51 protein-coding genes and 1 other RNA gene (1 of these 52 running past the window's edge) are annotated in these 56,810 nt (G+C 65.4%); 27 read left to right on the top strand and 25 right to left on the bottom strand.

The window, feature by feature from the left end; genetic code table 11:
* Positions 1 to 701: the 5' portion of a transcriptional regulator FnrL gene (fnrL, locus tag Q8J98_RS01130; RefSeq protein WP_305183521.1), read on the bottom strand. Its footprint begins 46 nt before the window's first position; the window shows 701 of its 747 coding nt (coding positions 1-701); its start codon is at positions 699 to 701; its stop codon lies beyond the left edge, outside the window.
* Positions 702 to 759: 58 nt separating this feature from the next.
* On the opposite strand from fnrL, the gene hemN reads away from it, so the two are divergent.
* Positions 760 to 2,115 (top strand): oxygen-independent coproporphyrinogen III oxidase, encoded by a 1,356-nt coding sequence (hemN, locus tag Q8J98_RS01125; protein WP_305292699.1) that lies wholly within the window; start codon positions 760 to 762, stop codon positions 2,113 to 2,115.
* A gap of 22 nt (positions 2,116 to 2,137) precedes the next feature.
* Here the strand turns inward: hemN and Q8J98_RS01120 are convergent, their stop codons facing one another.
* The 6 genes from Q8J98_RS01120 to Q8J98_RS01095 all read right to left on the bottom strand — a co-directional run bounded on the left by Q8J98_RS01120 (position 2,138) and on the right by Q8J98_RS01095 (position 10,838).
* A complete protein-coding gene (locus Q8J98_RS01120) occupies positions 2,138 to 3,355 on the bottom strand; it encodes a glycosyltransferase (protein WP_305292697.1) in 1,218 nt (405 codons plus the stop codon).
* Positions 3,356 to 3,358: 3 nt separating this feature from the next.
* Complete coding sequence (locus Q8J98_RS01115; RefSeq protein ID WP_305292803.1) at positions 3,359 to 4,945, bottom strand: ABC transporter ATP-binding protein; 1,587 nt, start codon at positions 4,943 to 4,945, stop codon at positions 3,359 to 3,361.
* Positions 4,946 to 4,971: 26 nt separating this feature from the next.
* On the bottom strand, positions 4,972 to 6,075 hold the full coding sequence (locus tag Q8J98_RS01110; RefSeq protein ID WP_305292695.1) for an ABC transporter permease: 1,104 nt from the start codon (positions 6,073 to 6,075) through the stop codon (positions 4,972 to 4,974).
* The gene (locus Q8J98_RS01105; protein WP_305292693.1) at positions 6,072 to 7,232 is read right to left on the bottom strand and encodes a microcin C ABC transporter permease YejB; all 1,161 of its coding nucleotides are present in this window, start codon (positions 7,230 to 7,232) and stop codon (positions 6,072 to 6,074) included. Before Q8J98_RS01105 ends, Q8J98_RS01110 begins: the two co-directional genes overlap by 4 nt.
* Before the next feature lie 34 nt (positions 7,233 to 7,266).
* Entirely contained in the window at positions 7,267 to 9,147 is a 1,881-nt protein-coding gene (locus Q8J98_RS01100) for an extracellular solute-binding protein (protein ID WP_305183527.1), read from the bottom strand.
* 164 nt (positions 9,148 to 9,311) lie between these two features.
* Positions 9,312 to 10,838, bottom strand: a complete 1,527-nt coding sequence (locus Q8J98_RS01095) for a cytochrome c family protein (RefSeq protein ID WP_305292691.1) — start codon at positions 10,836 to 10,838, stop codon at positions 9,312 to 9,314.
* A 128-nt stretch (positions 10,839 to 10,966) separates the two neighbouring features.
* On the opposite strand from Q8J98_RS01095, the gene Q8J98_RS01090 reads away from it, so the two are divergent.
* Positions 10,967 to 11,815 carry a prephenate dehydratase gene (locus Q8J98_RS01090; RefSeq protein WP_305183529.1) on the top strand — a complete coding sequence of 283 codons (849 nt, stop codon included), beginning with the start codon at positions 10,967 to 10,969 and terminating at the stop codon, positions 11,813 to 11,815.
* Here Q8J98_RS01090 and Q8J98_RS01085 read toward each other — a convergent pair.
* Positions 11,812 to 12,297 carry an SRPBCC family protein gene (locus Q8J98_RS01085; RefSeq protein WP_305183530.1) on the bottom strand — a complete coding sequence of 162 codons (486 nt, stop codon included), beginning with the start codon at positions 12,295 to 12,297 and terminating at the stop codon, positions 11,812 to 11,814. The two genes, Q8J98_RS01090 and Q8J98_RS01085, sit on opposite strands and share 4 nt — an antisense overlap.
* A 44-nt stretch (positions 12,298 to 12,341) precedes the next feature.
* Positions 12,342 to 13,298: an NAD(+) diphosphatase gene (gene nudC / locus Q8J98_RS01080; RefSeq protein WP_370868042.1), complete on the bottom strand. Its 957-nt coding sequence runs from the start codon at positions 13,296 to 13,298 to the stop codon at positions 12,342 to 12,344.
* 252 nt (positions 13,299 to 13,550) lie between these two features.
* On the opposite strand from nudC, the gene Q8J98_RS01075 reads away from it, so the two are divergent.
* The 5 genes from Q8J98_RS01075 to Q8J98_RS01055 all read left to right on the top strand — a co-directional run bounded on the left by Q8J98_RS01075 (position 13,551) and on the right by Q8J98_RS01055 (position 17,766).
* Positions 13,551 to 15,461, top strand: a complete 1,911-nt coding sequence (locus Q8J98_RS01075) for a bifunctional 2',3'-cyclic-nucleotide 2'-phosphodiesterase/3'-nucleotidase (protein ID WP_305292687.1) — start codon at positions 13,551 to 13,553, stop codon at positions 15,459 to 15,461.
* Between the two features lie 202 nt (positions 15,462 to 15,663).
* Complete coding sequence (locus Q8J98_RS01070; RefSeq protein ID WP_305292685.1) at positions 15,664 to 16,668, top strand: ABC transporter substrate-binding protein; 1,005 nt, start codon at positions 15,664 to 15,666, stop codon at positions 16,666 to 16,668.
* A 68-nt stretch (positions 16,669 to 16,736) separates the two neighbouring features.
* An RNA gene (ffs, locus tag Q8J98_RS01065) (signal recognition particle sRNA small type) lies at positions 16,737 to 16,835 on the top strand.
* 104 nt (positions 16,836 to 16,939) lie between these two features.
* Positions 16,940 to 17,332: a hypothetical protein gene (locus tag Q8J98_RS01060; protein WP_305292683.1), complete on the top strand. Its 393-nt coding sequence runs from the start codon at positions 16,940 to 16,942 to the stop codon at positions 17,330 to 17,332.
* A gap of 284 nt (positions 17,333 to 17,616) precedes the next feature.
* Positions 17,617 to 17,766, top strand: coding sequence for an ATP-binding protein (locus Q8J98_RS01055; protein ID WP_305292801.1), 150 nt, complete (start codon positions 17,617 to 17,619; stop codon positions 17,764 to 17,766).
* Between the two features lie 98 nt (positions 17,767 to 17,864).
* On the opposite strand, the gene Q8J98_RS01050 is transcribed toward Q8J98_RS01055, so the two are convergent.
* Positions 17,865 to 18,914, bottom strand: coding sequence for a LacI family DNA-binding transcriptional regulator (locus Q8J98_RS01050; protein ID WP_305183535.1), 1,050 nt, complete (start codon positions 18,912 to 18,914; stop codon positions 17,865 to 17,867).
* Positions 18,915 to 19,138: 224 nt separating this feature from the next.
* Here Q8J98_RS01050 and Q8J98_RS01045 point away from each other — a divergent pair, with 224 nt between their 5' ends.
* From Q8J98_RS01045 to Q8J98_RS01015, 7 genes are all read left to right on the top strand, one after another.
* Entirely contained in the window at positions 19,139 to 20,128 is a 990-nt protein-coding gene (locus Q8J98_RS01045) for a substrate-binding domain-containing protein (RefSeq protein ID WP_305183536.1), read from the top strand.
* Positions 20,129 to 20,203: 75 nt separating this feature from the next.
* Positions 20,204 to 20,758, top strand: coding sequence for an SIS domain-containing protein (locus Q8J98_RS01040; RefSeq protein WP_305292681.1), 555 nt, complete (start codon positions 20,204 to 20,206; stop codon positions 20,756 to 20,758).
* A 2-nt stretch (positions 20,759 to 20,760) separates the two neighbouring features.
* Positions 20,761 to 22,290 (top strand): sugar ABC transporter ATP-binding protein, encoded by a 1,530-nt coding sequence (locus Q8J98_RS01035; protein ID WP_305183538.1) that lies wholly within the window; start codon positions 20,761 to 20,763, stop codon positions 22,288 to 22,290.
* Complete coding sequence (locus tag Q8J98_RS01030) at positions 22,283 to 23,269, top strand: ABC transporter permease (protein WP_305183539.1); 987 nt, start codon at positions 22,283 to 22,285, stop codon at positions 23,267 to 23,269. The genes Q8J98_RS01035 and Q8J98_RS01030 overlap by 8 nt, the downstream gene beginning before the upstream one ends.
* 1 nt (position 23,270) lies before the next feature.
* A complete protein-coding gene (locus Q8J98_RS01025) occupies positions 23,271 to 24,269 on the top strand; it encodes an ABC transporter permease (RefSeq protein WP_305183540.1) in 999 nt (332 codons plus the stop codon).
* Positions 24,269 to 25,117 carry a sugar phosphate isomerase/epimerase gene (locus Q8J98_RS01020; protein WP_305292680.1) on the top strand — a complete coding sequence of 283 codons (849 nt, stop codon included), beginning with the start codon at positions 24,269 to 24,271 and terminating at the stop codon, positions 25,115 to 25,117. The genes Q8J98_RS01025 and Q8J98_RS01020 overlap by 1 nt, the downstream gene beginning before the upstream one ends.
* Before the next feature lie 3 nt (positions 25,118 to 25,120).
* Entirely contained in the window at positions 25,121 to 25,756 is a 636-nt protein-coding gene (locus Q8J98_RS01015; protein ID WP_305292678.1) for a nucleoside/nucleotide kinase family protein, read from the top strand.
* An 87-nt stretch (positions 25,757 to 25,843) separates the two neighbouring features.
* On the opposite strand, the gene Q8J98_RS01010 is transcribed toward Q8J98_RS01015, so the two are convergent.
* Complete coding sequence (locus tag Q8J98_RS01010) at positions 25,844 to 26,395, bottom strand: type I restriction enzyme endonuclease domain-containing protein (RefSeq protein WP_305292676.1); 552 nt, start codon at positions 26,393 to 26,395, stop codon at positions 25,844 to 25,846.
* Between the two features lie 197 nt (positions 26,396 to 26,592).
* Between Q8J98_RS01010 and rsgA the strand changes: the two genes are divergently transcribed.
* Positions 26,593 to 27,642, top strand: coding sequence for a ribosome small subunit-dependent GTPase A (rsgA, locus tag Q8J98_RS01005; protein ID WP_305292674.1), 1,050 nt, complete (start codon positions 26,593 to 26,595; stop codon positions 27,640 to 27,642).
* Positions 27,643 to 27,676: 34 nt separating this feature from the next.
* Here the strand turns inward: rsgA and Q8J98_RS01000 are convergent, their stop codons facing one another.
* A complete protein-coding gene (locus Q8J98_RS01000; RefSeq protein ID WP_305292673.1) occupies positions 27,677 to 27,967 on the bottom strand; it encodes a hypothetical protein in 291 nt (96 codons plus the stop codon).
* Between the two features lie 266 nt (positions 27,968 to 28,233).
* Here Q8J98_RS01000 and Q8J98_RS00995 point away from each other — a divergent pair, with 266 nt between their 5' ends.
* From Q8J98_RS00995 to Q8J98_RS00980, 4 genes are read left to right on the top strand one after another with little or no spacing between them, the layout of a single operon-like run.
* Positions 28,234 to 30,003: a DNA polymerase III subunit gamma/tau gene (locus Q8J98_RS00995; protein ID WP_305292672.1), complete on the top strand. Its 1,770-nt coding sequence runs from the start codon at positions 28,234 to 28,236 to the stop codon at positions 30,001 to 30,003.
* 10 nt (positions 30,004 to 30,013) lie between these two features.
* The gene (locus Q8J98_RS00990; RefSeq protein WP_305292671.1) at positions 30,014 to 30,358 is read left to right on the top strand and encodes a YbaB/EbfC family nucleoid-associated protein; all 345 of its coding nucleotides are present in this window, start codon (positions 30,014 to 30,016) and stop codon (positions 30,356 to 30,358) included.
* A gap of 7 nt (positions 30,359 to 30,365) precedes the next feature.
* On the top strand, positions 30,366 to 30,965 hold the full coding sequence (gene recR / locus Q8J98_RS00985; protein ID WP_305292670.1) for a recombination mediator RecR: 600 nt from the start codon (positions 30,366 to 30,368) through the stop codon (positions 30,963 to 30,965).
* 2 nt (positions 30,966 to 30,967) lie between these two features.
* Positions 30,968 to 31,291, top strand: a complete 324-nt coding sequence (locus Q8J98_RS00980; protein WP_305183548.1) for a TfoX/Sxy family protein — start codon at positions 30,968 to 30,970, stop codon at positions 31,289 to 31,291.
* Between the two features lie 90 nt (positions 31,292 to 31,381).
* Here the strand turns inward: Q8J98_RS00980 and Q8J98_RS00975 are convergent, their stop codons facing one another.
* A complete protein-coding gene (locus tag Q8J98_RS00975; RefSeq protein WP_305292669.1) occupies positions 31,382 to 32,848 on the bottom strand; it encodes an aminotransferase class V-fold PLP-dependent enzyme in 1,467 nt (488 codons plus the stop codon).
* A gap of 125 nt (positions 32,849 to 32,973) precedes the next feature.
* Between Q8J98_RS00975 and Q8J98_RS00970 the strand changes: the two genes are divergently transcribed.
* A complete protein-coding gene (locus Q8J98_RS00970) occupies positions 32,974 to 33,435 on the top strand; it encodes an Lrp/AsnC family transcriptional regulator (RefSeq protein WP_305292668.1) in 462 nt (153 codons plus the stop codon).
* 4 nt (positions 33,436 to 33,439) lie between these two features.
* On the opposite strand, the gene Q8J98_RS00965 is transcribed toward Q8J98_RS00970, so the two are convergent.
* From Q8J98_RS00965 to Q8J98_RS00935, 7 genes are read right to left on the bottom strand one after another with little or no spacing between them, the layout of a single operon-like run.
* Positions 33,440 to 33,958, bottom strand: coding sequence for an NADH-quinone oxidoreductase subunit B family protein (locus Q8J98_RS00965; RefSeq protein WP_305292667.1), 519 nt, complete (start codon positions 33,956 to 33,958; stop codon positions 33,440 to 33,442).
* Between the two features lie 8 nt (positions 33,959 to 33,966).
* Positions 33,967 to 35,469 (bottom strand): NADH-quinone oxidoreductase subunit C, encoded by a 1,503-nt coding sequence (locus Q8J98_RS00960; RefSeq protein WP_305292665.1) that lies wholly within the window; start codon positions 35,467 to 35,469, stop codon positions 33,967 to 33,969.
* Between the two features lie 9 nt (positions 35,470 to 35,478).
* Entirely contained in the window at positions 35,479 to 36,930 is a 1,452-nt protein-coding gene (locus Q8J98_RS00955; protein ID WP_305292663.1) for a hydrogenase 4 subunit F, read from the bottom strand.
* The gene (locus tag Q8J98_RS00950) at positions 36,927 to 37,589 is read right to left on the bottom strand and encodes a hydrogenase-4 component E (RefSeq protein ID WP_305292662.1); all 663 of its coding nucleotides are present in this window, start codon (positions 37,587 to 37,589) and stop codon (positions 36,927 to 36,929) included. Before Q8J98_RS00950 ends, Q8J98_RS00955 begins: the two co-directional genes overlap by 4 nt.
* Positions 37,590 to 38,546 carry a respiratory chain complex I subunit 1 family protein gene (locus Q8J98_RS00945; RefSeq protein ID WP_305292661.1) on the bottom strand — a complete coding sequence of 319 codons (957 nt, stop codon included), beginning with the start codon at positions 38,544 to 38,546 and terminating at the stop codon, positions 37,590 to 37,592.
* Positions 38,537 to 40,549, bottom strand: a complete 2,013-nt coding sequence (gene hyfB / locus Q8J98_RS00940; protein ID WP_305292659.1) for a hydrogenase 4 subunit B — start codon at positions 40,547 to 40,549, stop codon at positions 38,537 to 38,539. The genes Q8J98_RS00945 and hyfB overlap by 10 nt, the downstream gene beginning before the upstream one ends.
* Positions 40,536 to 40,826 (bottom strand): helix-turn-helix domain-containing protein, encoded by a 291-nt coding sequence (locus Q8J98_RS00935; RefSeq protein WP_305292658.1) that lies wholly within the window; start codon positions 40,824 to 40,826, stop codon positions 40,536 to 40,538. The genes hyfB and Q8J98_RS00935 overlap by 14 nt, the downstream gene beginning before the upstream one ends.
* A gap of 200 nt (positions 40,827 to 41,026) precedes the next feature.
* On the opposite strand from Q8J98_RS00935, the gene selD reads away from it, so the two are divergent.
* Positions 41,027 to 43,207 (top strand): selenide, water dikinase SelD, encoded by a 2,181-nt coding sequence (selD, locus tag Q8J98_RS00930; RefSeq protein ID WP_305292657.1) that lies wholly within the window; start codon positions 41,027 to 41,029, stop codon positions 43,205 to 43,207.
* A 55-nt stretch (positions 43,208 to 43,262) separates the two neighbouring features.
* Here selD and mnmH read toward each other — a convergent pair whose 3' ends face one another.
* Entirely contained in the window at positions 43,263 to 44,354 is a 1,092-nt protein-coding gene (gene mnmH, locus Q8J98_RS00925; protein WP_305292655.1) for a tRNA 2-selenouridine(34) synthase MnmH, read from the bottom strand.
* Between the two features lie 99 nt (positions 44,355 to 44,453).
* Positions 44,454 to 44,900: a hypothetical protein gene (locus tag Q8J98_RS00920; protein WP_305292653.1), complete on the bottom strand. Its 447-nt coding sequence runs from the start codon at positions 44,898 to 44,900 to the stop codon at positions 44,454 to 44,456.
* 149 nt (positions 44,901 to 45,049) lie between these two features.
* Here Q8J98_RS00920 and topA point away from each other — a divergent pair, with 149 nt between their 5' ends.
* Entirely contained in the window at positions 45,050 to 47,728 is a 2,679-nt protein-coding gene (gene topA / locus Q8J98_RS00915; protein ID WP_305292651.1) for a type I DNA topoisomerase, read from the top strand.
* Between the two features lies 1 nt (position 47,729).
* On the opposite strand, the gene Q8J98_RS00910 is transcribed toward topA, so the two are convergent.
* On the bottom strand, positions 47,730 to 49,577 hold the full coding sequence (locus Q8J98_RS00910) for a phosphatidylserine/phosphatidylglycerophosphate/cardiolipin synthase family protein (RefSeq protein ID WP_305292649.1): 1,848 nt from the start codon (positions 49,575 to 49,577) through the stop codon (positions 47,730 to 47,732).
* Between the two features lie 151 nt (positions 49,578 to 49,728).
* Between Q8J98_RS00910 and Q8J98_RS00905 the strand changes: the two genes are divergently transcribed.
* The 5 genes from Q8J98_RS00905 (at position 49,729) to Q8J98_RS00885 (ending at position 54,202) form a co-directional block, all read left to right on the top strand.
* The gene (locus Q8J98_RS00905; RefSeq protein ID WP_305292647.1) at positions 49,729 to 50,424 is read left to right on the top strand and encodes a CoA transferase subunit A; all 696 of its coding nucleotides are present in this window, start codon (positions 49,729 to 49,731) and stop codon (positions 50,422 to 50,424) included.
* A 1-nt stretch (position 50,425) separates the two neighbouring features.
* Positions 50,426 to 51,055 (top strand): 3-oxoacid CoA-transferase subunit B, encoded by a 630-nt coding sequence (locus Q8J98_RS00900; RefSeq protein WP_305183564.1) that lies wholly within the window; start codon positions 50,426 to 50,428, stop codon positions 51,053 to 51,055.
* Between the two features lie 128 nt (positions 51,056 to 51,183).
* Entirely contained in the window at positions 51,184 to 52,170 is a 987-nt protein-coding gene (locus tag Q8J98_RS00895) for a lysylphosphatidylglycerol synthase transmembrane domain-containing protein (protein ID WP_305292645.1), read from the top strand.
* A complete protein-coding gene (locus Q8J98_RS00890; RefSeq protein ID WP_305292643.1) occupies positions 52,167 to 53,465 on the top strand; it encodes an FAD-binding oxidoreductase in 1,299 nt (432 codons plus the stop codon). Before Q8J98_RS00895 ends, Q8J98_RS00890 begins: the two co-directional genes overlap by 4 nt.
* Positions 53,462 to 54,202, top strand: coding sequence for an SDR family NAD(P)-dependent oxidoreductase (locus Q8J98_RS00885; protein WP_370868039.1), 741 nt, complete (start codon positions 53,462 to 53,464; stop codon positions 54,200 to 54,202). The genes Q8J98_RS00890 and Q8J98_RS00885 overlap by 4 nt, the downstream gene beginning before the upstream one ends.
* Before the next feature lie 3 nt (positions 54,203 to 54,205).
* On the opposite strand, the gene Q8J98_RS00880 is transcribed toward Q8J98_RS00885, so the two are convergent.
* Both Q8J98_RS00880 and Q8J98_RS00875 read right to left on the bottom strand, forming a co-directional pair.
* A complete protein-coding gene (locus tag Q8J98_RS00880; protein WP_305292641.1) occupies positions 54,206 to 55,648 on the bottom strand; it encodes a UbiA family prenyltransferase in 1,443 nt (480 codons plus the stop codon).
* Positions 55,649 to 55,651: 3 nt separating this feature from the next.
* Positions 55,652 to 56,473: a lytic transglycosylase domain-containing protein gene (locus Q8J98_RS00875; protein WP_305292639.1), complete on the bottom strand. Its 822-nt coding sequence runs from the start codon at positions 56,471 to 56,473 to the stop codon at positions 55,652 to 55,654.
* Positions 56,474 to 56,810: the final 337 nt, after the last annotated feature.

Below are 56,810 nucleotides of genomic sequence, written 5' to 3'. Positions count from 1 at the left end.
AGGCGGTCGAAATCGGGCACGGTGACATGCCGCTTGCCTTCCAGCTCGATCACCCCCTCGCGACGAAGCGCGGAGATCTGCCGGCTCACGGTTTCCAGCGTCAGGCCCAGATAATCAGCCATAGCTTCGCGCGTCAGCGGCAGATCGAACACCATCCTGCCGCGGGTGACCCGCAGCTTCACCGCCGCATCGCGCTGCGCCACGATGGCAAGCAAGCTCGCGATTTTCTCACGCGCCGTCTTGCGGCCCAGAAGCAGCATCCATTCACGCGCTGAATCAAGTTCGTCCAGCGTCATTTCCAGAAGGCGCTGCGCGATATGCGGGGTGCGGAACATCAGGTCTTCAAACGGCTTCTTGCGAAAGCAACACATCATCAGGTTGGTTGTTGCGCTGATATTGTAGGGCGCGAACTCTCGCCCCGGCCGCCCGACGAAATCGGAGGGCAGCAAAAGCCCCACCATCTGCGTGCGCCCGTCTTCCATGGTCTGCGTCAGCGTGGCGATGCCGGATACCACCGAAGCCACGAAATCCATCTTGTCGCCCGACCAGATCACCATCTGGCCCGCTTCGAAACTCCGATAGTATTTGATCTCTTCCAGAATGGCCAATTCCTGCGCGTCGCAACGCGCACAGACCGCACGATGCCGGATCGGACAATCCGAGCAGGACGGCGAAACCGGATGGATGTCGTCGGGGGCCATGGGCTCACTTTGATTTGGGTCAATGTTCGTCAGCACGTCGGCCCCTAATGATACCGGTATGAATCAAGAATCGCAACTCACCCGACTCGGACTATTCGACGCACGGGTGCCCCGCTATACAAGCTACCCGACTGCCCCGCACTTTTCCGATTCCGTCGGACCGGCGCAGTTTGCCGAATGGATCGAGGCGATCCCCGCGGGGTCATCGATTTCGCTCTACATGCATGTGCCGTTTTGCCGGACACTGTGCTGGTTCTGCGCCTGCCGCACCCAGGGCACGCAGTCCGATGACCCGGTGCGCGCCTACGCCGAAGTATTGCTGGCCGAGTTGAAAATGCTCAAGGAAAGGCTGGCCCCTGGGGTCACCCTGTCGCGCCTGCATTGGGGCGGCGGCACCCCAACCCTGATGCCGCCCGACATGATCCGCCGCGTCGCAGCCGCGGTTTACGAAGCGGTTCCGATGGGCGAAGGTGCCGAGTTCTCGGTGGAAATCGACCCCAATGAAATTGACGACGCGCGCATGGATGCGCTGGCAGAATCAGGGCTCAACCGCGCCTCGATCGGGGTGCAGGATTTCGACCCCGAAATCCAGAAGGTGATCGGGCGCGAACAAAGCTACGAGGTGACCGCCGGGGCCGTCGCGATGATTCGTGCGCGCGGCGTGGCCTCGCTCAACGCCGATATTCTTTACGGCCTGCCGCACCAGACCGAAGCGCGGATCAGTGAAAGCGTGAACAAGCTTCTCAGCCTCCGCCCCGACCGGGTAGCGCTTTACGGCTATGCGCATGTGCCGTGGATGGCGCGGCGGCAGGTGATGATTCCCACCGACCATCTGCCAACCCCGCAAGAGCGGCTGCAGCTGTTTGAAACCGCGCGGCGGCTGTTTGTGGCAGCGGGATACGACGAGATCGGCATCGACCATTTCGCGCTGCCCACCGACGGGCTGGCACGGGCGCTGAAGGCAGGGCAGCTCAAGCGCAACTTCCAGGGCTATACCGACGATCAGGCCCCGGTGCTGGTCGGCCTCGGGGCCTCGTCGATCTCGCGGTTTCCGCAAGGGTTTGCCCAAAATGCCCCCGCCACCTCGGCGCATACCCAGGCGATCCGCGCGGCGCGCTTTTCTACCGTGCGCGGCCATGTCTTCACCCCCGAAGACCTGCTGCGGGCGCGCCTGATCGAGGCGATCATGTGCGACTTCCGCATTGATGCGGAAGAAATTCTCCGAAGCTTCTCGATCACGCCAGCGCGGCTTGCCGAAATGTTCGCCGCCACCAAGGCGGTCTTCGGCGAGATGGTCGAAATATCGCCTGCCGGTCTCTTCATCCCCGAGCCCGCGCGCCCGCTGACGCGAATGATCGCGCGCAGTTTCGACGCCTATGATCTATCGAAGTCCGGTCATTCCTCGGCAATCTGAACGTCTTCTGCTATCTGCGCCTTCAGCGCGCGTTTTCGACGAAATCGATGAGTTGCGGCAGGCAGACCGTGGCAAGGTCATAGCGCGCGATCACGCCCGCCCGCGCGGCTTCGCGCAGCGGCGCTGCGGCCTCGGGGTTTGCAAGGGCCGAAATCAGCGCCGCCGACCAGCCGGCGATGTCGAAGAAATCCACCAGCCTTCCGTTCCTGCCATCGGTTATGACTTCGCGCACCGGCTCCGTATCCGACGCCACCACCATGGCACCCGCCGCCAGCGCTTCAAGGCAGGACCAGGAAAGCACGAAGGGGTAGGTAAAATAGGCGTGCACGCGCGAAACCTGCAACAGCGCAAGGTAGGTCGCGTAGGGCACGCGGCCAAGAAAATGCACCCGCTCAAGGTCAATCCGGTCGCGCACTTCGTCAAGAAAGCGGGCCTTCCAGCTGATGCCGTCCTTGGGCGGCGCGCCATAGCTTTGGCCTTCGTCGCCAACGATCACCGCTTGCGCCTGCGGCCGCGCCTGAAGCACCGCAGGCAACGCGCGCAGGAAACTGTGATAGCCGCGATAGGGTTCAAGCGAGCGGCTGACGAAGCTGATGACTTCGTCGCCGGGGCGAAAGCTGCGCGTGGTGCCGGGTATGTGCAGCACCGCCTCCGGGTTCGGGCGCACCACTTCGGTGTTGATGCCGTCATGGATGACGCGGATCTTGCCGCGCAGTTCGGCCGGGAAGGTGGCTGCCTGAAACGCGGTAGGGGCAAGTGCCGCATCGGCCTGCACCATTGCCTGCACCAGATGTGCCGCCCGCGCCGTGGTTGAAATGCGCGCACCCAGCCCTTCGCGGCGAAACTCGGGGTCGAAATCGGTATCGAGCCCGGTCGTCTGATACATCAGTTCGGCATAGATCAGCAGCTTCGCCTTGGGCCAGACCTCCTTGAGAAACAGCGTCTCTCCCCAGCCCGAATGGCCGAAAATCAGATCGGGTACATAGCCGTGCCGGTCGCGCAACTGCCCCGCCGCCAGCGCCGCGCGGGCACCGCGTTCGGCGCATTCGGCATACATCCGCCCGAGCGGCGACGACAGCGTGACCGGATCGGGCTTGCGGTACTTGATGACCCTGACCGGGGCGGGGCGGGTATTGGTTTCTGCCGTCAGCGCCAGAACCTGATGCCCGCGCGCCGCCAGCGCCGGGGCAAGGTGCGGGAACTGGCCGGGAAAGTTCTGATGCACGAAGAGGATCTTCACCGACTACCCCCCAAGCGCCGCTGCCATGAGTTCGCGCGTGTAGGCGCTGCGCGGAGCGGCGAATACATCCGCCGCCAGCCCAGCCTCGACCACATCCCCCGACTTCATCACCATCACCTTGTGCGCAAGCGCCCTGACCACGCGCAGATCGTGGCTGATGAACAGATAGGCCAGCCCGTGGCGGCGCTGCAATTCGCGCAAAAGATCGACGATCTGCACCTGCACCGTCATGTCGAGCGCCGATGTCGGCTCATCAAGCACCACCAGCCGCGGCCGCAGGATCATGGCGCGGGCAATGGCGATGCGCTGGCGCTGGCCGCCGGAAAACTCATGCGGGTAGCGCGCCATGCTTGCCGGGTCGAGCCCGACTTCGACCATCACCTCGGCAACCATGTCGCGCCGGTTGCGCCCCGGTTCGACGCCATGCACCGTCAGCCCCTCGGCGATGATCTGCTCGGCGGTCATGCGCGGTGACAGGCTTCCGAACGGGTCCTGAAACACGATCTGCATGTCGCGGCGCAGGCCGCGCAGCGCGCGGGCCGGAAGCCGCGATATGTCCTGACCCGCGTAAACCACCGGTCCCTCGGAACCGATCAGCCGCATGATCGCCAGCGCCAAGGTGGTCTTGCCCGAGCCGCTTTCGCCGACAATCCCCAGCGTCTCGCCCGCACGCACGCTCAGGCTGGCATCGTTCACTGCCTTGATATGGCCGACGGTTCGGCGCAAAAGCCCGCGCTGGATCGGGAACCAGACTTTCAGATGCTCGGTGCGCACCAGTTCTTCCGCCCCCTCGGGCACCGGGTCGGGGCCGCCCTTCGGTTCGGCCGCCAGCAGTTTTCGGGTGTAGGGGTGCCGGGGGTTGGCGAATATCTCTGCCACCGGACCCTGTTCGACAATCTCGCCGCCCTGCATCACGCAGACCCGGTCGGCGATGCGGCGCACGATGCCCAGATCGTGGCTGATGAACAAAAGGCTCATGCCTTCGGCGCGCTTCAACCCGGCCAGAAGTTCAAGGATCTGCGCCTGAATCGTCACATCAAGCGCCGTCGTCGGCTCGTCGGCTATCAGCAGCTCGGGCCCGTTCGCCAGCGCCATGGCGATCATCACCCGCTGCCGCTGACCGCCCGATAGCTGATGCGGATAATCCGCCAGCCGCCGCACGGGGTTATCGATGCCGACCTTTTCCAGCAGTTCGACAATCCGCCCGCGCGCTGCCGCGCCTTGCAGGCCCTGATGCAGCGCAAGGCTTTCGGCAAGCTGCTTTTCGATCGTGTGCAGCGGGTTCAGGCTGGTCATCGGCTCCTGAAAGATGAAGCTGATGTCGTTGCCGCGCACCTTCAGCAGCAAGGCCTTGCTGGCCCCGACCATTTCCTGCCCCAGATAGCGGATCGAGCCCGAAACCTCGGCGCTGCCGGGCAGCAGCGCCACTGTCGCCAGCGCCGTCACCGACTTGCCAGAGCCGGACTCGCCCACCAGCGCCACCGTCTCGCCCTTGCCGACGGCGAAGCTGGCTCCCCGCACCGCCCCGATGGTTTGCCCGTCCTGGCGAAAATTCACCCGCAGGTCTTTCACCTCCAGCACGGTTGCCATCTGACCAACGCTGGTCTGCCCAGCGCTCATTTGAAGGTCTTTCGCGGGTCGAAGGCGTCGCGCACACCTTCAAAGATGAAAACCAGCAGCGAGAGCATCAGCGCAAAGGTGAAAAAGGCCGAAAACCCAAGCCACGGCGCTTGCAGGTTCTGCTTGGCCTGAAGCGCCAGCTCGCCAAGGCTGGGTGCCGACGAGGGCAGGCCATACCCAAGGTAATCGAGCGAGGCGAGGCCCGAGATTGCGCCGGTCACCACGAAAGGCATCAGCGTCAGCGTTGCGACCATGGCGTTCGGCAGGATGTGGCGGAACATGATGACCCGGTCGGTAACCCCGAGCGCGCGCGCGGCGCGGACATATTCGAAATTGCGCGCCCGCAAGAACTCGGCCCGCACCACGCCGGTCAGCGCCGGCCAGCCGAACAGGATCGAGACGAACACCAGAAGCCAGAAACTGCGTCCGAGGATCGCGAACAGGATGATGATGACATAAAGCGAGGGCGTCGAGCCCCAGATTTCCAGCGCGCGCTGGAATATGAGGTCGGTGCGGCCGCCGAAATAGCCCTGCACCGCCCCCGCCGCGATGCCCAGCACCGAGGATATGCCGGTCACGATCAGCGCGAACAGCACCGAGGTGCGAAAGCCGTAGATCACCCGCGCCGTGACATCGCGCGCGGTGTCATCGGTGCCGAGCCAGTGCCTGGCATCGGGTGCCGATGGTGCGGAACCGACGTTGTTGATGGTGCGGTAATGGTAGCGGATCAGCGGCCAGATGATCCAGCCGCGCTCTACCGCCTCGCCTGCCACCATGCCGGTTCTTGCCTCTGCGGTCACGCCCGCGGGGTCGTCCCAGCATTCCTGCCGCCCGCCCGAAACGATCAGGCATTGCACCGCCGGGTCGCGGTATATCGCCTGGGTGCGGAAATCGCCGCCAAATGCGGTTTCGGGGTAGAAGCGGTAGGCGGGAAAGTAGAACTCGCCCCGGTAGCTCACCAGCATCGGCTTGTCGTTGGCAATGACCTCGGCCAAGAGCGACAAGCCGAAGGCCGCAAGAAATATCCAGAGCGACCAGAACGCCCGGCGGTTCGATTTGAAATTCCGCCAGCGGCGGGCGTTGAGAGGCGAAAGCTTCACCCGGCCCTCCGTTCAAAATCGATGCGCGGATCGACAAAGACATACATCAGGTCCGAGAGGATGCCGACCAGAAGCCCGATCAGCCCGAAGAAATAGAGCGTGCCGAAAATGACCGGATAGTTCCGCGCCACCGCCGCCTCGAACCCGAGCCGCCCGAGGCCATCGAGCGAAAAGATCGTTTCGATCAGGATCGACGCGCCGAAGAACACACCGAGGAACAGCGAGGGAAACCCGGCAATGACAATCAGCATGGCGTTGCGGAAGACATGCCCGTAAAGCACGCGGCGCTCGGTCTGGCCCTTGGCCCGCGCGGTTACGACATATTGCTTGTTAATCTCGTCGAGAAAGCTGTTCTTGGTGAGCAGGGTCAGCGTGGCAAAACTGGAAATCGTCGAGGCGACCACCGGCAGCGTGATGTGCCAGAGGTAGTCGAGCGCCTTGCCGATCATGCTCAATTCGCCCCAATTCTCGCTGGTCAGCCCCCGCAGCGGGAAGATCTTCCAGTAACTGCCACCGGCGAACAGCACCATCAGCAAGACCGCGAACAGAAAACCGGGGATCGCGTAACCCACGATGATCGCGCCCGAGGTCCAGGTGTCAAACGCGGTGCCATCGCGCACCGCCTTGCGGATGCCAAGCGGGATCGAGATGAAATAGGCCAGCAGCGTTGACCAAAGCCCCAGCGTGATCGACACCGGCATCTTGTCGAGCACGAGGCCAATCACCGAGGTCGAGTGAAAGAAGCTCTCGCCAAAGTCGAAGCGCAGGTAATTGCCCATCATGATGAAGAACTGCCGCACCGCCGAAATCTTTTCCTTGCGGCAATCGGCAGACTTGAGGTTCGGCTCGCCAACATGCCCGGCGTCGCAGACGATGCGCGCAAATCCCATCTGCACTTCAAGCGCATCGAGCATTTCCGGCGGCAGGCCGCGCGCGCCGCGGTAACGTTCTTCATTGCCGAGGCCGCCGGTGTCCTGTGCGCCCGCGTCGCCGCCGCCAGAGATGTTGCGGAACACGTCGCCCTCGCCCTCCATCTGGGCGATGATCTGCTCGATCGGGCCACCCGGCACGAACTGGGTCAGCGCGAAGTTGATCAGCATGATCCCGAACAACGTCGGGACGATCAACAGCAACCGCCTGAGGATATAGGCGCCCATGCCTCGTGTTACGCCCCTGCCCTATTTGCCCGCGTCAGAACGCGCCGGCGGCTTTCAGTGTTGCGGCCTTTTCGGCGTTTACCCACCAGAAATCCAACTCGCCCAGCGAATAGGGCGGCAAGGTCTCGGGGTGTTCATACATGTCGAAATAGGCAACCGTATGCGAATCCTTGAACCATTGCGGCACCCAGAAGCGGTAGGCGCGCAGCACCCGGTCGAGCGCTTGCACCGCAACCGTCATTTCCGCACGGGTATCGGCTGCCTCGATATTGGAGATCAGCGCATCGACCGCCGGGCTTTGCAGACCCATGGTGTTGAAAGCGTCTTCGGTGCTGGCCGAACCGAAGTATTGTTGCAGGCCCGAGCCAGGGATGTAATCCTGCCCCAACTGATCGGTGACGATGTCGAAATCGTGGCTGCGCTCGCGCGAGGTCATCTGGGCGTCATCCACCCGGTTGTGGACCGCATCAACGCCAATCGCGCGCAAGTTCTCCACATAGGGGTTGATCACCCGGTCAAAGCTCTGGCTTTCGTTCAGGAACTCGACCACCAGCGTTTCGCCCCTGGCATTGCGGCGCATGCCATCGGCACCCACCGCCCAGCCCGCTTCATCGAGAAGCGCTGCGGCAAGCCGCATGTTGGCGCGGTCAAGCTGGTTGGCACCCGAGGTTGGCGGCAGCACCGCCGGATCGGTCAGCACGCCGGGCGGCAACTGGTCAGCGAGCGGGGTCAAAAGCGCCAGCTCTTCGGGCGACGGGGTGCCGCTTGCGGCCAGTTCGCTGTTGTCCCAAAACGAGGTGGTGCGCGCATAGATCCCGTAGAACAGCGTTTCATTTGACCATTCGAAGTTGAACATCAACCCCAGCGCTTCGCGCACGCGCGGATCCTGGAACTTCTCGCGGCGCAGGTTGAGCACGAAGCTCTGGCCGCTGCCGATATTGCCATTCGGCAATTCGCGCTTGACCACCCAGCCGTTGTTGAGCGCGGGAAAGTTGTAGCGTGTCGCCCAGATCAGCGAAGATGCTTCGTTGCGGAAAGTATAGGCACCCGCCTTGAAGCCCTCGAACGCGGCCTCGTAATCGGCAAAATACTCGATGCGAATGCGGTCGAAGTTGTTGCGGCCGATGTTGATCGGAAGGTTCTGCCCCCAGTAGTCGGGGTTGCGCCGCCAGACCACGCGCCGCCCCTCGTCGGCGCTGTCGAAAACGTAGGGACCGGAGCCGATATAAGGAATATTCGAGGTTTCCTGCAAGTCGCGCCCGCTGGAGGTGAATTCCGCCTTGGAAAACACCGGCAACCCACCCGCAGCCTGAATCACGTCACGGCGCGGGAAGTCGGGCATGAAGGTGAATTTGATGTGCAAGGGGTCGAGCACCTCTGCCCCGGCGATCATCTGGCTGATCACCCCGCGAAAACTCGACAGGCCCTTGTCGCGCAAAAGCTCATAGGAAAACAGCACGTCTTCGGCGGTCAGTGGCGAGCCATCGGAAAAGCGCGCTTCGGCGCGCAGGGTGAAAATCACCCAGTCGCGGCTTTCGGGGTATTCCATGCTTTCGGCCAGAAGCCCGTAGGCCGAACCGATTTCGTCCGAGGTGCCGGTCAGCAGCGACTCGAGCGGTGCCGAGGAAAGCGCCGCGGCGCGGCCCTTGATCGAGTAGGGATTGTAGCTGTCAAACCCACCCGATGCCCAGATCGAGATTTCGCCACCCTTGGGCGCATTCGGGTTGACGTAATCGAGATGCGCGTAATCCGGGCCATATTTGAGATCGCCAAAGGTCGAAATCCCGTGCGAGCGGATCGTCGATACCTGCGCCATCGCACCGAGCGCCAGCACCAGCCAGAGCGCCGCCGCCAAAAGCGTAGCCGCCGCAAGATCGATCGGTCTTGCCGAACGCCGAACTGCCACCTTCGCCATCGCCATCCCTCCAGATTGCCGCGCCCGCACGGGGCACCCCTCTGGCCAAGGTAACGGCCAGAGGGGCTTCGCATCAAGGCGCGAATGCGTGAGAAGGCCTTGAAAATGCGAAAGGCCGCACCCGAGGGCGCGGCCTTTGCGGGTTTTGTTCCGCCGCAGCCGCTTCAGCCGCCGTTTGCCTGCAGCCAGGCGATCACGTTGGCGCGGTCTTCAGGCTTCGGCAAACCGACGAAGGTCATCTTGTTGCCGGGCATGTAGGCTTTCGGGTCGGCCAGATAGGCGTCGAGCACTTCGACCGTCCAGGTCACCCCGGCGGCCTTGTTGGCGTCGGAGTATTTGTAGCCCTCGACGGCACCCGACACCCGCCCGAACAGCCCATCGAGATGCGGGCCTACGGCGTTCTTGCCATCGAGCTTGTGGCAGGCCTTGCATTTGGCAAAGACCTTCGAGCCGGCTTCCAGATCTGCGGTCGCAAGACGCTCGGCAATCGGGGCCTCACCGCCAGCCGCGGCGGCCGGGGCAGCAACCGCTTCGGTGGCCGCAGGAGCAGCGGCAGTGGGTGCTGGCACTTCGGCAACGGCGGGCACAGTCGCAGCTGCTGCGGCCTGTGCTGCACCCAGCGCCAGCGCATCCTGGGCCGATTGCAGGTCCTTCTCGGCGACGCCGCCGTTCGACAGCAACCAGGCGATCACGTTGATGCGGTCCTGATCGTTGGGCAGGCCGGCAAAGGTCATCGCTGTGCCCGGCAGCACCGATTGCGGATCAACCAGATAGCGGTAGATCGTCGAGGCGGTCCAGGTCTGGTTCGCGGCCTTGTTGGCTTCCGAATAGGCATAGCCTTCGGCCTGCGCGGTGGCGCGTCCGAGCACGCCGTTCAGGTAGGGGCCGACCGAGTTGGTGCCGTCAAGCTTGTGGCAGGCGGCGCATTGTTCAAAGATCGCCCCACCTGCCGCGACATCGGCGCTGGCAAGGCGCGCCACCAGCGTGGCACCGTCGGCGCTTTCGATCGGCACCAGCGCGGGTGCCGCAGCAGCGGCCTCGGCTGCTGGTGCCGATGCGGCGGGTTCGGCGGTCGGCGCAGCAGCGGCGGGAACCGCACCATCGGCAGCGCCACCATTTGCCATCAGCCATGCTATCACGTTGATGCGGTCAGCCTCGAGCGGCAGACCAACGAAGGTCATCTTGTTGCCGGGCATGTAGGTCTTGGGGTTCGACAGGTAGTCGTTCATCACCTCGGGGGTCCAGGTGACATGCGCATTCTTGTTCGCATCCGAATACTTGAAGCCCTCGACAGAACCGGTGACGCGGCCAAAGATGCCGTTCAGCGCCGGGCCAACGCCGTTCTTGCCGTCAAGCCTGTGGCAGGCCTTGCATTTCAGCCAGACCTTTTCGCCAGCGGCGAGGTCGGCGGCGGCAATCTGGTCGGCCACGGGCGCGGAAAGCGCGGGCGGCTCAAAGGCCGCTGCCGCGGCGGCGGGTGCTGTCGCTGCAACCACGGCCGCGGGGGCAGCGGCGGCGGGAGCAGTAGCAGCGGGCGCTGTGGCCGCTGGTGCCGTTGCCGGAGCATGCGCCACCTCCGCACCCGTACCGGTGCTGTAAATCGTGTTCGCCGCCCAGCTGCCCAAAAGAAACACAAGCAGCGATGCGATCGTCGCACCGGCCAGCTTGATCCAATTCATCATGTTGAACATGTCGTTCCCCCCGCGTGGAATGTCTGATCGGGCTTCTAACCGCTTCCCCTGCCAGTTTTCAAGGTATAGTTAGCCGCAGGCGCAGATGTGACCGCGCCAGATCGCCCCGGAGCCACGAGGAAACCCGCATGACGCTGAACCGCCAGACCGGTCGCATTGCCTTTCAGGGCGAACCCGGTGCCTACTCGCACCAGGCCTGCCGCGAAGCCCGCCCGAACATGGAAGCGGTGCCCTGCGCAACCTTCGAAGACGCTATCGAGATGGTGCGAAAAGGCAATGCAGACCTTGCCATGCTACCTGTCGAGAACTCGACTGCGGGGCGCGTGGCCGACATTCACCACCTGCTTCCCGAAAGCGGTCTGCACATCATTGAAGAAGCCTTCGTGCGCGTGCACATCAACCTTCTGGCGGTTCCCGGCACCCGGATCGAAGACGTGGAAGCGGCAATGAGTCACACCGTGCTGCTTGGCCAGTGCCGCGACTTTCTGCGCCGTCACGGCCTGCGCCCGGTCACCGGGGCCGATACCGCGGGTTCGGCCAAGCTTGTCGCCGAGCGCGGCGACGCGAAACTGGCCGCGCTCGCCAGCGAGCTTGCAGGCGAGATCTACGGCCTCGATCTGCTCGCCCGCCACATCGAGGACCGCGAACACAACACCACGCGCTTTCTCATCATGTCGCGCGAGCCGAACCTGACCCGGCGCGGCACCGGGCCGATGATGACCACCTTCGTGTTCCGCGTGCGCAACATTCCGGCGGCGCTCTACAAGGCGATGGGCGGCTTTGCGACCAATGGCATCAACATGACCAAGCTGGAAAGCTACATGGTTGACGGCACCTTCACCGCCACCCAGTTCTATGCAGACATCGAAGGCCACCCGGATGACCACAATGTGCGGCTGGCGCTTGACGAACTGGGCTATTTCACCTCGTCGATGGCACTCCTCGGCGTCTATCCGGCCGATCCGCGCCGCTATTAGGTGCCAGCGCCGGCTACTGGCGCACGCGCGGCGCGGTCTTCAAGCTCCAGCGCAATCAGCCGGATCCGGTCCGAATAGCGGCGCGCCAGCGCGGCACGCCCCAGCCGCGCCGATTGCAGCAAGAGCCGCGCCGGAAGGCTGCGCGGCCGCACCTCCATTTCGGTGCTGATCCGCGTGCGCTGGCGCGACAAGGCCAGCAGCGAAAATACCATCGTCACCTCGTAACCCTGCGCGCTGGCGTCAAAGGCAAGCCGCTCGGGCGGCTCATGCGCCGAAACCGTGCCGACCAGAGCCCGCATCTTGCCGCGATAGCGAAAGCCGATATCCCACGACATGCCGGGCCCGGTTCCGGCGCGCGCATCAAGCCTGCGCAATTGCACCCCGCGCCGCAGCGCCGCCGTTTCCAACGCCTGAAAATCCGTCATCGCGGCAAATACACGCTCTATCGGGGCCTCAATGTCTTCGCGGCTGGAAAATTTCATGAATCGTTACCTCCATAGGCGCGGTGCCGCTGCCCGTTCTGCCGTCAATGCAGACGATCCGCAAGCCACCGGTGCAGCAAATCCGCGGCAATGGCTCCGCGGCGTGGCGCACGGATTTCCGGGTGGCTGCCAGCGAGAACCTTGGCCAGATCCTCGCGCGAGACCCAGCGGGCATCCTCGATCTCGAGAGGGTCGCAGGTCAGATCGGTATCCAGCGCCTCGCCATGGCAGCCGAGCATGAGCGAGGCGGGAAAGGGCCAGGGCTGGCTGGTAACATAGCGCACCGCGCCCACCCTGACACCGGTTTCCTCGGCCACCTCGCGGCGCACCGCCGCCTCGACGGTCTCGCCGGGCTCCACAAAGCCCGCAAGGCATGAATAGCTGCCCGCAGGCCAGCCGGGGCCGCGCCCGAGCAAGGTGCAGTTGCCGCGCGTGACCAGCATGATGACCACCGGATCGGTGCGCGGAAAATGGTCTGCCTTGCAGGTCGGGCAATGCCGCTGCCAACCCGCGTGGCTGGGCTGGCTCGCGCCACCGCAGCGCGCGCAATAGCCGTGCGAGCGGTGCCATTCGCTCAATGCCCGCGCCATCGCCGCCAATTCGCCTTCGCGCGCACCCAAGCCTGCCATGCGGTTGCGCAACTCGCCAAACACGAATGGCTCGGGCAAAAGCGGGTGGCGCTGGTCGCCCGCGTCAAAAACGCTCGGAGCCGCAGCGGCAGGCGGATCGGGCTGCCAGTCTGAAAGGTCGAGGGCAAACCATGCCTGCCCGGCCTCGGCTGCCAGAAATATCGGGGCGTCAGCGGCATCGGCCAGAATCGCATGGCCGGGCGCAAGCCAGCCGAGCGCATCCCCTGCAAAAAGTGGGCGGCCGCGCCAAAGCGGCAGAACCTGCGCGCCCGGAGAGGCAAAAAGCACCGCAACCCTTTCGGGCGCGGCACGCGCGACTGCCGCCCGATCAAGTCCCGATCCGGCAAAGGCAAACCCGGCACCGTCGCGCATCCGCATTCCTCCCCGCTTTCGAGCTGATGCGATAGCTGCCACGATAGCCCGCACTGCGCCAGACCTCGGCGGAAGTTTGGCGCAGTTACAACTATAAATTGTATTTTCATAAGGAATTCAATTTTATGGATAGCCGCGCATGCCACATCGCATTACGCTCAAGAGCGCACCAGATTGCACAGGTTCCAAAGACAAGCCCATGATCTCGTTTGTAACTCGCCCCACCAGTTCCGACACCAAGAGGGCGCTTCAATGACCGCGCCGCAGGCCATGCGCCCGGCAGGCCCCGAACGGGCGCAGTTGCGCCTTTTGCAGACGACCGACCTGCACATGCATCTGCTCCCCTACAATTACTATTCGGATTGCGCCGCCGAAGCATTTGGCCTTGCCCACGCCGCAGGCCTGATCTCACAGCTTCGCGCCGAGGTGCCCAATGCGATGCTCTTTGACTGCGGAGATTACCTGCAAGGCAATCCGCTCGGCGATTATCTGGCACTTGAGCGCGGCCTTGACAAAGGCGCTCCGCACGCCGCCATCGCTGCGATGAATGCGCTCGGCTATGACGCGGCAACCTTGGGCAACCACGATTTCAACTACGGGCTGGAGTTCTTGCTTGCCGCGCTCGGCGGTGCCGAGTTTCCCGTGCTGGCGGCAAACGCTGCACAAAGGCTCGGTGCCGACGGGCCGTTGAGCGACACCTTGTTGCTGCCCGGTTCTGCGGTCCTTGATCGCAAACTTGTCTGTGATGATGGCGTGCCCCGCGACATCCGCATAGGTGTGCTTGGCCTGACACCGCCGCAGATCACCATCTGGGACCACAAGCACCTCAGCGGCCGGATCGAAACCCGCGACATCGTCGAAACAGCGGCGGCATGGGTGCCGCATCTGCGCGCGGCAGGGGCCGATCTGGTGCTGGTGCTGGCGCATACCGGCATCGGGGCCCCCGACCATGTGCCGGGGCAGGAACACGCCGCCCTGCCCCTGTCACGGGTGGCGGGCATTGATGCGCTGATGCTCGGTCACAGCCATCTGGTCTTTCCGGCCGACGCGGTGCCGAAGCTGCCCGGCATCGATGCCTCGGCCGGCCGCCTGCACGGCATTCCCTCGGTCATGGCAGGTGCCTTCGGCTCGCATCTGGGGCTGATCGACCTCGTGCTCGATCATTGCGAAGGTCGCTGGCGGGTGTGCTCCGCGACCGCCAGCGCCGCACCGGTGTTTCGCAAGAACCCCGACAACAGCGTTACCCCGCTCACCTTGCAGCATCCGGCGGTGCTTGCCGCCACCGCAGCCGACCATCAGGCAACCCTTGGCTATATCCGCCGACCGGTGGGGCGCAGCGCGGTGCCGATGCACAGCTACTTTGCGCTCTTGTCGCACGATCCGGTGGGCAAGCTGGTGGCCGAAGCGCAGCGCTGGCATGTGGCCGAAGCGCTGGCAGGCACCGAATACGCAGCGCTGCCGCTTTTGTCGGCAACCGCACCGTTCAAGACCGGAGGGCGCGGCGGGCCGACGCATTTCACCGACGTTCCCGCAGGCGATATCGCGCTGCGTGGCATCGCGGATTTCTACGAATATCCCAACACCATTCGCGCCGTCAGGGTGAATGGTGCCGAACTGTGCGAGTGGCTGGAGCGTTCGGCAGGCATCTTCAACCGTCTGGTTCCGGACGCACAGGATCAGATACTGCTCGATCCGGAGTTTCCGGGCTACAATTTCGATGTCATCGACGGGCTCGAATTCAAGATCGATCTGGCCCAGCCCTCGCGCTACGGCGCCGATGGCGCATTGCTGGCCCCCAAGGCACGGCGAATACGCGATCTGCGGTTTGGCGGGGCACCGCTCGACCCCGGCGCGCAGTTCGTTGTCGCCACCAACAACTACCGCGCCTCGGGTGGCGGCCGCTTTCCGGGCCTCGGGCCGGATCGGGTGGTGCTGGAGGGGATTGAGGCCAACCGCGACATCTTGCAGCGCTTCGTGGCGCGGCAAGGGACTCTGGCACCCCGGCAACGCGCAAGCTGGCGGTTTTGCCCGATGCCGGGCACATCCGCGCTTTTCGAGACCGGGCCGGGTGCCGCGCGCTGCCTGCCCGAGATCGAGGGCCTGCGGCTGGAGCCGCTGGGCATCGGCGGGAATGGTTTTGCGCGCTATCGTATTCGTTTCTGAACTGCCTTCGGCGAACCAGCCCATGCGTCACAAAATGCACTGCGCCATATCGCCGCAAACTCGCCACATCACGGGGTTTTTCATCGCCCTTGCCGGGGTCGGGCGCTAAGCCGGGGCAGGCGACCGGCCCGAGGCACCCGCCCGCACCGATCGGCGACAAATTGCAGACTGACGGTCTGCGTCAGCCGGGAAGGATCTGTCGATGTCCAGAATACTTGCGACCGCATTCACAATTCTGGCTTTTGCCAGTCCCGTAACGGCCCAAACCGAATTGCGCATTGCCATCGACGGCCCGATCAGCGGCGCTTCGGCGGCCTATGTGTTCGCCGATGACAGCGGCATCTTCGAGGCGGAGGGGCTTAACGTTGACGTGCGTCCCACCCGCAGCGCGCTTGACGCGGTAAGCCGGGTGGCGATGGGCACTTACGCAATGGGTATCGTCGATTTTCCGACCTTCGCCGAATATGTCACCATGAACCCCGGTGCTTCGGCGATATCGGTGATGGTCATTCATGACCGCGCAGCATTCACTGTTGTCGGCCTGAAATCGCATGGCATCACCTCGGTGGCAGACCTCGCCGGGCACGTCGTGGGCTATGACAGCGAAAGCCTGATGAGGTTCCGCATGCTGAACCTGGCCAATTCAAACGGGCTTTCACTGACCGATTTCACCCTCAAGCACCGCGACCCCGCCGCCCTTGCAGCGGCACTTGCGGCGGGCGAGGTCGATGCCGTCGCGGGCCTGAGCTACGACCTCTTGCCCGATCTGGCGCGGCTTGGCGTTTCGGCCGACGACCTGACCGTGCTGCCAATGGCTGACAATGGCTTGGTGCTTTACGGTCAGGTTCTCGTGGTCAACTCCGATTTTGCCAAATCTTCCTCTGCCACCGTGTCGAAACTGGTCGCCGCCGTGCTGAAGGGCTGGAAGGCGACAATGGCCGACCCCGATGCGGCGATCGCCGCCGTGGTGGCGCGCAAGCCCGAGCTTGATCCAGGCGTCGAGGCCGAACGCCTGCGCATGATCATCGCGGAAAACGTGCTGACGCCATATGTTCTCGAAAACGGTTTTGGCACGCCAAGCCAGGCCCGGCAGGAATGGAACGTCGCGCAGCTGCAAGACAACCCTGACTTCATCAACTCGGAGGACCGTGATCTTTACTTCTCCACCAACTTCCTGCCGAGCACCAAGGACCGCGCGCTGAAGTGACCGGGGCCGGGCGCGGGGGCCTTTGCAAGCCGCTTGCATCGCCGCCCCCGCCCGCCTATATCGCCCCCCGAGAGGTTGGCGCGGGCGAGCGCCTCGCCAACCCGGTCAGGTCCGGAAGGAAGCAGCCGTAACGAGCCCCGCTTGGGTCGTTGTCCAGCCTCTCACCCCTCCCCTTCCTATGGTATTGATTTATTTCAAAACCCCACTTTTCAAAGGCGTATGCTCAAGCTCTGCTACAAGGACTGCTACAAACAAGGTCTTTTAGGCAGGCGTGCAATACGTCCAAAACCTCCGGGGCAAGTGGCTCGTCCGCATCACCGTGCCCGAGGAACTTCGCAATATCGTCGGAGCGCGCGAGCTGGTCGAGAAGGATCTGCGGTCCGATGCGCGCAAGCGCGCGCGACTCGCGCTCGGAATCATCAACAGCTTCCTCGCCAGAATCGACGCCGCGCGAGAGACCTATCAGGCGCACAAGAACGCCCCGGACCTGACGCTCTCTGTCGCAGCGAAAACCCTTTTCAGGAACACGCTCGGCACCGATGAAAAGAAATGCGCGTCGACGGCGGTGATGATGGCCGAGCACGACCAGATAGTCCAAAGGCAGGCTGCAGATGAGATTGGCATTTTCGCAAGGCGCAAGCGCCATGATCAACGCGGCTGCTGACTACGAGTTGATGCTGCGAGCGCGCGACGATTTTCCTCCAGCAGAAGCAAGCATCAAGCGTGTCTCAGAGTGCAAATTGCCCCTCTGTCGGGGTGATCGGTGCCCAATCTTGCCCCTGAAGTTTTGTCAGGCCGTCCGTTGCGAGGCTTCGGACGGAGGGGGAGGTGAGGTGGGTGGATAGGAATGGGCGGGTCCGTTCGGCAGTTGCCGTTTTACCTGACAAGCCACCCTACCAGCGCACCTCGATCATAGCCGCGATCAAACTCAGCTTCAGCCAATGGGCAATGGTCTTCGGTGACGCCAAGATGGCCATTGCCTTGTTCGACCGCCTCACCCATCCCCGCCTCATCCCTCAGACCGGAAACGTCAGCTTCCGCCTCAAAGCCAGTTCGGCAGCCGCAGCCAGAAAAAGAAGGAGACAAACCCAGCCTTGACCCCAGCATGACCTGAAATTCATAGTCAGAGGTGGCTCGCTTCTCGGTGGAAAGCCGGGCGCAGTTCTGGGTTGAAATCAACAGCACAGGTGGCGCGATCAGCCCTGCTCGCTGAGGGTGCCGGGCAGAATCGTGCGCGGCGGCACCAGCACCGGCGGGATCATTTCGAGCACCGGCGTCTTGGCCCCCTGATCAAGCAAAGCAAATGCGCGTTGCACCAGCGCATGCGAATCCTGCCAGACCATGTAGACCGGAAACTGCAGGAAGGCACCAAAGGGGTCGTAGTCGTAACAGCCGATCACGCTTTGCGCGAAGGCTGCGGGCGGCAGAAGCACAAGGTGGCTTAGCGCGCCTTCGAAGGCCGGAATCGAGTTGATGAACAGCCCTGCGGGCAACCCGCCAATGCGGTCGATCAACCGCTCCATCTCCTCCGCGGCGCGGGCGGGCACATAGCCGCAGGCTATCACCTGATCGTCGTCACAATGGCCGCGCATCTCAGTGACCGCCTCGCGAAAGGCCGCAATGCGGCGCGACGAGGCGTAAAGCCGCGGGTCGCCGCCTAAAAGGTAGGGCTTTGCGCGGCGCGGGTCATCTACAGCCGGCATCGTCTCGATGATCTTGCGCGCAAGCATCGCGGCGCCCGCCGCGTTGTCGGACACCACCGAGGGCGACTGCATCGATGGCAGGTCGATGAACACATGCGCCAGCCCGACTTGATGGCAGATGCGGCTGAGCGCTTCGGGGTCGGTCGCCCCGGCAATGAACACCGAATCAATCGCGTAGGACAGAAGGCTTTCGAGCGAGCGCACCTCTTCCTGCGGCTCGCGGCGGGTGGAAACGATCACCGGGCACAGCCCGCGTCGCCAGGCCTCGGTGGTGAAATGCTGGCTGAGCGACGAGAAAAAGCGGTTGTCATGCGCGGGCAGGATCATGCCAACCAGCCCCGAGCGCGCCTTGCGAAGCCCACGCGCCTGCATGTTGATCGAATAACCCTCGGCAGCCGCCACGTCGCGGATGCGCTGTGCCGTTTCCTCGCGGATGCGGCGGTCCTTCCAGCTACCGTTCAGCGCGGCGCTCACGGTTGAGGGCGAGGCACCCGACAGTCGTGCGATGTCGTAGATGGTTGGCTTCGATCCTGTGCGTCTCATGTCTGTTCGCCGTTCGGGGCACTTCGCAAAAATCTGTTGACGACTCTGCAAGCAAGGCACAAGGATTGCAACATCGATTGAGCAACTGACGCCCGAGATCGCCGAAAACCCGCCACTGCTGAAAAACGTGCGGTCGAGTGAAGCGAGCATCGTTTCAGGTTTTGTTGCACAATCGATTGTTTTAGCTCTGCCGGACCCCGGCGGGCATTTGGGAGGAGACAATGATGAAGAAACTGCTAGGCACCCTTGCGGGTGCTGCACTGGCGCTTGGTCTTGCCGTATCGGCGCAGGCCCAGACCCGCCCGACCATGGGTGTCGTCGTGAAAATCGGCGGCATTCCGTGGTTCAACGCGATGGAAATGGGCATTCTGGAAAGGGCCGCCGAACTTGGCATCGACGCCTTCATGGTCGGCCCGACCTCGGCCGACCCGGCGCTGCAGGTGCGCGCCATCGAAGACCTGATCGCCAAGGGTGTCGATGTGATCGGCGTGGTGCCAAACGACGAAGCCGCGCTCGAGCCGGTGCTGGCCAAGGCCCGCGCGGCGGGCATCAAGGTGATTGCCCACGAAGGCCCCGGCCTGACCAACGTCGACTGGGATTTCGAACTTGCCTCGGTGCAGGGCTTTGGCGAGGCGCATGCCGAGCTGCTGGCCCAGAAGATGGGTGGAAAAGGCGAATACGCGATGTTCGTGGGCTCGCTGACGGTGCCGCTGCACAACGCCTGGGCTGACGCGGCAAACGCCTATATCGCGGCGAAATACCCCGAAATGAAGCTGATCGGCGAGCGTTATGGCGTTGCCGAATCGGTTGACGACAGCCGCAAGACCGCGCTCGATCTGATGGCCGCCAACCCGAACCTGCGCGGTTTCCTGGCGTTCGGCAGCCAGGGTCCGATCGGTGCCGGCCGCGCCATCGAGGAACGCCGCATGACCGGTCAGGTGTTCGTGCTCGGGCCGTTCTCGCCCGGTCAGGGCCGCAAGCTGGTCAAGGACGGCGTCATCTCGGGTGGCTTCATGTGGAACCCGGCCGAAGCAGGCCGCGTGTTCGTGACGATGGGCAAGCTTCTGATTGACGGCACCGCGATTACCGACGGCATGGAAATTCCCGGCCTTGGCGTGGTCCACCCCGATGTGGCGAACCTTGACATCATCACCGACAACCTGCTGAACATCAACGCAGATACTGTTGACGCTCTGGCAGACCTCGGGCTGTGATCGACTGACTTCGGGGCTGCCGCCAATGGCGGCGGCCCCACCTTCAGCAAATTGTCACAAACTCAGGACCGCAATATGAATACGCTCTATGCCACGGCGCTGGCAGAACTGGGTGCCGTCTTTGCACGGCTCGACGACGCCGCGGTGAACACCGCGATCGAGATGATCGCCAAGGCGAAAACCACGGTGGTCTTTGGTGGTGGCCGCGAGCGGCTACAGATCATGGGCTTCGCGATGCGGCTTTACCACATGGGTGTGCCGGTCGCGGTCGAAGGCGACATGACCACGCCGCCGGTCGGCAAGGGCGATCTGTTCATCGTCACCTGCGGGCCGGGCGAGATTTCTACCGCGCTGGCGCTAATGGGGGTTGCCAAGGCTGCCGGTGCCTCGATCTTGTTCATCACCGCGCAGCCGGTCAGCCGCAGTGCCGCGCTGGCCGATTTCGTGCTGACCCTGCCCGCACAGACCATGGCCGACGATCAGGGCCCAAAGAAAAGCTCGGTGCTGCCGATGGGGTCGCTGTTCGAAGGGGCGCTGTTCGTGCTGTTCGAGGTGATGATCCTCAAGCTGATCGCCCGGCTCGCCGTCACGCCCGAAGCAATGCGCGCGCGCCACACCAATCTGGAGTGATCATGTCCGCTGTGCCCGCCCCCCTGCCTGCCAACGCCGAGGCCGAAGGCTCGGCGTTGCGGCTCCGCCATATCTCGAAGGTGTTTGGCGGCGTCCATGCACTCGACGATGTCTCATTCGAGGTGCGGCGTGGCGAGGTGCATTGCCTCGCGGGCGAAAACGGCTGCGGCAAGAGCACGCTGATCAAGATCATCACCGGCGTCTATTCGCCCGAGGCTGGTGCCGAGATCGAGATTTTCGGCGAACCCGCCAACCACATCACCCCCACCGCCTCGCGGCGCCGCGGCATTGCGGTGATCTGGCAAGACCTCGCGCTGTTCCCCGAAATGACGGTGGCCGAAAACATCGCCTTTGACACGCTGGTGGGCGGGCTGCCGCGCCGTGTGCGCTATGGCGCGATGCGCGCCATGGCAAGCGCGGTGCTGGAACGGCTGGGTGTTTCGCTCGACCTAGGCGCGCGGCTGCGCACGTTGCCGATCGCGCAGCGGCAGATCGTCGCCATTGCCCGCGCACTCGCCGGTGAGGCACGGTTGATCTTCATGGACGAACCCACCGCCTCGCTGACCCAAAGCGAAACCGACAGCCTGCTGGCGCTGGTGCGCAGCCTTTCCGAGCGTGGTGTGGCGGTGGTGTTTGTCAGCCACCGGCTGGCCGAGGTGCTGGAGATCGCCGAGCGCGTCAGCGTGCTGCGCGATGGCCGGCTGGTCGGGGTCTTCGATGCCGAAGGCATGACGCAATTGCGGCTGACCGAGTTGATGACCGGCAAGACTCTCTCTCACGCGGTCGCCGCGCGCGACATGAGCGCCGAGCGCCCGGTGCTGGAGCTTGACCGGCTGGGCCGCGACGGCGAGTTCGACGACATTTCGCTGACCATTCGCGCTGGCGAGGTGCTGGGCTTGACCGGCCTGATCGGCGCAGGTCGCACCGAGCTTGCGCACAGCATTTTCGGCATGACCCGGCCAGACCGCGGCACCATGCGGCTTGATGGCCGCGCACTGCGGCTGCATTCCAACCGTGATGCGGTTGCGGCCGGTATCGGCTATGTCTCGGAAGACCGGCTGTCGCTTGGCCTGATCCAGCAGCAGTCGATCGCCGACAACATCGTGCTGCCAGTGCTGGCCAAAATCACCGGGCGTGCCGGGCTGATCTCGGACCGCAAGAAGGCCGACCTCGTGACCCACCGCCTGCACGAATTCGCGGTGCGCATCGGCACCCCGCAAGACCCGATTTCAACGCTTTCGGGCGGCAACCAGCAACGGGTGGTGCTGGCCAAATGGCTGGCGACCGAACCGCGGCTGCTCATCCTGGACAGTCCGACGGTGGGGGTTGATGTCGGTGCCCGTGCCGGGATCTTTGAGATTACCCGCAAACTGGCCGACATGGGGTTGGCGATCCTGCTGATTTCGGACGAGGTGCCCGAGGTCTATTTCAACGCCGACCGCATCCTGCACATGGCAGCAGGGCGGATCGTCGCCGAACATGACCCGCGCAACGTGACGCTGAGCGATCTGGAGGCGGCGATCTATGCGTGATTTCTTGCGCTATTACCCCACCGAAGCGCGCCTGCTGGTGGTGCTGGCGGTGCTCTGCGCGGGCCTCGGTCTGGCCTCGGACAACTTCCTGACGCTCGGCAACTTTGCCTCGCTGCTCAACAACAACTCGGTGAACCTGATCTGGGCGGTGGGTCTGCTTGTGGTGCTGATCGCAGGCGGTATCGACATTTCCTTCGCGGTGGCGGCCTCGGTGGTTCAATACGTCTGCGTCTATGCGTTCGAGGCGCTCGGCGGCGGCAACTGGGCACTGGGCTTTCTGGTCGCGGGTGTGCTCGGCATCGGGCTCGGCTTTGTCAACGCAGCGCTGATCCACGGCTTTCGGATCATCTCGATCGTCATCACCATTGCCACTTTCAACGCCTTCTTCGGCCTGCTGATGTTCATCACCAAGGGCCGCTTTCTTTATGACATGCCCGATTGGTGGGTGGACCGCATCCTGATATTCGAGCGGCAGATGGCCGATGGCCGTTGGGTTGAGCTGACCTTGCCGGTGGCGGTGATGGCGGGCTGTGTGGCGGCCACCTGGGTGCTGATCAACCACACCACCACCGGGCGCCAGCTTTTTGCTTTTGGTGACAACCCTGAGGGTGCCAAGCGCGCCGGGGTCAACATAGCAGCGATGCAGTTCATCGCCTTTGGCTGGATGGGCATGATGGCGGGTATCGGCGGCCTGATGCAGGTGAACATCGTGCAGGAAGTGGTGCCCAACGCGCTGATCGGGCGCGAGCTCGAAGTGCTGGCGGCCGTGGTGCTGGGCGGGGCGCGGCTGGGCGGCGGGCGCGGTTCGGTGCTGGGCTGCGTGCTGGGCGTGCTGCTGGTAGCAATCACCCAAAACGGGCTCAATCTGCTCGGCGTCTCGCCCTACGCCTTCAAGATGATCGTCGGTGCCACCATTCTGATCGCAATTTCTACATCGAACATGGCACTGGCACCGCGACGAGTAGGCAAGGGGCAGTGACATGCGCAATCTGATCGAGGCTTACCGCAAGACCTTCGGCACAGAAGTGGCCGCCTTGCTCGGCTTTCTCCTTATGGTGCTGGTGGTGTTCAGCCTGACCGCGCCGCGCTTTCTGTCTGGTGCCAATTTTGGCTCGATGGCATTCCAGTTGCCGGAACTCGGGTTGTTGACGCTTGCCATGTTGGCACCGATCATTTCGGGCGGGCTGAACCTGGCGATTATCTACACCGCCAACATGGCGGGGTTGACGCTTGCCTGGGTGCTGCTGCAATTCGGCGGCATCGATGCCGGGCCGGGTGCCTTCGTGCTTGGCGTCGCGGCGGCGCTGGCGGTGGGGGCGGCGGCGGGCGCGATCATGGGCCTGGTCATTGCCTATATCGGCGCGCATCCGATCCTTGTTTCGCTGGCGATGATGATCTTTTTGCGCGGCCTGGGCGAGTTTCTGACCCGCGGCGGCGACATTTCCGGCTTTCCTACCTATCTAGCGCCGATCGGCCACGGTTCGGTGCTGGGGGTGCCGGTGCCGATGCTGATTTTCCTTGCGGCGGCCCTTGTCTGGCATGTTCTGCTTGGCCGCACCCGGCACGGGTTCTCGGTCTACATGATCGGCTCCAACATCCGCGCGTCGGAATATTCGGGCATCCATACCAAGCGCACGTTGACGCTGATCTACACGCTTTCCGGCATGCTCTGCGCCGTCGCGGGCATACTGATGCTGACCCGCTTCAATTCGGTGCGGGTGGGCCACGGCGAGGCGTTGCTGCTGATCACCGTGCTCGCCTGCTTTCTGGGCGGGGTTGACCCGTTCGGCGGCTTCGGCAAGGTGGCACCGGTGGTGCTGGCGCTGATGATCCTGCAGGTGCTGTCGTCAGGGCTGAACCTTCTGGGTGCCAACCAGCACCTTTCGACCGCGGTCTGGGGGCTGTTCCTGATCTGCGTCATGGTGCTGCGCTGGGTCGGGGCGCGGCTAACACAAATGCAGAAACGAAAGGGAGAGTGATGCGCGGATTCGGGGTGCACACGTCCATGTGGACGATGAAATGGGATCGCGCCGGGGCCGAACGGGCAGTGGCCGCCGCCGCACATTACAAGATGGATTTCATCGAGATCGCGCTGCTGAACGCGCCCGGCGTCGATGCCCCACATTCTCGCGCGCTGCTGGAAAAGCACGGGCTGCGCGCGGTCTGCTCGCTCGGGCTGCCCGAGGCCTCCTGGCCTTCGCGCAACCCCGAAGGGGCGGTGGCGCACCTGAAGGTGGCGCTTGAAAAGACCGCTGAGATGGGTTGCGAGGCGCTGACCGGCGTCACCTATGGCGGCATCGGCGAGCGCACCGGGGTGCCACCTACCACGGCCGAGCTTGACAACGTCGCCCGCGCACTGCGCGAGGCGGCGGCGCACGCGAAAAAGCTGGGCCTCCTGTTCGGCATCGAGCCGGTGAACCGCTATGAGACGCACCTGATCAACACCGGGCGGCAAGCGGTCGAGATGATCGAAAAGGTCGGTGCCGAGAACATGTTCATCCACCTCGACACCTACCACATGAACATCGAGGAAAAGGGTGCCGCCAACGGCATTCTGGATGCCCGCGAGCATATCAAGTATATCCACCTGAGCGAAAGCGACCGTGGCACCCCCGGCTGGGGCACCTGCGACTGGGATGAAATCTTCGCGGCGCTTTCGGCGATCGGCTTCAAGGGCGGTCTGGCGATGGAGAGCTTCATCAACATGCCGCCCGAAGTGGCCTGGGGTCTTTCGGTCTGGCGCCCGGTGGCGCGCGACGAGGCCGAGGTGATGGATAACGGCCTGCCGTTCCTGCGTGGCAAGGCGCACCAGTATCGGCTAATCTGAGCCATGGTCGCGCCTCTGATCGACGAGGCCGGGCTGCTGGCCCGGCTTCTGGCTGCCGACCCCGCCGCGCGGCAGATCATCGGCATCGCCGGGCCGCCGGGGTCTGGCAAATCGACCGTGGCCGAGCGGCTGGTGGCGGCGGCCAATGCCGCCCGCCCCGGATTTGCCGCATTGCTGCCGATGGACGGTTTTCATTACGATGACCGGTTGCTGGGGGAATTGGGGCGGCACGCCCGCAAGGGGGCACCCGACACCTTCGACGTGGGCGGCCTAGCGCACACCCTCGCCCGCTTGCGTGCGCGTAACGAGGCAGCGGTGGCGGTGCCGGTTTTTGACCGCAACATCGAGATTGCCCGCGCCGGGGCGCGGCTGATTGCGCAGAGCGTCCGGCTGGTGGTGGTCGAGGGCAACTATCTGCTGCTGGCCGAGGGCGACTGGGCCGCGCTGCGCGACCTATTCGAGCTGACGGTGATGATCGAGACCTCTGAAGCCGACCTCAACGCCCGCCTTACCCGCCGCTGGCAAGACCTCGGGCTGGCCCCCGAGGCGATTGCCGCCAAGGTCGAGGGCAACGACCTGCCCAACGGCCGCCGCGTCATCGGGCAAAGCGCGCGCGCCGATTTCCGGCTGCGGACCTGAGGCGCTGCGCGCAGTTGCCCGAACGAAATGCCGAGGGAGCGCATTGCGTGCCTATCGACAGACCGAATCCTGCGCCTTGACGACCTTTCATGCCGCCCACTGCGCCGAAAGCGCCTCGGCCTGCTGCAACACCTCTTGCACAGCGGCGTCCTGCAAATCCGGGGGGTAGCCGTATTTGCGCAGGATACGCTTTACCAGCACCCGGAGCCGCGCACGCGCACTGTCGCGATGTGCCCAGTCGATGGTGATGCTGGACTTCAGGCTGGTCAGTAATTCGTGGGCGATGATCCTCAGTTGGTCGTTGCCAAGCACCTCGACGGCGCTCTGATTATCGGCGAGCGCATCGTAGAAGGCGATCTCTTCTTGCGTCAGCCACATGTCGCGCACGATCACCATTTTCAGCGCATCGTTTGGGTCTTTGGCGCGCTTGGCCATAAGGTCGCGCCGCAGCTTGCCGCCAAGATGCGCTTGCCATGCTTGCGGGTCAGAGGCAGAGCCCGTCATCACGATCTTGATCTTGCCCAGTGTGTCGTCGTCCGAATGCCAGTCGGGGCGCAGCGCCACGATCCCGTCGTAAAGCGCAACGCAGATGCGGCGGCTCATGCAGACCACCATCGCCTTGCCTTCGATCGCGCCCACCCTTGTGACCGCCTTCGCCGTTGCACTGCGCGACGCCCGCCAAAACGCGAAGAAGTTGGCTTGCAAGCAACTGATTTATCTCGCGTTATCTGACGATCTGGGTTGTCCAGCCTCTCACCCCTCTCCCGGTTTCGTGGCGGCGCGGCGGCGGCGCATTTCAGATGCGCGCGTCGGCTACTCGTGCGATGGTTCGCGGCATGAAAACCGCCTCGCTCACGCTTGCCGACCTCGGTTGGTCCGACCACTTCGCACGCCAGATTGCCGCCGACGAGGCGGAACAGTTGCCCCTGCGCCTGATCGGTATCGAGCGCAGCCGCGCCAGCGGGCTAGGCGCGGCGGGCACGCTGACGCTGCACTTTCCCCCGGGGCTGAGCTCGGGCGCGGTGGCGGTGGGCGATTGGGTGCTGGCCGATCCCGCCACGGCGCGCATCCTGCGCGTGCTCGCCCGCCGCTCGCTCCTGACCCGCAAGGCGGCGGGCGTCGAGGTGCGCGCGCAGCTTATCGCCGCCAATGTCGACACGTTGTTCATCGTTTCCTCCTGCAACGCCGATTTCAACCCGGCACGGCTTGAACGCTATGTAGCACTGGCGCTTGAGGCGGGCGTGGCCCCGGTGATCGTGCTGACCAAGGCCGATCTTAGCGCCGACGCGGCAGACTATGCCGCGCGCGCCCGCGCACTTTCGCCGCATGTCGCCGGTGTGGTGGCGCTCGATGCCAAGGCCCCCGCGGCGCTCGTGGCGCTGCACCCGTGGTGCGGCCCGGGGCAGACAGTGGCCTTTGCAGGGTCCTCCGGCGTCGGCAAATCGACGCTTGTCGGCGGCCTCATCGGCCAGCGCCTTGCCACTGCGGCCATCCGCGAAGATGACGCCAAGGGCCGCCACACCACCACCGCGCGGGCGCTCCACCTCATGCCCGGCGGTGGCCTGCTGATCGACATGCCGGGCATGCGCGAACTGGCGCTGATCGACGCCGCCGAGGGCATAGCGGAGCTTTTTGACGATCTCGAAGCCCTCGCCGCCACCTGCCGCTATCGCGACTGCGCGCATGCGGGCGAACCCGGCTGCGCGCTCGCCGCCGAAGTGACAGCGGGCAGGCTCGATCCGGCGCGGCTTGAGCGCTGGCAGAAACTGCGCCGCGAGGACAAGGCGACCAGCGCCAGCCGGCTTGAGGCCCGCCGCAAGGACCGCGCCTTTGGCCGCATGGTCAAAGCTGCAAAACGGCTGAAATCGGCCCCGCCGCCAGATTGAGACCCGCGCGGCGTGGCAGCCGGAAAGCCCCGGCTCAGCCGCCGCTGCTAAGTCCAACGATCACCGCAGCCACCACGCCGATCAGCAGCAGACCAAGTGCAGCCAGCGGCAGATAGCCGAGCCTGCGCCACAGGCTTGCGCGCGGCTGCCCGCGCCCGAGCACCAGCGCCACCACCGCCAGCACCGCCGCAAGTGCTTGCCACCGCACGAATACCCCGAGCCGGTTCATACCCCGGGTAAAGCCGCTGTCGCTCGGATCGGTCACCTGCCAGGCGACAAAGGCGCCCGCGAAGGCCACCGCCCAGGCCAGCAATACCAGGGACAACCAGCGCTTCGACGTCATCGTGCCGCCCTCGGGCCGCGTCGGAAAATTGCCATGTCTGACCTCCCCGAGATCGGACCGCCGCAAAGGGCGCGGGTCCCGCCGCCTCTCCCGCAGCGCCTGCAAGAGTACACCGCCAACACCGCTTCCGATCAACCTTCCATTTCCCGGCAGCTTTCGCGGGTCAGCCCTGGGGCCGCGCCATCGCGCGCTGGACGCCGCCACCCCGGCAGCCTAACCTGCGCTGGTTCCGAATCCCGCGAGGCTCCATGTCCGATCCCTCCGCGCAAGGCTATCAGGTCCTCGCCCGCAAATACCGCCCCGCCACCTTTGCCGATCTGATCGGGCAGGAGGCGATGGTGCGCACCTTGCGCAACGCCTTCGCCACTGACCGCATCGCCCATGCCTTCATCCTGACCGGGGTGCGCGGGGTGGGCAAGACCACCACCGCCCGCATTGTCGCCAAGGGTCTCAACTGCATCGGCACCGACGGCACCGGCGGCCCCACCACCGAGCCTTGCGGCCTTTGCGAACACTGCCGAGCGATTGCCGAGGGCCGCCATGTCGATGTGCTGGAAATGGACGCGGCCAGCCGCACCGGCGTTGCCGACATCCGCGACATCATCGAAAGCGTGCAGTACCGCTCTGCTTCGGCGCGCTACAAGGTCTACATCATCGACGAAGTCCACATGCTTTCCAACTCGGCCTTCAATGCGCTCTTGAAGACCCTGGAAGAGCCGCCACCACATGTGAAGTTCATCTTTGCCACCACCGAGATTCGCAAGGTGCCGGTCACCGTGCTCAGCCGCTGCCAGCGCTTCGATCTGCGCCGGATCGAGCCCGAGGTGATGATTGCCCATCTCACCTCCATCGCCGCCCGCGAGGGTGCCGAGATTGCGCCCGAGGCGCTGGCGCTCATCACCCGCGCCGCCGAGGGTTCGGTGCGCGACGCGATGAGCCTTCTGGATCAGGCGATTGCACATGGTGCCGGCGAGACCGGGGCCGATCAGGTGCGCTCCATGCTCGGTCTGGCCGACCGTGGCCGGGTGCTCGACCTCTTCGACATGGTGCTGAAGGGCGAGGCGGCGGCGGCGCTGGCCGAACTCGGCGCGCAATATGCCGACGGGGCCGACCCTGTTGCGGTGCTGCGCGATCTGGCCGAAATCACCCATTGGGTTTCGGTCATCAAGATCACGCCCGACGCCGCCGAAGACCCCACCGTGGCCGCGGCCGAGCGTGCCCGCGGTCAGGCAATGGCCAATGCGGTGCCGATGCGGGCGCTGACCCGGCTCTGGCAGATGCTGCTCAAGGCGCTTGAAGAGGTCTCGCTGGCACCCAACACCATGATGGCCGCCGAAATGGCGCTGATCCGGCTGACCCATGTCGCCGATCTGCCCGACCCGGGAACCCTGATGAAACGGTTGCGGCAGGGCAGCGCGGGCGGCCCCGCCGAGGCCGCCACCGGCACGACGCGTGGCGCAAGCCCGCAAAGCCCGGGCGGTGGTGCCACGCTCGCCGCCCCGCCCCGCGCCGCCCCGCCCCGCGCCATGGCGCAGCCTTCGGGGGCCGCTACGGCACTTGCCGCGCAGCCCGAAACCGCGCTCGCCCGCTTTGCCAGGTTTGACGATGTGGTAGCGCTGATGCGCCGGATGCGCGAGGTCCGGCTGCTGATCGACGTCGAACAGCATCTGCGGCTGGTGCACTACGCCCCCGGCCGCATCGAGTTCGAGCCCACTGCCGATGCCCCGCGCGACCTTGCCACGACCCTCGCCGCCCGCCTGCAAGGCTGGACAGGCGTGCGCTGGTGGGTTTCGCTCGCCAGTTCGGGCGGTGGCAAGACCATCTCCGAAACGCGCGACGAGGGGTTGCGCGAGGCGGAAGAGCAGGCCCTGCAAAACCCTGTGGTGCAAGCGATCATCGCGGCCTTCCCTGCCGCGCGTTTCACCGGTATCAGAACCCCCGAGGGTGCCGGATCCGGCACCAATGCCGATGCGGCGGCCAGCAGTGACGATGATTGGGATCCCTTCGAGGACAATTAGGGAGAGACACATGTTCAAGGGCCTGGGCAACATGGGCGACATGGCCAAGATGATGAAGGCCGCCAAAGACATGCAAACCCGCATGACCTCGCTTCAGGAAGAACTTGCCCGCATCACCGTGCAGGGCGAAAGCGGTGCCGGGCTGGTGCGCGCCGAGGCCACCGCCAAGGGCGAGCTGACGACGCTCCGCATCGACCCCGCGATTTTCAAGGCGGAAGACAAGGAAGTCGTCGAAGACCTGATCCTTGCCGCGATCAAGGATGTGCAGAAACGCGCCGCCGAGCGCAGCGCGCAGGAAATGCGCAAGATCGCGGTGGAAATGGGCCTGCCGCCCGACATGAACCTGCCGATGTGAGCCGCGCGTGAGCACCGCCACCGAAGAAATCGAAGCCCTGATCGCGCTGATGGCGCGGCTGCCGGGCCTTGGCCCGCGCTCGGCGCGGCGCGCCGTGTTGCACCTGATCCGCAAGCGCGGCCCGCTGATGGCACCGCTCGCCACGCTGATGGGCCATGTTGCGGAAAACGTGCGCGAATGCGCCACCTGCGGCAACTTCGCTACCACCGACAGCTGCGACATCTGCGCCAACCCGGCCCGCGCCACCGGCGAGCTTTGCGTGGTTGAAGACGTGGCCGACCTCTGGGCGCTCGAACGCGGCCACGCCTTCAAGGGCCGCTATCATGTGCTCGGCGGCACGCTTTCGGCGCTTGAAGCGGTGGGGCCGGAAGACCTTGGCATCCCCCGCCTTCTTGCCCGAATTCCGGCCGAAGGCATCTGCGAGGTGATCCTTGCGCTCAATGCCACGGTCGAGGGGCAGACCACCGCGCATTACATTGCCGACGCGCTTGCAGGCTCGGGTGTTTCGGTAACCGGCCTTGCGCATGGCGTGCCGATCGGTGGCGAGCTTGACTATCTTGACGATGGCACGATTCTTGCGGCGCTGACCGCGCGCAAGCGGTTCTGAACATGGCCACCGCCGCCGCAACCGTCGCATTCCTGCTTGAACAAACCGCCGAGGCCGGGCTTTCGGCACGCCCGATGTTCGGCGAATACGGGCTTTACGCGGCGGGCAAGTTTGTCGGCGTGGTCTGTGACGACAGGCTTTTTCTCAAGCCGACCGAGGCAGGCCGCGCGCTGGCACCTGCGGCACCGCTTGCCCCGCCCTACCCCGGCGCGAAACCGCATCTGCAACTCGATGCCGACCTCTGGGACGATGCCGAGGCACTCGTGGCCCTCGTCCGCGCCACCGCCGAGGCGCTGCCCGCGCCGCGCCCGAAACGCAAGACCTGATCCGGCTTCACCTCTTCATTGCAGGAAATCGCCCCCGGGGCGAGGGTGGCGGCGAAAGCGCCGAGAAAAACCCCGCAGCGGCCAGCCGGGTCAGCGTGCCGCCGCGCTGGCGGTTTCCCGCACCGGGTCAAACACTCCCGCCGCCGCGTTCCAGACATAGCGGTGCGCGTGGCGGTCGATGAACTCGGGCAGCTCCTGCACGGCGGCGATAATGCGCGCCACATCGGCTTCGCTCATCAGATAGCTCAGGTTCAACCGCACGAAACCCGGCTTGTCCACCTCGTCCCCCGCCAGAATCCGGGTGCGCAAGGCGTTTGACGTGGCCGCATCAATGCCAAGCAGGCGGTGGCCGTAGGGCCCGGCGCAGGCGCAGCCACCGCGCGCCTGAATGCCGAAGCCGTCGCTGAGCATGCGCGTCGCCAGTTGCGGATGCACAAATCCGCCTTCCGCCGCCACCACCAGAAACGAAAAGATCGGCAGCCGCGGGCATTCGGCATTGCCCAGCAGCCGGACCCGCGGCACCTTGCCGAAAGCGGCGAGCCCGCGCGCCGCAAGGTCGCGGTTGCGCCGGTCGATTTCCGCCTGCCCGACCGCATCCTTGACCTCCAGCGCCAGCGCGGCGCGGATATCGCCCAGAATGTTCGGCGTGCCCGCCTCTTCGCGCTCGACCACATCGGTCAGGTAGTCATGGCCATCGGGCGAGACAAAGCGCACGGTTCCGCCGCCGGGAAAGGTCGGCACATCGCTTGCCACCACATCGCGGCGCAGGATCAGCAGGCCCGAGGCCCCCGGGCCGCCGACAAACTTGTGCGGCGAGGCGGCAATGGCGTCGATCTGCACACCGATCGCGGGCTGCATCGCAATCGGCAGGTAAGGCCCGCCGCCCGCATAATCCCAGACCGCCAGCGCGCCCGCAGCCTTCAGCTTTTTCGTCACCGCCACCACATCGGTGACAATGCCGGTGACGTTGGAGGCGGCGGAAAAGGTGCCAATCACCAGCCCCTTGGCGTCGGCAAGCGCGGCATCAAGCGCTGCCATGTCGGGGCCGCCCTCGGCGGCTTCGGCGATTTCCACCACCCGCGCACCGCTTTCGCGCCATGGCAGAATGTTCGAATGGTGCTCATAGGGGCCGACGATCACAGTTGCGCCGCGCCCCGAGGCCAGCGCCTGGCGCACACCCAAGAGATGCACGAGGCGGTTCAACCCGGCGGTAGCCCCCGAGCCGGTAAAGATCACTGCATGTTCCGGACCCGCGCCGCAAAGTTCCGCAACCCGCGCCCGCGCCTCGCGCCGCAGCGCCGAAATCCGCGCCCCGCAATAGGAGGCTTCGGTATGGCTGTTGGCATAGACCGGCAACACCTCGCGCAGCATCGTCTGTTCGATGCTGGCAAGCGCGCGGCCCGAAGCAACGTAATCGGCGTAAAGCATCGGCTGCGGCCCGAATGGCCCGTCGATCACCATATCACCGCCGATGATCTGGTCATGCAGGCCAGCGCGAATGTCGGCGCAGCCAAGGCGGCCACGAAAGCGGGTCAGAAAGAGCGGATTGCTGGTCATCGGGGTATCTCACCTTGCGGGACTGGCGATTTTCTGCAATCTGACCTATTCTGCGCAGATAAACGCCCCAATTTACCCCGTAGGACTTTGAAATCTTCTATCAAATGCGCATGAATGAGGCCAGAATGGATAAAATTGACCAAGAGATCATCGCCGCGTTGCAGCGCGACGGCGGCTTGTCGCAGCGGGCGCTCGCCGAAAAGGTGGGGCTTTCGCAAAACGCCTGCTGGCGGCGGGTGCAGCGGCTCACCGATACCGGCGTGCTTTGCGGCACCACCGCCCGGATCGGCGCGAAGGCGCTGGGGCTCGATCTGACGGTGTTCATGATGGTGCGCACGCGCCACCACAACGCCGACTGGGCGCGCAGCTTTCGCCAGCGTGTCGAGGCGATACCCGAAATTGTCGAAATGCACCGGATCGGCGGTGACTGGGACTACCTTCTGAAAGTCGTCACCAAAGGCATGGGCGGCTATGACCGCGTCTATCAGGCGCTGATCTCGAACCTCGACCTGGAAAAGGTGACCGGCTTCTTTTCGATGGAAACGATGCTCGAGGGCCGCCCGCTTCTGGCACCCGCCGGGCGCTGATCGTTCAGGCCTTGCCCCCGGCAACGTCAAGCAGCGCCAGAAGGCCGGTCAGCAGCGCCTTGGGGCTGGGCGGGCAGCCGGGAATGACAAGATCGACCGGCACCACCGCGGAAACCCCGCCCTCGATCGCATAAGACCCCGCAAAGCAGCCGCCATCGCGCCCGCAATCGCCCACCGCCACCACCCATTTCGGGTCCGGTGTCGCGGCATAGGTGCGGCGCAGCGCCTCGGCCATGTTCCTGGTCACCGGCCCGGTGACCAAAAGCACGTCGGCATGGCGCGGCGAGGCGACAAAATGCAGCCCGAAGCGCTCGTAATCGTAATAGGCGTTGCCAAGCGCCTGTATCTCCAGCTCGCAGCCGTTGCACGACCCGGCATCAACCTGCCGGATCGACAGCGACCTGCCCAGCCTGCGCCGCGCCGCCTGCCCCGCCGCCATCGCCAGCGCCTCGATCTCGGGGTCGCTTGGTGCGGCTTCGGTCAGCGGGCGTTTCAGCAGCCCTTCGAGTAGAAACTTGCGCATCGTGCCCCCTAGAGGTCGTGCCCGGAGTAGGAGCAGTTGAAGGATTTGTTGCAAAGCGGAAAGTCGGCGATGATGTTGCCTTCGATCACCGCCTCCAGGAGCGGCCACTGGAACCACGAGGGGTCACGCAAGTGGCACCGCGTGATGCTGCCATCCGCCGCCAGCGCCAGCCATACCAGCACATCACCGCGAAAACCCTCGACCAGACCCAGACCCTCGCGCGGTTCTCCCGCCGCGGCGGGGGCGGCAAAGACCGGGCCTTCGGGCAGCCGCGCAATGCACTGCTCGATCAGCGCAAGGCTTTGTTCCACCTCGCGGATGCGGATCCAGATCCGGGCGTTCACATCGCCATCCGCGCGCCGGGGCACGTTGAAGGTAAGATCGTCGTAAGGCGCATAGGCGCAATCGCGGCGGGTGTCGAAATCGCGGCCCGAGGCGCGGCCGACGGGGCCGCCAGCACCAAAATGGCGCGCCAGTTCGGGCGCGAGGGTGCCGGTCGAAACGGTGCGGCCCAATAGCGACGGAGTGCCGTCATAAAGCGCGACACATGCGGGAAAGCGGCTGCGCAGCCGCGCCGCGAGCCCGGCAATGGTCGAAATGCCGCGCGCGTCAAGGTCATGCGTAACCCCACCCGGCACGATTCGGTCGCGCAGAAAGCGGTGGCCAAAGGCGGCATCGGCAGCGCGCAGCACCGCTTCGCGCAGCACCCCGCATTGCGCCAGCATCATCGCCATTGCCGCATCGTTGCAAATGGCTCCGATGTCGCCCAGATGGTTGGCCAGCCGCTCCAGCTCGGCCATGATGGTGCGCAGATATAGGGCGCGCGCGGGCACCTCGGCCCCCAGCGCCGATTCTGCGGCCTGTGCATAGGCCCAGGCATAGGCCAGCGCGCTGTCGCCAGATACCCGACCGGCAAGCTCTGCCCCGCGCGCCAGGCTGGCACCGCGCATCAGCGCATCGACGCCCTTGTGGGTATAACCAAGCCGCGCCTCCAGCCGCACCACGGCTTCGCCTTGTGCGGTAAAGCGGAAATGCCCCGGCTCGATGATGCCTGCGTGAACCGGGCCTACCGCAACCTGATGCAGGCTTTCGCCCTCGACCGGCAGGAATTCATAGGGCGGCAGCGCGGGACCGGGCGTGGCAGCCCCCAAGGGTGCCGCAATGCCCCATCGGCCATGGTCCAGCCAGGCGCGGGTATCGGGCGCGGCCTCGGCGCGGTGGCCGTACAGGTCGTGGATCGCCCGTTCCAGCCGCTGCGCCGCGGGGTGCTGGGCTGCAACCGAAGGAAACACCCCTGCGGCGAGCGGATAGCTGAGAACATCAGTCAGGCCGCTTTCCACCTGCCGCAGCGCCATCAGCACCGCATCCTCCGTGGCCCAGAGGCTGAGAAGATCGAACCTGCCGCGCGCGGCCTCGACAGCGGCCAGTTCCCATTCGGTCGCACCCACTTTCTGGCGCGGCATCGGCTGGCTGCGAAAGGGTTGCGGGGCGCTTGCCGTGCGGGTGTTCATGCCTGCCCCCTATCCCAACAGCACCGCAACGGCCTGAAACCACGCCACCACCGGCCCGGGCAGATAGATGCCCGCCGCCAGCACCAGCGCCAGATGCGCGTAAAGCGGCACGAAAGACGCCTCGGCTGGGCCAACCTTGCCGGTCGGCGCGCCGAAGATGAAACCGGAAAGCCGCATCAGCAAGGCACCGAACGCCACCAGAAGCCCGAAGACCAGCAAGAGCGCCAACACAGGCGCGCGGGCGAATGTCGAGGTAACGACCAGAAATTCGCTCATGAACACGCCAAACGGCGGCATCCCGGCGATCGCCAGCACCCCGAGCGCCAACCCCCAGCCGAGCACCGGGTGGCTTTGCGTAAGGCCCTTGATCCCGTCGATCTGCTGCGTGCCCTTGATCTGCGCCACATGGCCGACCGAATAGAAAATCGCGGATTTGGTCAGGGAATGCATGACCATGTGCAGAAGGCCCGCAAAGTTCGCCAACGGCCCGCCCATGCCGAAAGCGAAAACGATGATGCCCATGTGCTCGATCGACGAATAGGCGAAAAGCCTTTTGATGTCGCGCCGCCGGTAAAGCATGAAGGCCGCGAAGATCACCGACAGAAGCCCCATCGAAACCATCAGCGGCCCCGGTGCAAGCGCCTCGGGGTGGGTGGCGATCAGCATCTTGAAGCGCAGCACCGCGTAGAGCGCGACATTGAGCAAAAGCCCCGAAAGCACCGCCGAAATCGGTGTCGGGCCTTCGGCATGGGCATCGGGCAGCCAGGCGTGCAGCGGCGCAAGGCCAACCTTGGTGCCATATCCCAGCAGCAGGAACACGAAAGCGAGGTTCAAAATCGCCGGGTCGAACTCGCCCGCGCGCGCGATAAGGCTGGTCCAGATCATCGACTCGGCACCTTCGCCCAGCACGGGTTGCGCTGCGAGATAGACAAGAATGGTGCCAAACAGCGCCAGCGCGATGCCGACCGAACCGAGGATGAAATATTTCCACGCCGCTTCCAGCGCCGCATGGGTGCGGTAGATGCCGACCATCAGCACCGTGGTCAGTGTCGCAACCTCGATTGCCACCCACATCAGGCCAATGTTGTTGGACAAAAGCGCAAGGTTCATGCCGAACATCATCAACTGATACATGCCGTGGTAGAAACGCAGATAGGTCGGCGTCAGCCGCCCGGTCTCAAGCTCGTGGTTGATGTAGCTGGCAGAAAAGCTTGCCGCGGTGAAACCGACGAAGGTGTTGAGCACGACAAACACGATGTTGAGGTCATCGATCAACAGGTACGGCCCCGGCGGCGCACGCTCGACCACGAAAAGCGAAAGCGCCGAGAGCAGGGTCAGAAAGCTTGCCAGAACATTCAGCCGCGCCGTCAGCCGATAGCCGGGCAAGAGCGCCAGCAACACCGCCGAGGCCGCCGGAATCGCCAGAATGGCATAGGCCGGGTTGGCGAACAGCGCGCTCATTGGTTTTCTCCGCGGTATTCCTCAAGTGCGCCAAGGTCGATGGTGTCGAACCGCTCGCGGATGCGGAACAGGAACACGCCGATCACGATGAAGGCGATCAGCACCGAAAAGGCAACGCTGATTTCCACCACCAGCGGCATCCCCTTGGCCCCTGTCGCAGCGAGGATCAGCCCGTTTTCCATCGACATGAAGCCCACCACCTGGCTGACCGCGTTGCGCCGCGTGACCATCATCAACAGCCCGAGCAGCACCACGGAAAGCGCGAAGGCGAGGTCTTCGCGGGCAAAGGCATCCACCGTCTCCGTCAGCCGCAGCATCAGCACGATCGACATCGCAACCAGGCCCATGCCCGCCAGCATGGTCAGCCCCGAGCCGACCACGGTTTCCACCTCGCGGTGAATGCCCATGCGGCGAATGATGCGCAGCAGCGCCCCCGGAATTACCACCGCCTTGAATACCAGCGCGATTGCCGCAGTAACATAAAGGTGCGGCGCATCCTGCGTCCAGGCCTGCCACGAGACCGAAAGCGAGAGCACCACCGCGTGCATCGCAAACACCCGGATCAGCGCGCCAAGGCGTTCCTGATAGATCATCATGAAGCTGACCAGCACCAGCCCGCCCGCCAGAAGATGCGCGATGTCAAAAACCATGCGGTCCATTCAGAGGCTCCTCGAGACGAACAGCAGCAAGGTGCCAAGCAGCCCCAGCATCAGCGCCGCGCCAAGGAAATCGGGCACCCGGAACACCCGCATCTTGGCAATGGAAACCTCGAACACGCCCAGCGCCACGCCCCCGACCGCAAGCTTGCCAAGGTAGAAGCCTAGCGCCAGCGGGTAGGACATCACCCCGGCTGCCTCGCCCGCTATGCCCCATGGCACGAAAATGCAGCCGATCAGCGAGATGTAGAGCAAGAGCTTCAGCGCCGCCGCAATCTCGATCATCGCAAGGTGGCGGCCGGAATATTCCAGCACCATCGCCTCGTGCACCATGGTCAGTTCAAGATGCGTGGTCGGGTTATCGACCGGGATGCGCGCGTTTTCGGCCAGCGCCACAATCACCAGCGCCACCAGTGCCAGACCCAGCGAGACCCGCAGGCCCACATCCTCGGTCGCCATGTAGGCGGCCACGGTGGAAAGCTGGGTGGAACCCGCCACCAGCGAGACCGAAAAGACGGCCAGCAGCATCGCCGGTTCGGCCATCGAGGCAATCATCATCTCGCGGCTCGCGCCGATGCCGCCAAAGGCGGTGCCGACATCCATTCCCGCAAGCGCCAGAAAGAACCGCGCGCTACCCAAAAGCGCCACAATGGCGATCAGATCGGCCGTCCAGTTGAATTGCAGCCCGACCGCGAAAGTCGGCACCAGCGCCGCCGCGACCCAGGTGGCGGCAAAAACCATGTAGGGCACCACCCGGAACAGCCACGAGGCGTTTTCGGCCAGCACCACTTCCTTGCGCATCAGCCGCAATATGTCGCGGTAGGGCTGAAAGATCGACGCGCCGCGCCGCCGCAGCATGCGCGCCTTGACCTTGCGCACAAGTCCCATGAGCGCCGGTGCCAGCGCCACAACCAGCGCCATCTGCGCGCCCTGAACCAGAAGATTGGCGATCAGTTCCATATTGTCAGCACCAGCAGAAGCGAAACCAGCGAGCCCACAACAAGGCTCAGATAGCGGCGGATGGTCAGGAATTGCAGGCGGTTCGCCTGCGTCGCCACCGCGTTGATGACCGTGGAAATCGGCTGGTAAATCCCGTCCCAGAACAGATCGCGCAGATGCACCCGAAGCCGCGCCGGGCCGCCATCGCCGGGGGGCGGCATGGTGATCTCTTCGCGGGCGCGCAACAGGACCGTGCCCAGCACCCGGCGCAAGGGCTGCGCAAAGCTGCCCGCACCGTATTGGGTGTTGGCAATGTCTGAGGGAAAGCCACAATCCCACGCCGGGCCGCGGCGCAGCTTGCGCGAGGCGAGCCGGTGCACCAGCCAGGCGGAACCGGATGCCGAAAAGGCAATGAACACCAGCACCAGAAGCCCGTTATAGGTGCTGCGCGTTTCGGCAATCGGCACCAGCGTCAGCCAGGCCTGATCGGCCTGCACCGGCAACCGCGCCGCCACCATCGCCTCGGAGGCTGGCGCAAGCAGGTCCAGCACCACACCCGGAAACACCCCGGCCAGCACGCAGATCAGCGCCAGCGCCGCCATTGCCGCCAGCGAAAAGCGGTCAACCTCAACCGCCTTCTGCGCCGCCTCGCTGCGCGGCCGCCCAAGAAAACCCACGCCGTAAATGCGCACGAAAGCGCTTGCCGCCAGCGCTGCGGCCAGCGCCAGCATCGCCCCCGCCGCCGGAACGATGATCTGCAGACCCGCCTGCGGCAGCTCAGGGCTTTTCAGCACCGACTGGAACAGGAGCCATTCCGAGGCAAAGCCGTTGAGCGGCGGCAGCGCCGAGATCGCCATTGCCCCGACCAGCATCAGCGCCGCCGTGACCGGCATCCGGTGAATGAGGCCGCCAAGCGCATCCAGCTCGCGCTGGCCAGTAGCAGTCAACACATTGCCGGCGCCCATGAACAAGAGGCTCTTGAACGCCGCGTGATTGAAGATGTGAAAGAGCGCGGCCGAAAACGCCAGCGCCGCGGTGGCGGTCATGCCATTGGCGCGGAAGGCAAGCGCGAGGCCAAGCGCCGCCACGATCACGCCGATGTTTTCGATGGTGGAATAGGCAAGCGCGCGCTTGATATCCGAAGCGACCAGCGCTGAGAGGATGCCAAGCACCGCAGTCAGCGCGCCAAGCACGATCACCGCCGGGCTCGCCCACCAGGCAAGCGGGCCGACGAGGTCGAACACCACCCGGATCAGCCCGTAAAGCGCGACCTTGGTCATCACCCCGCTCATCAGCGCCGAAACATGGCTGGGGGCGGCCGGGTGCGCCAGCGGCAGCCAGACGTGCAGCGGCACAAGCCCCGCCTTCGACCCCGCCCCAAGCAGCATCAGCGCCAGTATCGCCGCCGCCATCGCGGGCGAGCGGTCGCTGGCACGCATTGCGTCAAAGGCATAGTCGCCGCCGCTACCCGCCAGAAGGCCGAAAGCCAGCAAAAGCGCCATGGTGCCGAAACCCGCCATCAGCAAATACACATAGCCCGCATGCCGGGTGCCCTCGGCGCGGTGATGCGCCATCACCAGCGCCCAGGACAAAAGCGACATCACCTCCCATGACGCGAGAAACGAAAACGCGTCATGCGCCAGCACCACCAGCACCATCGCGCCCAGAAACGCCGGGTAGAAAGGCAGCACCCGCAGCGGCTCGTGCTCGTGGCGACCGTAGCCAAGCGCATAGACGCTTGCCGCGGCGCTGCCAAAGCCGACCACCAGCAGAAAGAATGCCGCCAGCGCGTCAAGCCGCCAATGCGCGCCAAGCCAGGGCAGACCGATCGGCAGCACCCGGCCCGAAACCCCGGCCATGCCCGCCAGCACCGCCACACCCGCCCCGGTCAGCGCAAGGCAAAGCACGGCGCTGCTCGCATAGATGAGCGGCGTTGCCACCGCGCGGCGGCCAAGCAGAATCGCGACTGGCCCAAGCGCCAGCAGCGCCGCCGCACAGAGCAGCGCGAATTCAACTGCGGTCATTGCGGTCTCCCTCGGCCGACACATCGGCAAGCGGCGCGCGCAGCCGCACCCCGCGCCCGGCAGGTGCGCTTGCCGCGCCATCGGCGATCAGATCGACCCCGGCGCGGTTCAACGCCTCGACAACCTTGGTCAGGCTGCCAACCCAGCCGCGCACATTCCCGGCACTCGATTCCATTCTCTGGATGGTCGGCACCGAAATCTCGGCCAGTGCCGCAAGCCGCTTCTGGTCGATGCCAAGCAGCGCCCGCGCTGCCCTGATCTGGGCCGATGTAATCACCGCCAACTCCGCTGCCAGCTATCATGTGGCATGTGTTATCCGTGTCTCTTGATATGTCAAACCGTAGAAACGCGAATACCCGCATATTTTCGCGTCACCCTTGGCGCGCCCGGGCAGATGCGGTTGCATCGGCCGCCGCCATCGCTAGCATCCACCCTGCCGTGCCGCCAAGGCCCGACAAGCCGCACCCCGGAGCCCCAATGCAAAATCCGCCGCTCCCGCTCACCCGCGACCTCGTGCTGATCGGCGGTGGCCATGCCCATGCCCTGGTGCTGCGGATGTGGGGCATGAAGCCGCTGCCCGGAGTGCGGCTGACGCTGATCTCGCCAAGCGCCACCGCCACCTATTCCGGCATGCTGCCGGGACATGTTGCGGGGGTCTACCCGCGCGGCGCGCTGGCGCTTGATCTGGTAAAGCTCGCCCGCCACGCCGGGGCCCGGCTGATCATTGGCCGCGTCAGCGGCATCGACCGCAGCTTGCAGCAGATAGAGGTCGAGGGGCGCGGCCGGGTTGCCTATGACCTTGCCTCAATCGACATCGGCATTTCGGCCGAAATGCCCGCGCTGCCGGGGTTCGCCAGCCACGCGGTGCCGGTCAAGCCGCTCGACGCATTTGCCGACCGCTGGCAGGCCTACGCGGAAAGCGTAGCAGCGGGCCAAGCGCTCGGCAGGGTCGTGGTGATCGGCGGCGGCGTGGCGGGCGTGGAACTCGCGCTCGCGGCGCATGAACGGCTGGGGCCGAAGGCCGAGGTGACGGTGATCGAGGCGGGCACGCCGCTGCGCGCGCTCGGGCGCGGGGCACGAAAGCGGCTTTGTGCGCGGCTGGCACAGCCGGGAATGCGGCTGATCCTGGGCGCGCCGGTGGTCCGGGTTGCGGCCCATGCGGTGCATCTTGCCGATGATCGCGTGATCGAGGCCGAATTCATCCTCGGCAGCGCCGCCACCCGCCCGCAGGGCTGGCTCGCGGAAACCGGCCTCGCGCTCAGCGCGGGCTTTGTTGAAGTTGGCCCGACGCTGCAATCGCGCACCGATCCGCTGATCTTCGCGGCGGGCGACATCGCGCATATGGACTTTGCGCCGCGCCCCAAGGCCGGGGTCTATGCGGTGCGTCAGGCGCCAGTGTTGTTTCACAACCTGCAGGCGGTGCTTGGCGGCGGGCAGATGCGCGCCTATGCGCCGCAACGCGATTACCTCAAGCTCATCTTCGCTGGTGGCGGCACTGCAGTGGCCGACAAATGGCACCTGCCGCTGCATGGCCGCTGGCTCTGGCGCTGGAAAAACCGGATCGACACCGCCTTCATGGCCAAGGTGCACGATCTGCCCCGCATGGCACCGCCGCCGCTGCCTGCACGGCTGGCACATGGCGTGCGCGAGGCGCTGGCGGGTGGCAAGCCGCTTTGCGGTGGCTGCGGCGGCAAGATGGCGCATGCGCCGCTCGCTGCGGCGCTTGCCAACCTGCCCGCGCCGGGCAGGGCAGATGTGGCGGCGGGCGCCGGTGACGATGCAGCGGTGCTGCGCGCCGGCGAGGAGTATCAGGTCATTACCACCGACCATATGCGCGCCTTCACGCCCGATCCCTGGCTTGCGGCCCGCATTGCTGCGGTGCACGCGCTGGGCGATGTCTGGGCAATGGGGGCGGCACCGCAGGCGATGCTGGCGCAGGTCACGCTGCCGCCGATGTCGGAAACGCTGCAGGCGCGCAGCCTTACCGAGGTTCTGGCCGCCGCCGCCGCTGTCTGCGCCGAGGCAGGTGCCGATCTGGTCGGTGGCCATACGGCAAGCGGGGCCGAACTGACACTCGGCTTCACCGCCACCGGCCTTTGCGCGGGCGCGCCGATCAGGCTTGCCGGGGCGCAGCCGGGTGATGCGCTGATTCTGACCAAACCGATCGGCACCGGCGTGGTGCTTGCCGCCGAGATGATCGGCGCGGCACCGGGGCAAGCGGTGGCGGCGGCGCTTGCCAGCATGTGCCGCGCGCAGGCGGCAGAGGCGGCCCTGCTGGCCACCGTGGCGCGGGCAATGACCGATGTCACCGGCTTTGGCCTTGCCGGGCACCTGCTGGCACTGCTCGATGCCTCGGGGCTGGCGGCGCGGGTTGATCTCGCCTCGGTGCCGCTTCTGCCGGGCGCGCTGGCGCTGGCCGAGGCGGGGCACGCCTCCTCACTCTTGCCCGCCAATCTGGCGGCGCTGGCGGGGCGGATGACCGCGCCGCCGGGTGCCCGCACCGACCTTTTGGCCGACCCGCAGACCGCGGGCGGCCTGATCGCGGCGGTGCCCGCGGAACTCGCCGAACAAACCTTGCTGAAGCTGCGCGCCTGCGGGGCCGGGGCGGCGATCATCGGCAGCCTGGGCGAAGGGCCGCCGCATCTGACCGTGACCTGACCGCGCTGGGGCCTGTCTGGCGACAAAACCGGAGTCCACTTTTGTCGGACAGGCTTTAGAAGCCCGCCGCTGCCATCACCTGCCGTGCAATGCCCGGCAGGTCTTCGGGGTAAAGCCGCGCCACCGGCAGCTCGACCTCGCCCGCCACCGCATGCCTGATCCGCTGGCGGCCGTAGCGGGGGTCGTAGTGTTCGTGCATCAGCGCCCTGGCCAGCGCCGCATGCGCGCCCGCCTCGGCCAGCGCCAGCCAGTCGGCGATTGTTTCGGCGGGGTGCAGGCGGCGCATCTGGTTGATGGTGGCGGCAAGCCGCCCGGGTTCCGCCGCTGCCTCGGCATAGGCCCGCGCCAGATATTCGGCGCGTGCTTCCAGCGGTACCGCCAACCGCACCCGCGGTGCCGCGCACATCGCCGCCCAAAGCTTGCGCGGCACGATCAGATCTCCCACGCGCGAGCTTTCGGCCTCGACCAGCACCGGGCGCGCCGGGTCGAGCCGCGCCAGAACCCGCGCCAGCCGCCCCTCGAAGGCCTTCTGGCTCGGCTGTCCGCCCGGCATCGCGCCGAACAGCGATCCGCGATGGTTGGCCAGCCCCTCAAGGTCGATCACCTGCCCGCCCGCCGCCGCAACCGCCGCCAGCACCTCGGTCTTGGCGCTGCCGGTATTGCCGTCAAGAACCACCACCGGCGGGCGCAGCGGGGTTTCCTGCACCTCGGCCACCACCAGCCGCCGCCAGCTCTTGTAGCCCCCCGCCAGCAGCGTGACGCGCCAGCCCACCTGCGCCAGGATCGAGGCGAAAGAGCCAGAGCGCTGGCCGCCCCGCCAGCAATAGACCATCGGCCGCCAGCCACCGCTCAACCCCGAAAGCGCCGATTCCAGATGCGCCGCAGCGTTGCGCGCGACCAGCGCCGCGCCGATCTTGCGCGCGTCGAAGGCCGAAACCTGCTTGTAGATGGTGCCGACCCGGGCGCGTTCCTCGTTGCTCAGCACCGGCAGGTTGATCGCCCCCGGCACATGGTCCTCGGCAAATTCGGCCGGGCTGCGCACGTCGATGATCGCGTCAAAATCGAGCGCATCGAGCGCCGCAATGGTGCCAAGCAGCAAGGTGGCAGGCTCGCGGCCCGCCGAGGGCGACGCATCATTGCGGTTCATGGCCAGGCTCCGAAAGGGCGCGGGCAAGCTAAGGCGCGGCGGCGGGCGGCGCAAGGGCCGCGCTGCTGCATCGGGCACCCGGCGCGCTGGCCCCGCACTTCAGCCGAAGGGGCAAGCCTCGGGGATCAGGGCGCGGAACGGCGCGCAGATCGGCTCCCAGGAATACCACACGTCGGTGGCTCCGATCGCCCAGTGCAGCGCCACCCAGGTCTGGCCGGATTTCACATAGAGCACCTCGATATGCGCGGTATCAGCGATATAGGGGTCGAACTCGCCGCGCTCCACCATCGGCGTGTTCAGCACATCGATGGGGCCGCCACCGGGGCGCTGCGCCTCGAGCATGGCAAAGGCGCGGTCGCCCAGCAGCCGCAATTCGTTGACGCGGAATTCAACCGGCGCGCCCAGCATCCATTCCGCATGCGGGCGGATCGCATCCATCAGCGCCGCGCGGGTGGCGCTGCCGCGCTCGGGTGTTACCCAGGCCTGCGCGCCGGCACTGCCCGCCAGCGCCATTGCCAGAACCGCCGCCACCATGACCGCACGCATCGACACCCTCCCCGTTTTGATGCCGGCATTGGGCCACCGCCGCCCGCCCGCGTCAACAGCCACAATGGCGAAGGCGCATTGACATTGCCCCTCTGCGCCCCCCATGTTCCGCCCCCAAAGCGCTTTTATTGACCGAGCTCGAGGTAGTCATGGCCGTTGTCGTCGTCGAATCCCCTGCCAAGGCCAAGACGATCAACAAATATCTCGGCTCCGATTATACCGTGCTCGCCTCCTACGGCCATGTCCGCGACCTGCCCGCCAAAGATGGCTCGGTCGATACCGAAGCCGGTTTCGCGATGCAGTGGGAGGTGGCTCCGGAAAGCCGCAAACACATCCGCGCCATCACCGAGGCGCTGAAGACCGATGACACGCTGATCCTCGCCACCGACCCCGACCGCGAGGGCGAGGCGATTTCGTGGCACCTGCAGGAGGTGCTGCGCAGCGCGCTGAAAAAGGGCAAGACGGTCAGCCGCGTCACCTTCAACGCGATCACCAGAACCGCCGTCAGCGAGGCGATGAAACACCCGCGCGAGGTCGATACCGCCCTGGTCGAAGCCTATCTTGCGCGCCGCGCGCTGGATTATCTGGTGGGCTTCAATCTCAGCCCGGTGCTCTGGCGCAAACTGCCGGGGGCGAAATCGGCGGGCCGCGTGCAATCGGTCTGCCTGCGCCTGATCGTCGAGCGCGAGATGGAAATCGAGGCGTTCCGGGCGCGCGAATACTGGAGCGTCGGGGCAGTGTTCGCCACCCCCGCCGGCAAGGAATACGAGACCCGGCTGAGCGTGCTTGGCGCGCGCAAGCTGGACAAATTCGATATTGCAAGCGCCGCCGAGGCCGAATTGGCGGTGCAGGCCGTCACTTCCCGCACATTCGCGGTGAAATCGGTCGAGGCCAAGCCCGCTGCGCGCAACCCCTGGGCACCGTTCATGACCTCGACCCTGCAACAGGAGGCGAGCCGCAAGATGGGCATGGGGGCAAAGGCCTGCATGAACGCGGCACAGCGGCTTTATGAGGCCGGGCACATCACCTACATGCGCACCGACGGCATCGACATGGCCCCCGAAGCGGTGATGGCGGCGCGCGACGAGATCAAGCGGCGGTTCGGTGCAGACTATGTGCCCGCCAGTCCGCGGATGTACAAGAACAAGGCCAAGAATGCGCAGGAAGCGCATGAATGCATCCGCCCGACAGACATGGGTGCCTCGCCCGAAAAGCTGCATCTGGAGGCCGACCAGCGCCGCCTTTATGACCTGATCTGGAAGCGCACGATCGCCAGCCAGATGGCCGCGGCGCGGCTGGAGCGCACCACGGTCGATATCGCCAGCCCCGATGGCGAGGTCGAGCTGCGCGCCACCGGCCAGGTGGTGCTGTTTGACGGGTTCCTGAAAATCTACGATCAGGGCCACGACGACGACGAAGGCGAAGACGGCACCCGCCTGCCCCAGATCACCGCCGGGGAACCGGCGGCGAAACGCTCGGTGACGCCGGAGCAGCATTTCACCCAGGCCCCGCCGCGCTACACCGAGGCAACGCTGGTGAAGCGGATGGAAGAGCTTGGCATCGGGCGGCCCTCGACCTACGCCAGCATCGTCACCACGATTCAGGATCGCGGCTATGTCACCAAGGACAAGAACCGCCTGATCGCCGCCGATACCGGGCGGCTGGTGACGGCGTTCCTGACCAATTACTTTGGCAAATACGTCGAATACGATTTCACCGCCGATCTCGAAGACCAGCTTGATGACATCTCGGCAGGCGCGCGCGATTACAAGGAGGTGCTCGCCGCCTTCTGGCGCGATTTCGCGGCAGCTTTGGCGCAAACCGCGGAACTGCGAATGAGCGAGGTTCTGGAAAAGATCGACGAGGTTCTGGCGCCGCATCTTTACCCGCTGCGCGAAGATGGCGGCGACCCACGGCTTTGCCCGTCGTGCAACAAGGGGAGGCTCAGCCTTCGCACGGCGCGTTCCGGCGGCGCTTTCATCGGCTGTTCAAGCTACCCCGAATGCCGCTACACCCGCCCGCTCTCGGCCCCGAATGGCGACGAGGCGGCGCTCGATGGCAAGGTGCTGGGCGAAGATGCGGGCGAAATGGTCACGCTGCGCGCCGGGCGTTTTGGCCCCTATGTGCAGCGCGGCGAGGCGAGCGAAGCAAACCCCAAGCCACCGCGCGCCAGCCTGCCCAAGGGCTGGGCACCCGAAGCCATGGATCTCGACCGCGCACTGGCACTGCTGGCGCTGCCGCGCCCGGTCGGGCAGCACCCCGAGGATGGCACCTTGATCGAGGCCGGGATCGGGCGTTACGGCCCCTACATCAAGCACGGCGCGACCTACGCCAACCTGAAGGATGCCGACGAGGTTTTCACCATCGGCATGAACCGCGCGCTTGAGGTGCTGGCACAAAAGGCGGCGCGCGGGCCGGGGCGCGGTGCCGCGACCGCCGCGCTGGCGAGCCTGGGAGAGCACCCCGAAGGCGGCGAGGTGGTGGTAATGCCGGGCCGCTACGGGCCATATGTGAAATGGGGCAAGGTCAATGCCACGGTGCCCAAGGGCGTCGTGCCCGAGGCGTTGACGCTGGCCGAGGCGCTGCCGCTTTTGGCCGAGCGCGCCGCCAAGGGCGGCAAGGGCAAGACCGCAAAGCCCAAATCCGCCGCCAAGCCCAAGGCCGCAAGCAAGCCCAAATCCGCCGCCCAGCCCAAGGCGGCGGCCAAGCCCAACTCGGCTGCCAAGCCCAAGGCGGCGGCCAAGCCCAAGGCGGCGGCCAAGCCCAAGGCGGGGGCGAAAACCAGCCGCGCCGCAGCCGCGCCGGGCACCGGCCTGATCGAAGGCTGATCTAGAACAGCCGCCGCACCCCGGCGATGCCCAACAAGGCGCGCATCGCGAAGGGAATGTCGATTTCCGTTCCCATCGGAATGCCTCGAGCGGCATAGGCCTCGATCACGCTTTCAAGCCGCGCCACGGTCGCGGGGTCGATGATCATCACGCCATTCTCGGTATCGTGCAGAAAGCTTCGCTGATTGAGGTTGGTCGAGGTGACCACCGCCAACTGCCGGTCGAACACATAGATCTTGGTGTGCAGCGTGCGCGGGTGCGGATCATAACCGATGATGGTGAAGAGATCGGCATAATCTTCGAAGAAAAGCTTGTTGAGCGCCGCCGAAAAAGCGCCCGCAGGCTCATCAATATCCACCCGCGCGATGATTCGAACCTCGACCCCCCGCGCCGCCGCCCGGCGCAACGCGGCATCGAGCGAGGTCGGCAGGTTGAGGAAGGGCGCGGTGAAAACGATGCTGCTCCGCGCCGCGTCGATCAACTCGACAAACAGCGCCTCCTGCGCGCGACCATCGGCATAGGGCACCGAAATGAAATGCCGCATGCCGCCCTGTGCCACCCCGCCGGGGGCGTTGATCGAGAATGTGCGCGGGCGCTGGCTCGCGTGGTCGCGGTTCCAGTAGCTGGCCAGATGCGCCACCACGCTGCGCACTGTCGCCCCGCCGCGCAACTCGATCTCGAAATCTTCGTAGGCAAGGAAAAAGCTCAGCGTCAGTTGCTGGTCAACCTTGTAGCTGCGCAGGAACGGGAAGGCCGAAAGGTCACGCGGCGCATCGAACACGAAGGGATCATGCAGATTGCGCCCGCCCATGATCACGCGGGATCGCGCGGGGTCGCGCGCCAAAGTGGCAAAGACCTTGATATGCTGGTCGCGGTGGATCGTGTGCAGCGGATTCTCGCGCTCGGCCGCGCTCTCGCCCTCCCAGCGGAACAGCTGCAACTGCACATTGGGGTAACGCGCTGCAAGCTCCTCGTAAATCGCGCGGTCGAACGGCAGCATCAGCACATCGGTCACCGCAATACGCACCACGGCACCGCGCGCCGCATGGTAGGCAAGCATCCGCGAGATCATGTAACCCGAATAGTCGGCGCGCAGGTTGAGGTAGGAAAGCCAGATGTAGTCAAGCTGCGGCGCGCGCGAAAAATCTATCGGCGCGGTCGGGTTGCCCGCATCAAGCGCCGATTGCGAAAGCCGCGCCCCGGTCAGCGCCTCGACCTTGGCATTGAAAGCCTCGAGCGCATTTCCCAGAAATCGCGGGGTGCCCGCCGGCATCACGCAGCTTTGCGACAGATCGCGCGGCGCATAAAATACCCTTTCCAGGGGCGAAAGCCGCGCGGTGTCGGGCAGCAGGCAGGTGTCACGCCGCGCATCAAGGGCCGCCAGCGCCGGGTCTGCCGTCTCTTCGCGCTCAAGCACGATGTCATAGCCTGCGCCGCGCTGCGGATTTACTCGCAGCGTGCAGCGGCTGGTTTCGGCAGCCGGTTCAAGCCAGACATCTCCGCGCGAACGGTGACCAAGCGTGGCCGCGAAACTCTTGCCCAAGGCCACGCGCTGCGCCGTGATTTCGTTCGATGTCTCTTGGCGCAGCAACAGCGCGCCGTCGCAACGCCCCTCAATCGCAAGCTCGCCATCGGCAATAGAATAAAGCGCGATCGAGCTGCGCGCGGCATCAAGCCCCGAGAACAGGAAAGACCGGGCACCGGCTTCCGGCCCGGTCGCGGAAAGGTAAAGCTGCGCATGGGCATGGCGCGCGCCGGTGCCGCTTTGGGTTGCCATGTCTTGACGTGCCGCATCGCGCGCGCATCCCGCCAGACCGACCGCCAGGACAAGTGCCAGAAAAATCCGCATCAAACATTCCCATCCAGCGCCCCAGTTTCGCGCAGCCCATTGCCAAGCGCAAGGCCGTGGCGCGCTTCCGGCCCTTGCCGCGCTGCGGCAATTGACTTGGCGCTTGGCAGGCGTCACAACTTCGCCGACCGGTTCTTGGGGGGAGTTTTCGATGAAAAAGGTCTATGCCAGCGCCAGCGCCGCGCTCGACGGTCTTTTGCATGACGGCATGTCGATTGCCGCCGGGGGCTTCGGTCTTTGCGGCATTCCGGAATTGCTGATTGCCGCCATCAAGGACGCGAGCACGAAAGACATCACCATTGCCTCGAACAACTGCGGGGTCGATGATTTCGGCCTTGGTGTGTTGCTGGCAACGCGGCAGATCAAGAAGATGCAATCGTCCTATGTCGGCGAAAACGCCGAATTCATGCGCCAGTTTCTTTCGGGCGAGCTCGAGCTGGAATTCAACCCGCAAGGCACCCTGGCCGAGCGGATGCGGGCGGGCGGCGCGGGCATTCCCGGCTTTTACACCAAGACCGGGGTCGGCACGGTGATTGCCGAGGGCAAGGAACACAAGGATTTCAACGGCGAGACCTATATTCTGGAAACCGGGATCGTCACCGATCTTGCCATCGTCAAGGCCTGGAAGGCCGACACCAGCGGCAACCTCGTCTTCCGCAAGACCGCGCGCAACTTCAACGTGCCCGCCGCCACCTGTGGCCGGGTCTGCGTGGCCGAGGTGGAAGAGATCGTGCCGGTCGGCACCTTTGACCCCGACTGCATCCACCTGCCCGGCATCTATGTGCACCGGATCATTCAGGGGCATCACGAGAAACGCATCGAACAACGCACAGTGAGGAGCGCCTGACATGCCCTGGGATCGCAACCAACTGGCCGCGCGGGCGGCAAAGGAACTGCAAGACGGCATGTATGTGAACCTCGGCATCGGCATTCCGACGCTGGTGGCGAACTACATTCCCGAAGGCATGACCGTGACCCTGCAATCGGAAAACGGCATGCTCGGGATTGGCCCGTTTCCGCTGGCGGGCGAGGAAGACGCCGACCTGATCAACGCCGGCAAGCAGACGATCAGCGAATTGCCGCATTCCGCCTATTTCGATAGCGCGCAAAGTTTCGCGATGATCCGCGGCGGCAAGATCGCCATGGCGATTCTGGGTGCCATGGAGGTGAGCGAGAACGGCGATCTGGCCAACTGGATGATCCCCGGCAAACTGGTCAAGGGCATGGGCGGCGCGATGGATCTTGTGGCAGGGGTCAAGCGCGTGGTGGTGGTGATGGACCACGCCAACAAGCACGGCGAATCGAAGGTGCTGCACCAATGCACCCTGCCGCTTACCGGCAAGGCCTGCGTGCACCGGATCATCACCAACCTTGGCGTGCTCGACGTGGTGCCGGGGGGGCTGAAGATTGTCGAACTGGCCGATGGCGTGACCGAGGCGGAACTGCGCGCTGCGACCGAAGCGACGCTGGTCAACTGACCGGCTGAACTGCCGAAGCGGCGGCCCCGGCGGGCCGCCCTTTGCCATGGTGACGAATTCACTGTTATCAATTCGGAAACAACTCCATATTCCTGCCCCAATCCGTCGCTAATCGCGCGGTAATGAACATGCAAAGCGCGCCCCTCACGCCGCCAGCCGTGCCCAGCCGCCGCTGGCGCGACCGTGCGCTTCTGGCGGGGCTTCTGGCGTTGGTCGCCTTCGGCCTTATCGGCCTTGCCGCCGCTACCGGCTGGCGCGAGACTTGGGGCCAGATCGCCCGGCTGACGGCGCTGGAGGTCATCGCGCTATTGCTGCTTTCATCGGCCAACTACCTCTTGCGCGGGCTGCGCTGGCACATCTTCGCGCAGCGGCTAGGCCTGCCCACCGGCCTTGCCGCCAACCTGCGCCATTTCCTCGGCGGTTTTGCGATGAGCGTGACACCGGGCCGGGTGGGCGAGCTGGTGCGGATGCGCTGGATCCGGCGCGAAACCGGATGGGCGGTCGAACGCTCGGCCCCTTTGGTGCTGATGGACCGCGCCTATGACCTTTTGGCCATGGCGCTGCTGCTCGGCCTCGCGGTGTCGCTTGCGGCAGGGGGCATCGCCGGGGCGCTACCGGTCGTGGTGCTCGCCTTTGGCGCGGGGGTGGTGGTGACGCGGCCGCGCCTGCTCGCGGCGGCGCTGACACTGACCTACCGCGCCAGCGGGCGCTTTCGGCGCGGATTCGTCCGCGCCCGCGCCGCCGCGCGCAGCCTTGCCCGCTTCAGCCACCCGCCCACCATGGCCGCAGCACTTGCAGCGGGCCTCGTCGGCTGGGGTGCCGAGGGCTATGCCTTCCACCTGCTCCTGGGCTGGATGGGGGCCGATATCGGGCTCTGGAAGGCGCTGGCGATCTTTCTCTTTGCCTCGCTCGCCGGGGGCCTGACCGGCGCGCCGGGGGGCCTCGGCGGAGCAGAGGCGGCAATGGTGGCGCTCTTGGCGGCGGGCGGGGTGCCGATGGAGGTGGCGCTTGCCGCAACCGCCGTGATCCGGGTAACAACGCTGTGGTTCGCCATCGCCATCGGGCTTGCGGTGTTTCCGCTCGCCGAACGCATATCGCTGAGAGGCCGAAGATGATCTGGAAGACCGCTGAATACTCCGGCTGGGGCCGCGCCTTGAAGGTAACGGGCGAGATCGCGCGGCCTGAACGGCGCGCCGAGCTTTTGGCCCTGCCCGCCGCCCCCGCCTTCGGCCTGCGCCGCAGCTATGGCGATGCGGCGACCAACGGCGAAGGCCGCGCCATCGACATGACCCGGCTTGACCGGCTGCTGGCCTTCGACCCCGCCAGCGGCCTCTTGGAGGCCGAGGCGGGCGTGCGGATCGGCGATCTCGCCGCGCTTTTCGCACCAAAGGGCTGGCTGCCCGCCGTCATGCCCGGCACCGGCTTTGCCACCATCGGCGGCTGCATCGCGCAGGATGTGCACGGCAAGAACCACCACAACGCCGGCAGCTTTGCCCAGCACGTCACCCGTCTGACCCTGCTGCAACATGGTGAACTGGTCGAGGTCGCGGCGGGCACGCCGCTATTTCGCGCCACCGCAGGCGGGCTTGGCCAGACCGGGGTAATCGTTTCGGCCACCCTGCAAATGCGCCCCTGCAACGGTGCCGCGATGATGGTGACCGAGCGGCGGGCCGAGAACTGGGACGAGCATCTGGCCCTGCTTGACGCATCGACCGCCACCTATACCGTCGGCTGGATCGACGGCACCGCCAAGGGCGCGTCGCTTGGGCGCGGCATTGTCGAGGAGGCGGAATCGTCTGCGGGGCTGGTGAAAGACCATGTGCCAGCCGCCACCGTGCCGATGAACGCGCCGCATTTCGCGCTTTCCGCCCCGGTGGTGCGGGCCTTCAACGCGCTTTACTACCGCCGCGTTCCGGCACGCGGGCGCACCACGGTGAAAGCGGTCGGTGCCTTCTTCTTTCCGCTCGACAAGATCCTTGAATGGAACCGGCTTTACGGGCGGCGCGGCTTTCACCAGTTCCAATGCGTGGTGCCGCTGAGCTCGGCACCCGCCCTGCGCGCGATGCTGGCGGAGATCGCCGAATCCGGCCTCTGCTCGCCGCTGGCGGTGCTCAAACGCATGGGGCCGGGGCGCGCGGGCTATCTCAGCTTTCCGATGGAAGGCTACACCCTCGCCATCGATTTCCCAAACCGCGATGCGGCGCGCGCGCTGATCCGCAGGCTTGAAGGGCGCACCGTCGAGGCGGGCGGGCGACTTTACTTCGCCAAGGACAGCCTGGCCGAAGGCAGCCCGGTGCGCGCCATGTATCCCGAACTAGGCGAATGGCGCGAAGAGGTGCTTCGCGCCGACCCGAATGGCGATCTGATCACCGACCTCGTGCGCAGGCTCGGGCTGAGGAGTGCGGCATGATGGACAAGACCTGGATCATTCTTGGCGCCTCTTCCGCCATGGCCCGCGCCACCGCCCGCGCGCTCGCCGCAACCGGTGCGGGGCTGCTGCTGGCGGGCCGCGACGCGGCCGACCTTGCACTGATCGCCACCGATTGCCGGTTGCGCGGCGCGCGGCTGGCCGAGGCGATACCCTTCGATGCCCGCGATGCCGCATGCTTCGCGCCGCTCCTTGCGCGCGCCGCTGCCGAGGAGGGAGAGCTGAACGTGGCGGTTTTCACCGGCTCGATGCCGCCGCAGGCCGAGATTGACGGCAACCCCGGCCTGATCGGCGGCGTTCTGGCCGACAATTTCACCGGCCCCGCCGAGTTTCTGCACCTTCTCGCGCCCATGCTTGAGGCGCGCGGTGGCGGCTCTGTTGTCGGCATCGGCTCGGTGGCGGGCGACCGGGGGCGGCTTGGAAACTACGTTTACGGCGCGGCCAAGGCGGCGTTTCACACCTACCTGTCGGGCTTGCGCAACCGCCTTGGGCGGTCAGGGGTGCATGTGGTCACGGTAAAGCCCGGCTTTGTCGATACCGCCATGACCTGGGGCCTGCCCGGCATGTTCATTGTGGCTGCGCCCGAAGCGGTGGCACGCGCCATTCTCAGGGCGGCGCGCAAGCGGCGCAACGTGATCTATGCGCCCTTCTTCTGGCGCTGGATCATGCTGATCATCCGCATGGTGCCGGAGCCGATCTTCAAGAGGCTGAAGATCTGAACCTCAGAAGCCGAGACCGCCGAACCAGTCCGACCACATCCCCGCCGCCCAGAACATCAGGCTGAGCGTCAGCATCAGAATGCCGAGGCCAAGCTTGTCGCGCAGCGCGAACACGATCGGGTCATAGTCCTGCTTGCCGCGCCAGCCAAGCACCACCATGCGGATAAGCCACCAGCCCATCGGCAGCATCGCCAGCCACAAAAGCCAGGTGTCGGGGTAAAGCTCGCGCCCCTGTTCCGACAGCGAATAGCGAAAAAAGATCAGCAGCGCGCCAAATACCCCGAGCCCGGCAACATTCAGCAGATCGCCCCGGTCCGGGCGGCCATAACCGCGCCCCGGCAGCCGCTCGTCCGAAGTGGCAAGCGTGAGTTCGGTGAGCCGCTTGACACAGCCGAGCGTCACGAACACCGGGAAAATGAAGATCAGCATATAGACCGAGGTATCCACCTGCCCCGCCGCCGCCCCCGCCACCACGCGGAGCGTGTATAGCGCCGCAAGCGTGGCAATATCGACCCAGCGCATTCGCTTCAGGCGCAGCGAATAGGCAAGCGAGGTAAGCATGTAAAGCGCCACCACGCCCAGAAAGCTCGGGTTCAGCGCTGCCGCCACCCCCAGCGCCAGCGCCACCAGCGCGCCAGAGGCCGCCATTCCCACGCCAATCGGCACCGCGCCCGAGGCAAACGGGCGGTGGCACTTGGTCGGGTGCAGGCGGTCGGCCTCCAGATCCAGCAGGTCGTTGACGATATAGATCGCCGAGGCGGCGGCGGAAAACGCCAGAATGCCCCAGAGCACCTGCACCAGCGTGGCGCTGTCGAAATGATGCGAGGCGATCATCGGCAACAGCAGCAGCACGTTCTTCACCCACTGATGCGGGCGCAATGCCTTGGCCAGCGCCCGCCAGGACCAGCCGCCGGGCAGTTGCACCACGGTCTGGCCAGCGGCGGTCAAGGCCTCGGTGCCGCGCACCCGGCCCACCACCAGCGCATTCTCGGCGCGCTTCCAGACCGCAAGATCGGCGGTAGAATTGCCCGCATAGTCAAAGCCGCGCTCGCCCATGTCGCGCAGAAGTGCCTGCGCCTTGGCCTCGCCCTTCAGGTTCACCGCGCCATCCGAAGCATAGACCTGCGTGGAAAAGCCATAATCCGCCGCCAGGCGCGCCACCTGGGTGACGTCGGAGGCCGAGGCAAGCACCACCTCGCGCCCCTCGGCATGGCTGGCAAGCGCCAGCGCGGCAACCTCGGGGTTCAGCGGCAACAGATCGGTGCGCAGCGGTGCCACCCGCGCCAGTTCTGCCTTCAGCCGCGCCGGGTGCGCTAGGTGGCGCAGGCAGGCAAGCGTGGCAAAGGGCGCGCGGCCAAGCCCGCACCAGAACGCCTCCAGCAACATGTCGGTCTTGAGAAACGTCCCGTCGACATCTAGCACCAGCGGTTTTGCGGTCTCGGCCATGGCTCAGCCCCGCACCGCAAACACACAGCCATCCGACACCAGTTCCGGCTGCGTCAGGCACAGCCCGCGCGCCAGCGCCCAGGCGGCAAGCACCTTGGGCACATAGGCTCGGGTTTCGGGGTAGCCCGGCACGCCACCGGCACCCTTCACCGCGTTCTCGCCCGAATTGTAAGCGGCAAGCACCAGAACCGGGTCACCGCCGAACTCGCGCATCAGCCAATCAAGGTAGGCAACGCCGCCACGAATGTTCTGCGCAGCTTGGGTGCTGTCGGCCACCTTGAAGCGGTCGGCGGTGGCGGGAATGAGCTGCATCAGCCCGACCGCCCCCGAGCGCGAAACCGCATCGGCGCGACCACCGCTTTCGACGGCGATCACCGCCAGCACCAGCGCTGGCGAAACCCTGGTGCCCACGGTGGCCGTGAGTATCGCCTTGCCATGCACCGCCGCAATGTCCTGCAACTGCTGCAACCGCAGCCCCGACTGGTCCGCGCCCGGGGCCCGCCCGAGCACCACCATCGCCTGCTGAAACCGCCCCGCCCCGTCGCCAAGCGCTGGCGAAACTTCGGACCAGAACCAGCCGTAGGGGTCCGGCGTGGCCGCTGCTTCGGGACTGGCGGCAGCTGCCACGGGCGGCGGCATTACCGCCTGCAACAGCCGCGCCTGTTCCTTGGGGTCGATCTGAATCGTCAGCCGCCGCGTACCCGGCTCGGGCACCCCCACCCGTTTGAAGGTGAAATCGGGATAGGGCTGCGGGCCGTTTTCGGCCGCAGCCTGCACGCCGCCCAGCACCGCGCAGATCACCATCACGCCTGTCAGCCGCTGCATTGCCGCGGAAATCCTGCTTTGCCTCGTTCTCGTCTTTTCTTTCTTATCCCGGAAAATCAACGGCAAAGCCAGAAAAACCGGAAAAACCGCGCGGATTCGGGCAGGGTGTCGGCTCCCTCTGCTGCTGAAAAACCGCTGCCGATATCGTGAATTTGAAATTTAGCCTTTATATTTCATTTGGTTATGAGAATTAGCACAAAATCTTTCGTTTCCCCGAAAATGTACGATGCCCGCCAAGATCAGGCCACGATTGACCGCCAAAACAAACCCATACCGCGACGGACGAGGCCCAAAGCAGAGCAGGCCGATGACGACGGGACGCGGCGCAAACAGGACC

The sequence above is a fragment of the Phaeovulum sp. genome (assembly GCF_030684035.1).
Lineage (GTDB): Bacteria > Pseudomonadota > Alphaproteobacteria > Rhodobacterales > Rhodobacteraceae > UBA6213.
Note: the sequence above shows the minus strand (reverse complement) of the source record. Positions and strands in the feature narration are given on the sequence as shown.

Coding starts and splice junctions, on each gene's coding strand:
- hemN (WP_305292699.1), top strand. CDS start 760: ATGAATCAAGAATCGCAACTCACCCGACTCGGACTATTCGACGCACGG.
- Q8J98_RS01115 (WP_305292803.1), bottom strand. CDS start 4,945: ATGGCAACCGTGCTGGAGGTGAAAGACCTGCGGGTGAATTTTCGCCAG.
- Q8J98_RS01105 (WP_305292693.1), bottom strand. CDS start 7,232: ATGGGCGCCTATATCCTCAGGCGGTTGCTGTTGATCGTCCCGACGTTG.
- Q8J98_RS01100 (WP_305183527.1), bottom strand. CDS start 9,147: ATGGCGAAGGTGGCAGTTCGGCGTTCGGCAAGACCGATCGATCTTGCG.
- Q8J98_RS01095 (WP_305292691.1), bottom strand. CDS start 10,838: ATGTTCAACATGATGAATTGGATCAAGCTGGCCGGTGCGACGATCGCA.
- Q8J98_RS01090 (WP_305183529.1), top strand. CDS start 10,967: ATGACGCTGAACCGCCAGACCGGTCGCATTGCCTTTCAGGGCGAACCC.
- Q8J98_RS01085 (WP_305183530.1), bottom strand. CDS start 12,297: ATGAAATTTTCCAGCCGCGAAGACATTGAGGCCCCGATAGAGCGTGTA.
- nudC (WP_370868042.1), bottom strand. CDS start 13,298: ATGCGCGACGGTGCCGGGTTTGCCTTTGCCGGATCGGGACTTGATCGG.
- Q8J98_RS01075 (WP_305292687.1), top strand. CDS start 13,551: ATGACCGCGCCGCAGGCCATGCGCCCGGCAGGCCCCGAACGGGCGCAG.
- Q8J98_RS01070 (WP_305292685.1), top strand. CDS start 15,664: ATGTCCAGAATACTTGCGACCGCATTCACAATTCTGGCTTTTGCCAGT.
- Q8J98_RS01055 (WP_305292801.1), top strand. CDS start 17,617: ATGGTCTTCGGTGACGCCAAGATGGCCATTGCCTTGTTCGACCGCCTC.
- Q8J98_RS01050 (WP_305183535.1), bottom strand. CDS start 18,914: ATGAGACGCACAGGATCGAAGCCAACCATCTACGACATCGCACGACTG.
- Q8J98_RS01045 (WP_305183536.1), top strand. CDS start 19,139: ATGAAGAAACTGCTAGGCACCCTTGCGGGTGCTGCACTGGCGCTTGGT.
- Q8J98_RS01040 (WP_305292681.1), top strand. CDS start 20,204: ATGAATACGCTCTATGCCACGGCGCTGGCAGAACTGGGTGCCGTCTTT.
- Q8J98_RS01035 (WP_305183538.1), top strand. CDS start 20,761: ATGTCCGCTGTGCCCGCCCCCCTGCCTGCCAACGCCGAGGCCGAAGGC.
- Q8J98_RS01030 (WP_305183539.1), top strand. CDS start 22,283: ATGCGTGATTTCTTGCGCTATTACCCCACCGAAGCGCGCCTGCTGGTG.
- Q8J98_RS01025 (WP_305183540.1), top strand. CDS start 23,271: ATGCGCAATCTGATCGAGGCTTACCGCAAGACCTTCGGCACAGAAGTG.
- Q8J98_RS01020 (WP_305292680.1), top strand. CDS start 24,269: ATGCGCGGATTCGGGGTGCACACGTCCATGTGGACGATGAAATGGGAT.
- Q8J98_RS01015 (WP_305292678.1), top strand. CDS start 25,121: ATGGTCGCGCCTCTGATCGACGAGGCCGGGCTGCTGGCCCGGCTTCTG.
- rsgA (WP_305292674.1), top strand. CDS start 26,593: ATGAAAACCGCCTCGCTCACGCTTGCCGACCTCGGTTGGTCCGACCAC.
- Q8J98_RS00995 (WP_305292672.1), top strand. CDS start 28,234: ATGTCCGATCCCTCCGCGCAAGGCTATCAGGTCCTCGCCCGCAAATAC.
- Q8J98_RS00990 (WP_305292671.1), top strand. CDS start 30,014: ATGTTCAAGGGCCTGGGCAACATGGGCGACATGGCCAAGATGATGAAG.
- Q8J98_RS00980 (WP_305183548.1), top strand. CDS start 30,968: ATGGCCACCGCCGCCGCAACCGTCGCATTCCTGCTTGAACAAACCGCC.
- Q8J98_RS00975 (WP_305292669.1), bottom strand. CDS start 32,848: ATGACCAGCAATCCGCTCTTTCTGACCCGCTTTCGTGGCCGCCTTGGC.
- Q8J98_RS00970 (WP_305292668.1), top strand. CDS start 32,974: ATGGATAAAATTGACCAAGAGATCATCGCCGCGTTGCAGCGCGACGGC.
- Q8J98_RS00965 (WP_305292667.1), bottom strand. CDS start 33,958: ATGCGCAAGTTTCTACTCGAAGGGCTGCTGAAACGCCCGCTGACCGAA.
- Q8J98_RS00960 (WP_305292665.1), bottom strand. CDS start 35,469: ATGAACACCCGCACGGCAAGCGCCCCGCAACCCTTTCGCAGCCAGCCG.
- Q8J98_RS00955 (WP_305292663.1), bottom strand. CDS start 36,930: ATGAGCGCGCTGTTCGCCAACCCGGCCTATGCCATTCTGGCGATTCCG.
- Q8J98_RS00950 (WP_305292662.1), bottom strand. CDS start 37,589: ATGGACCGCATGGTTTTTGACATCGCGCATCTTCTGGCGGGCGGGCTG.
- Q8J98_RS00945 (WP_305292661.1), bottom strand. CDS start 38,546: ATGGAACTGATCGCCAATCTTCTGGTTCAGGGCGCGCAGATGGCGCTG.
- hyfB (WP_305292659.1), bottom strand. CDS start 40,549: ATGACCGCAGTTGAATTCGCGCTGCTCTGTGCGGCGGCGCTGCTGGCG.
- selD (WP_305292657.1), top strand. CDS start 41,027: ATGCAAAATCCGCCGCTCCCGCTCACCCGCGACCTCGTGCTGATCGGC.
- mnmH (WP_305292655.1), bottom strand. CDS start 44,354: ATGAACCGCAATGATGCGTCGCCCTCGGCGGGCCGCGAGCCTGCCACC.
- Q8J98_RS00920 (WP_305292653.1), bottom strand. CDS start 44,900: ATGCGTGCGGTCATGGTGGCGGCGGTTCTGGCAATGGCGCTGGCGGGC.
- topA (WP_305292651.1), top strand. CDS start 45,050: ATGGCCGTTGTCGTCGTCGAATCCCCTGCCAAGGCCAAGACGATCAAC.
- Q8J98_RS00910 (WP_305292649.1), bottom strand. CDS start 49,577: ATGCGGATTTTTCTGGCACTTGTCCTGGCGGTCGGTCTGGCGGGATGC.
- Q8J98_RS00905 (WP_305292647.1), top strand. CDS start 49,729: ATGAAAAAGGTCTATGCCAGCGCCAGCGCCGCGCTCGACGGTCTTTTG.
- Q8J98_RS00900 (WP_305183564.1), top strand. CDS start 50,426: ATGCCCTGGGATCGCAACCAACTGGCCGCGCGGGCGGCAAAGGAACTG.
- Q8J98_RS00895 (WP_305292645.1), top strand. CDS start 51,184: ATGCAAAGCGCGCCCCTCACGCCGCCAGCCGTGCCCAGCCGCCGCTGG.
- Q8J98_RS00890 (WP_305292643.1), top strand. CDS start 52,167: ATGATCTGGAAGACCGCTGAATACTCCGGCTGGGGCCGCGCCTTGAAG.
- Q8J98_RS00885 (WP_370868039.1), top strand. CDS start 53,462: ATGATGGACAAGACCTGGATCATTCTTGGCGCCTCTTCCGCCATGGCC.
- Q8J98_RS00880 (WP_305292641.1), bottom strand. CDS start 55,648: ATGGCCGAGACCGCAAAACCGCTGGTGCTAGATGTCGACGGGACGTTT.
- Q8J98_RS00875 (WP_305292639.1), bottom strand. CDS start 56,473: ATGCAGCGGCTGACAGGCGTGATGGTGATCTGCGCGGTGCTGGGCGGC.